General features: G+C 60.3%; 52 protein-coding genes, 4 tRNA genes and 2 pseudogenes (2 of these 58 only partly in view). 24 read left to right on the forward strand and 34 right to left on the reverse strand.

All coding sequences use genetic code 11. The features are described from left to right. The 3 genes from J3P93_RS04475 to J3P93_RS04485 all read right to left on the reverse strand — a co-directional run. Window positions 1-124: the beginning of a sensor histidine kinase gene (locus J3P93_RS04475; protein WP_434595441.1), read on the reverse strand. It extends 1,466 nt beyond the left edge of the window; 124 of the gene's 1,590 nt are visible here — the first part of the coding sequence; the start codon lies at window positions 122-124; the stop codon falls past the left edge of the window. Next, entirely contained in the window at window positions 114-356 is a 243-nt protein-coding gene (locus J3P93_RS04480) for a PP0621 family protein (protein ID WP_434595443.1), read from the reverse strand. Before J3P93_RS04480 ends, J3P93_RS04475 begins: the two co-directional genes overlap by 11 nt. Window positions 357-482: 126 nt before the next feature. Beyond that, on the reverse strand, window positions 483-1,499 hold the full coding sequence (locus tag J3P93_RS04485) for an outer membrane protein assembly factor BamD (RefSeq protein ID WP_394507988.1): 1,017 nt from the start codon (window positions 1,497-1,499) through the stop codon (window positions 483-485). 151 nt (window positions 1,500-1,650) lie between these two features. Here J3P93_RS04485 and rluD point away from each other — a divergent pair, with 151 nt between their 5' ends. The 9 genes and pseudogenes from rluD to J3P93_RS04530 all read left to right on the forward strand — a co-directional run. After that, a complete protein-coding gene (rluD, locus tag J3P93_RS04490) occupies window positions 1,651-2,613 on the forward strand; it encodes a 23S rRNA pseudouridine(1911/1915/1917) synthase RluD (protein ID WP_203419539.1) in 963 nt (320 codons plus the stop codon). Next, window positions 2,610-3,359 carry a peptidoglycan editing factor PgeF gene (gene pgeF / locus J3P93_RS04495; RefSeq protein ID WP_434595448.1) on the forward strand — a complete coding sequence of 250 codons (750 nt, stop codon included), beginning with the start codon at window positions 2,610-2,612 and terminating at the stop codon, window positions 3,357-3,359. Before rluD ends, pgeF begins: the two co-directional genes overlap by 4 nt. A gap of 262 nt (window positions 3,360-3,621) precedes the next feature. Further along, complete coding sequence (gene clpB / locus J3P93_RS04500; RefSeq protein WP_090286393.1) at window positions 3,622-6,186, forward strand: ATP-dependent chaperone ClpB; 2,565 nt, start codon at window positions 3,622-3,624, stop codon at window positions 6,184-6,186. Between the two features lie 298 nt (window positions 6,187-6,484). Further along, window positions 6,485-6,560 (forward strand) — tRNA-Asn (locus J3P93_RS04505). A 9-nt stretch (window positions 6,561-6,569) separates the two neighbouring features. Further along, window positions 6,570-6,646 (forward strand) — tRNA-Pro (locus J3P93_RS04510). Between the two features lie 5 nt (window positions 6,647-6,651). Continuing rightward, a tRNA-Lys gene (locus tag J3P93_RS04515) sits at window positions 6,652-6,727 on the forward strand. A gap of 97 nt (window positions 6,728-6,824) precedes the next feature. Further along, window positions 6,825-6,901: transfer RNA gene (locus J3P93_RS04520), tRNA-Pro, on the forward strand. Window positions 6,902-7,064: 163 nt separating this feature from the next. Then, window positions 7,065-7,787 (forward strand): annotated as a pseudogene (locus tag J3P93_RS04525) (MCP four helix bundle domain-containing protein); the annotation flags it as partial. A 303-nt stretch (window positions 7,788-8,090) separates the two neighbouring features. Continuing rightward, window positions 8,091-8,690, forward strand: a pseudogene (locus tag J3P93_RS04530) (methyl-accepting chemotaxis protein); the annotation flags it as partial. A gap of 60 nt (window positions 8,691-8,750) precedes the next feature. Here J3P93_RS04530 and J3P93_RS04535 read toward each other — a convergent pair. The 5 genes from J3P93_RS04535 to J3P93_RS04555 all read right to left on the reverse strand — a co-directional run bounded on the left by J3P93_RS04535 (window position 8,751) and on the right by J3P93_RS04555 (window position 12,348). Beyond that, window positions 8,751-9,158: an HvfA family oxazolone/thioamide-modified RiPP metallophore gene (locus J3P93_RS04535; RefSeq protein ID WP_090286388.1), complete on the reverse strand. Its 408-nt coding sequence runs from the start codon at window positions 9,156-9,158 to the stop codon at window positions 8,751-8,753. Between the two features lie 451 nt (window positions 9,159-9,609). After that, window positions 9,610-10,908, reverse strand: a complete 1,299-nt coding sequence (locus J3P93_RS04540) for an NAD(P)/FAD-dependent oxidoreductase (RefSeq protein WP_090286386.1) — start codon at window positions 10,906-10,908, stop codon at window positions 9,610-9,612. A gap of 63 nt (window positions 10,909-10,971) precedes the next feature. Then, the gene (locus J3P93_RS04545; RefSeq protein ID WP_042561123.1) at window positions 10,972-11,145 is read right to left on the reverse strand and encodes a DUF3094 family protein; all 174 of its coding nucleotides are present in this window, start codon (window positions 11,143-11,145) and stop codon (window positions 10,972-10,974) included. Between the two features lie 52 nt (window positions 11,146-11,197). Further along, on the reverse strand, window positions 11,198-11,725 hold the full coding sequence (locus J3P93_RS04550; RefSeq protein WP_434595453.1) for an MOSC domain-containing protein: 528 nt from the start codon (window positions 11,723-11,725) through the stop codon (window positions 11,198-11,200). Then, on the reverse strand, window positions 11,722-12,348 hold the full coding sequence (locus J3P93_RS04555; protein WP_007909887.1) for a DUF1780 domain-containing protein: 627 nt from the start codon (window positions 12,346-12,348) through the stop codon (window positions 11,722-11,724). Before J3P93_RS04555 ends, J3P93_RS04550 begins: the two co-directional genes overlap by 4 nt. 117 nt (window positions 12,349-12,465) lie before the next feature. Here J3P93_RS04555 and J3P93_RS04560 point away from each other — a divergent pair, with 117 nt between their 5' ends. Both J3P93_RS04560 and J3P93_RS04565 read left to right on the forward strand, forming a co-directional pair. Then, window positions 12,466-13,155 (forward strand): energy-coupling factor ABC transporter permease, encoded by a 690-nt coding sequence (locus J3P93_RS04560; RefSeq protein WP_434595456.1) that lies wholly within the window; start codon window positions 12,466-12,468, stop codon window positions 13,153-13,155. 65 nt (window positions 13,156-13,220) lie between these two features. Further along, entirely contained in the window at window positions 13,221-13,436 is a 216-nt protein-coding gene (locus J3P93_RS04565) for a hypothetical protein (protein WP_434595459.1), read from the forward strand. Between the two features lie 6 nt (window positions 13,437-13,442). Here J3P93_RS04565 and yacG read toward each other — a convergent pair whose 3' ends face one another. From yacG to pilB, 5 genes are read right to left on the reverse strand one after another with little or no spacing between them, the layout of a single operon-like run. Next, complete coding sequence (gene yacG / locus J3P93_RS04570) at window positions 13,443-13,643, reverse strand: DNA gyrase inhibitor YacG (protein ID WP_016773149.1); 201 nt, start codon at window positions 13,641-13,643, stop codon at window positions 13,443-13,445. Next, window positions 13,640-14,263 carry a dephospho-CoA kinase gene (gene coaE / locus J3P93_RS04575; RefSeq protein ID WP_434595462.1) on the reverse strand — a complete coding sequence of 208 codons (624 nt, stop codon included), beginning with the start codon at window positions 14,261-14,263 and terminating at the stop codon, window positions 13,640-13,642. The genes yacG and coaE overlap by 4 nt, the downstream gene beginning before the upstream one ends. After that, window positions 14,260-15,132: a prepilin peptidase gene (locus tag J3P93_RS04580; RefSeq protein WP_434595465.1), complete on the reverse strand. Its 873-nt coding sequence runs from the start codon at window positions 15,130-15,132 to the stop codon at window positions 14,260-14,262. The genes coaE and J3P93_RS04580 overlap by 4 nt, the downstream gene beginning before the upstream one ends. 1 nt (window position 15,133) lies before the next feature. Continuing rightward, the gene (locus J3P93_RS04585) at window positions 15,134-16,351 is read right to left on the reverse strand and encodes a type II secretion system F family protein (RefSeq protein WP_434595468.1); all 1,218 of its coding nucleotides are present in this window, start codon (window positions 16,349-16,351) and stop codon (window positions 15,134-15,136) included. 2 nt (window positions 16,352-16,353) lie between these two features. Further along, a complete protein-coding gene (pilB, locus tag J3P93_RS04590) occupies window positions 16,354-18,054 on the reverse strand; it encodes a type IV-A pilus assembly ATPase PilB (RefSeq protein ID WP_434595470.1) in 1,701 nt (566 codons plus the stop codon). Between the two features lie 225 nt (window positions 18,055-18,279). On the opposite strand from pilB, the gene J3P93_RS04595 reads away from it, so the two are divergent. Both J3P93_RS04595 and J3P93_RS04600 read left to right on the forward strand, forming a co-directional pair. Next, on the forward strand, window positions 18,280-18,711 hold the full coding sequence (locus tag J3P93_RS04595) for a pilin (RefSeq protein WP_122607925.1): 432 nt from the start codon (window positions 18,280-18,282) through the stop codon (window positions 18,709-18,711). Window positions 18,712-19,008: 297 nt separating this feature from the next. Further along, window positions 19,009-19,362 carry a BON domain-containing protein gene (locus tag J3P93_RS04600; protein ID WP_203419527.1) on the forward strand — a complete coding sequence of 118 codons (354 nt, stop codon included), beginning with the start codon at window positions 19,009-19,011 and terminating at the stop codon, window positions 19,360-19,362. A gap of 266 nt (window positions 19,363-19,628) precedes the next feature. Here the strand turns inward: J3P93_RS04600 and J3P93_RS04605 are convergent, their stop codons facing one another. The 15 genes from J3P93_RS04605 to dksA form a co-directional block, all read right to left on the reverse strand. Then, window positions 19,629-19,925: a DUF2845 domain-containing protein gene (locus J3P93_RS04605; protein ID WP_434595473.1), complete on the reverse strand. Its 297-nt coding sequence runs from the start codon at window positions 19,923-19,925 to the stop codon at window positions 19,629-19,631. Continuing rightward, entirely contained in the window at window positions 19,925-22,876 is a 2,952-nt protein-coding gene (locus J3P93_RS04610; protein WP_434595475.1) for a DUF748 domain-containing protein, read from the reverse strand. The genes J3P93_RS04605 and J3P93_RS04610 overlap by 1 nt, the downstream gene beginning before the upstream one ends. A gap of 221 nt (window positions 22,877-23,097) precedes the next feature. Beyond that, the gene (locus J3P93_RS04615) at window positions 23,098-24,114 is read right to left on the reverse strand and encodes a class I SAM-dependent rRNA methyltransferase (RefSeq protein ID WP_434595477.1); all 1,017 of its coding nucleotides are present in this window, start codon (window positions 24,112-24,114) and stop codon (window positions 23,098-23,100) included. A gap of 121 nt (window positions 24,115-24,235) precedes the next feature. Beyond that, complete coding sequence (gene acs, locus J3P93_RS04620; RefSeq protein ID WP_434595479.1) at window positions 24,236-26,173, reverse strand: acetate--CoA ligase; 1,938 nt, start codon at window positions 26,171-26,173, stop codon at window positions 24,236-24,238. A 267-nt stretch (window positions 26,174-26,440) separates the two neighbouring features. Further along, window positions 26,441-28,105 carry a glucose-6-phosphate isomerase gene (gene pgi / locus J3P93_RS04625; RefSeq protein WP_434595481.1) on the reverse strand — a complete coding sequence of 555 codons (1,665 nt, stop codon included), beginning with the start codon at window positions 28,103-28,105 and terminating at the stop codon, window positions 26,441-26,443. 232 nt (window positions 28,106-28,337) lie between these two features. Next, on the reverse strand, window positions 28,338-28,718 hold the full coding sequence (gene panD / locus J3P93_RS04630; protein ID WP_093098254.1) for an aspartate 1-decarboxylase: 381 nt from the start codon (window positions 28,716-28,718) through the stop codon (window positions 28,338-28,340). A gap of 207 nt (window positions 28,719-28,925) precedes the next feature. Next, window positions 28,926-29,786 (reverse strand): pantoate--beta-alanine ligase, encoded by an 861-nt coding sequence (gene panC, locus J3P93_RS04635; protein WP_434595484.1) that lies wholly within the window; start codon window positions 29,784-29,786, stop codon window positions 28,926-28,928. Continuing rightward, entirely contained in the window at window positions 29,783-30,583 is an 801-nt protein-coding gene (gene panB / locus J3P93_RS04640) for a 3-methyl-2-oxobutanoate hydroxymethyltransferase (protein WP_090286350.1), read from the reverse strand. Before panB ends, panC begins: the two co-directional genes overlap by 4 nt. A 400-nt stretch (window positions 30,584-30,983) precedes the next feature. Continuing rightward, window positions 30,984-31,469 carry a 2-amino-4-hydroxy-6-hydroxymethyldihydropteridine diphosphokinase gene (folK, locus tag J3P93_RS04645; protein ID WP_434595486.1) on the reverse strand — a complete coding sequence of 162 codons (486 nt, stop codon included), beginning with the start codon at window positions 31,467-31,469 and terminating at the stop codon, window positions 30,984-30,986. Between the two features lie 4 nt (window positions 31,470-31,473). Continuing rightward, window positions 31,474-32,874: a polynucleotide adenylyltransferase PcnB gene (locus J3P93_RS04650; protein ID WP_434595488.1), complete on the reverse strand. Its 1,401-nt coding sequence runs from the start codon at window positions 32,872-32,874 to the stop codon at window positions 31,474-31,476. A 733-nt stretch (window positions 32,875-33,607) separates the two neighbouring features. Then, a complete protein-coding gene (locus tag J3P93_RS04655; protein WP_206415693.1) occupies window positions 33,608-35,044 on the reverse strand; it encodes a sigma-54-dependent transcriptional regulator in 1,437 nt (478 codons plus the stop codon). A 22-nt stretch (window positions 35,045-35,066) separates the two neighbouring features. Then, entirely contained in the window at window positions 35,067-38,021 is a 2,955-nt protein-coding gene (locus tag J3P93_RS04660; protein WP_434595491.1) for a sensor histidine kinase, read from the reverse strand. Further along, window positions 38,005-38,181: a hypothetical protein gene (locus J3P93_RS04665; RefSeq protein WP_003176118.1), complete on the reverse strand. Its 177-nt coding sequence runs from the start codon at window positions 38,179-38,181 to the stop codon at window positions 38,005-38,007. The genes J3P93_RS04660 and J3P93_RS04665 overlap by 17 nt, the downstream gene beginning before the upstream one ends. A 77-nt stretch (window positions 38,182-38,258) precedes the next feature. Then, window positions 38,259-39,152 carry a tRNA glutamyl-Q(34) synthetase GluQRS gene (gene gluQRS / locus J3P93_RS04670; RefSeq protein WP_434595493.1) on the reverse strand — a complete coding sequence of 298 codons (894 nt, stop codon included), beginning with the start codon at window positions 39,150-39,152 and terminating at the stop codon, window positions 38,259-38,261. A gap of 199 nt (window positions 39,153-39,351) precedes the next feature. After that, window positions 39,352-39,795: an RNA polymerase-binding protein DksA gene (gene dksA, locus J3P93_RS04675; RefSeq protein ID WP_101157646.1), complete on the reverse strand. Its 444-nt coding sequence runs from the start codon at window positions 39,793-39,795 to the stop codon at window positions 39,352-39,354. Between the two features lie 333 nt (window positions 39,796-40,128). Between dksA and J3P93_RS04680 the strand changes: the two genes are divergently transcribed. Both J3P93_RS04680 and sfsA read left to right on the forward strand, forming a co-directional pair. Further along, window positions 40,129-41,298, forward strand: coding sequence for a pyridoxal phosphate-dependent aminotransferase (locus J3P93_RS04680; RefSeq protein WP_434595496.1), 1,170 nt, complete (start codon window positions 40,129-40,131; stop codon window positions 41,296-41,298). Next, a complete protein-coding gene (gene sfsA / locus J3P93_RS04685) occupies window positions 41,298-42,011 on the forward strand; it encodes a DNA/RNA nuclease SfsA (RefSeq protein WP_434595498.1) in 714 nt (237 codons plus the stop codon). The genes J3P93_RS04680 and sfsA overlap by 1 nt, the downstream gene beginning before the upstream one ends. On the opposite strand, the gene J3P93_RS04690 is transcribed toward sfsA, so the two are convergent. After that, entirely contained in the window at window positions 42,008-42,325 is a 318-nt protein-coding gene (locus J3P93_RS04690; RefSeq protein WP_434595500.1) for a Rieske (2Fe-2S) protein, read from the reverse strand. The genes sfsA and J3P93_RS04690 overlap by 4 nt on opposite strands. Before the next feature lie 164 nt (window positions 42,326-42,489). Here J3P93_RS04690 and J3P93_RS04695 point away from each other — a divergent pair, with 164 nt between their 5' ends. The 4 genes from J3P93_RS04695 to J3P93_RS04710 are packed head-to-tail and all read left to right on the forward strand — an operon-like array spanning window position 42,490 to window position 46,033. After that, a complete protein-coding gene (locus tag J3P93_RS04695; RefSeq protein WP_434595502.1) occupies window positions 42,490-43,362 on the forward strand; it encodes a heme/hemin ABC transporter substrate-binding protein in 873 nt (290 codons plus the stop codon). 50 nt (window positions 43,363-43,412) lie between these two features. Next, window positions 43,413-44,396 carry a FecCD family ABC transporter permease gene (locus J3P93_RS04700; protein ID WP_434598287.1) on the forward strand — a complete coding sequence of 328 codons (984 nt, stop codon included), beginning with the start codon at window positions 43,413-43,415 and terminating at the stop codon, window positions 44,394-44,396. After that, a complete protein-coding gene (locus tag J3P93_RS04705; RefSeq protein ID WP_434595504.1) occupies window positions 44,396-45,163 on the forward strand; it encodes a heme ABC transporter ATP-binding protein in 768 nt (255 codons plus the stop codon). Before J3P93_RS04700 ends, J3P93_RS04705 begins: the two co-directional genes overlap by 1 nt. 21 nt (window positions 45,164-45,184) lie before the next feature. After that, window positions 45,185-46,033 (forward strand): ChaN family lipoprotein, encoded by an 849-nt coding sequence (locus J3P93_RS04710; protein WP_434595506.1) that lies wholly within the window; start codon window positions 45,185-45,187, stop codon window positions 46,031-46,033. Between the two features lie 228 nt (window positions 46,034-46,261). On the opposite strand, the gene J3P93_RS04715 is transcribed toward J3P93_RS04710, so the two are convergent. The 4 genes from J3P93_RS04715 to J3P93_RS04730 form a co-directional block, all read right to left on the reverse strand. Then, the gene (locus tag J3P93_RS04715; RefSeq protein WP_434595508.1) at window positions 46,262-47,062 is read right to left on the reverse strand and encodes a Crp/Fnr family transcriptional regulator; all 801 of its coding nucleotides are present in this window, start codon (window positions 47,060-47,062) and stop codon (window positions 46,262-46,264) included. Window positions 47,063-47,078: 16 nt separating this feature from the next. Further along, window positions 47,079-47,351, reverse strand: coding sequence for a TfoX/Sxy family protein (locus tag J3P93_RS04720; RefSeq protein WP_016773175.1), 273 nt, complete (start codon window positions 47,349-47,351; stop codon window positions 47,079-47,081). Between the two features lie 285 nt (window positions 47,352-47,636). Continuing rightward, the gene (locus J3P93_RS04725; protein ID WP_093098293.1) at window positions 47,637-47,981 is read right to left on the reverse strand and encodes a pentapeptide repeat-containing protein; all 345 of its coding nucleotides are present in this window, start codon (window positions 47,979-47,981) and stop codon (window positions 47,637-47,639) included. 91 nt (window positions 47,982-48,072) lie between these two features. Then, complete coding sequence (locus tag J3P93_RS04730; RefSeq protein ID WP_434595511.1) at window positions 48,073-49,629, reverse strand: AAA family ATPase; 1,557 nt, start codon at window positions 49,627-49,629, stop codon at window positions 48,073-48,075. 115 nt (window positions 49,630-49,744) lie between these two features. Between J3P93_RS04730 and mrcB the strand changes: the two genes are divergently transcribed. Genes mrcB through J3P93_RS04745 form a run of 3 tightly spaced genes read left to right on the forward strand, consistent with a single transcriptional unit; the run spans window position 49,745 to window position 53,170 of the window. Beyond that, a complete protein-coding gene (mrcB, locus tag J3P93_RS04735; RefSeq protein WP_434595513.1) occupies window positions 49,745-52,069 on the forward strand; it encodes a penicillin-binding protein 1B in 2,325 nt (774 codons plus the stop codon). Window positions 52,070-52,085: 16 nt separating this feature from the next. After that, the gene (locus J3P93_RS04740; RefSeq protein ID WP_434595515.1) at window positions 52,086-52,835 is read left to right on the forward strand and encodes a tetratricopeptide repeat protein; all 750 of its coding nucleotides are present in this window, start codon (window positions 52,086-52,088) and stop codon (window positions 52,833-52,835) included. Continuing rightward, window positions 52,835-53,170: a YqcC family protein gene (locus J3P93_RS04745; RefSeq protein WP_434595517.1), complete on the forward strand. Its 336-nt coding sequence runs from the start codon at window positions 52,835-52,837 to the stop codon at window positions 53,168-53,170. The genes J3P93_RS04740 and J3P93_RS04745 overlap by 1 nt, the downstream gene beginning before the upstream one ends. A gap of 19 nt (window positions 53,171-53,189) precedes the next feature. Here the strand turns inward: J3P93_RS04745 and J3P93_RS04750 are convergent, their stop codons facing one another. Beyond that, window positions 53,190-53,606, reverse strand: coding sequence for a DUF4124 domain-containing protein (locus tag J3P93_RS04750; RefSeq protein ID WP_093098308.1), 417 nt, complete (start codon window positions 53,604-53,606; stop codon window positions 53,190-53,192). Between the two features lie 399 nt (window positions 53,607-54,005). Here J3P93_RS04750 and J3P93_RS04755 point away from each other — a divergent pair, with 399 nt between their 5' ends. Beyond that, window positions 54,006-55,730 (forward strand): acetolactate synthase 3 large subunit, encoded by a 1,725-nt coding sequence (locus J3P93_RS04755; protein WP_203419503.1) that lies wholly within the window; start codon window positions 54,006-54,008, stop codon window positions 55,728-55,730. A gap of 2 nt (window positions 55,731-55,732) precedes the next feature. Continuing rightward, on the forward strand, window positions 55,733-55,741 hold the beginning of the coding sequence (ilvN, locus tag J3P93_RS04760) for an acetolactate synthase small subunit (protein ID WP_003176102.1). 483 nt of this gene lie beyond the right edge of the window; the window shows 9 of its 492 coding nt (coding positions 1-9); its start codon is at window positions 55,733-55,735; its stop codon lies beyond the right edge, outside the window.

Consider the following 55,741-nt stretch of genomic DNA (forward strand, 5'->3'; position numbering starts at 1 on the left):
GGTTGTCCATGTTGCTCGAGATCAGCAACACCAAGGTGATGCCGACGCTCAGACGGTACAGGTGATAAAGACGCAGCAGACGCTGCGCCTGTTTGCTGTCGGTGTGGGCAGCCTCAGCGACCACTGGCGCCCGGGCCTTGCTCGAGATGAGCCTGGCTGCAATACCACTGTTGCTGATTGCCCAGCGCGCGATCGCGGGGCAGGTGCACGCCGCAATGGGCGCAGCGCACCATGGGCGCGGCGTCTTGCTCGCGAGAATTGCGCTGGGACTGATTGGAGGTGGCGGGTGCCTTGAATTTACGCCAGAGCCAGATGGCGGCGAAGATCACGGCGATCCAGAACAATAAACGAAGCATGATGAGCGGCTTTTCGACTGATGATCCGGCAGTTTAGCCAAGGAGCCGAGCAGCGCACAGCGGATTAAAGCGCCGCAATAAAAAAGGGAGATCCGCAGATCTCCCTTTTTGTTACCGCCGGTGTGCTCAGTCGAACACGCCGAAGGTCATGTAGCTGAACCACGAGCGGTCGGTGTCGGTGGACTCCGGCTCCGGCTCTTCGATCACGTCGCCGTTTTCGTCTTTCGGCTTGAGCTCGTTCGGGATCGCGTCTTTCGCGTCCTGGAATTGCTTCTGCACGTCCTGGTTGGCGCGGGTTTCGCCCGGCGGCAGCGGTGGACGCGACTCGATCAGGCCCAAAGTCGCCTTGCTCAGGAACGAGCGGTTGTCGGCTTCGGCAACGCGTGGCACGAACTGGCCGTCCTGCAGGCTCGGGTGATCCGGGTAGTTGAGCTTCAAGGTTTCCAGACTGGTGGCCGCCAGATCGTCGAGGTGCAGACGCTGGTAGGCTTCGGTCATCACCGCCAGGCCGTCGCCGACCGATGGGGTTTCCTGGAAGTTCTCCACCACGTACTTGCCACGGTTGGCAGCGGCTACATAAGCCTGGCGGGTCAGGTAGTAGTCGGCCACGTGGATTTCGTAGGCGGCCAGCAGGTTGCGCAGGTAGATCATGCGCTGCTTGGCGTCCGGCGCGTAGCGGCTGTTCGGGTAGCGACTGGTGAGCTGCGCGAACTCGTTGTACGAGTCGCGGGCGGCGCCCGGGTCACGCTTGGTCATGTCCAGCGGCAGGAAGCGCGCCAGCAGGCCGACGTCCTGGTCGAACGAGGTCAGACCCTTGAGGTAATAGGCGTAATCCACGTTCGGGTGCTGCGGATGCAAACGAATGAAACGCTCGGCGGCGGACTTTGCAGCCTCCGGCTCGGCGTTCTTGTAGTTGGCGTAGATCAACTCCAGTTGAGCCTGATCGGCGTAGCGACCGAACGGATAACGCGACTCCAGAGCCTTCAGCTTGGCTGTGGCGCTGGTGTAGCTGTTGTTGTCCAGATCAGTCTGAGCCTGCTGGTACAGCTCGGCTTCGCTGAGGTTTTCGTCTACGACTTCCTTCGATGAGCAAGCAGCGGTCAATGCGAGGATGGCGATCAGCAGCAGGTGTTTCACTTGCATGGCGGCTTGCGTCCCTATGACGGCCGCTGTCTTGGGCGGGGCCGTCCTGTTATGATGAGCGCCCCGTTGAAAAGCCTCGGGGCAAAAGACGCCGTATTTAACCACAAGCGCGCAGCCGAAACCAAAGGCTGTGCCGACGCCCAGTCCGAGCATGTCCGATAAAATAGAACTTAGCGCAGAGGTGCCGTCCGAATTGGGCGGCCAACGCCTCGATCAAGTCGCCGCCCAACTCTTCGCTGAGCACTCGCGCTCGCGCCTTTCCGCCTGGATCAAAGAAGGTCGCCTGACTGTGGACGGGGCGGTGATCCGCCCGCGCGACATCGTGCATGGCGGTGCCGTCCTCGAACTGACGGCCGAGCAGGAAGCCCAGGGCGAGTGGATCGCCCAGGACATCGAGCTCGACATCGTCTATGAAGATGACGACATTCTGGTGATCAACAAGCCTGCGGGCCTGGTGGTGCACCCGGCTGCCGGTCACGCCGATGGCACCCTGCTCAACGCCTTGTTGCACCACGTGCCGGACATCATCAATGTCCCACGGGCCGGCATCGTCCATCGTCTGGACAAGGACACCACCGGTCTGATGGTGGTGGCCAAGACCATTCAGGCGCAGACCAAACTGGTCGCGCAGTTGCAGAGCCGCAGTGTCAGCCGCATCTATGAATGCATCGTCATCGGTGTAGTCACCGCCGGGGGCAAGATCAACGCGCCGATCGGTCGTCACGGCCAGCAGCGCCAGCGCATGGCGGTGATGGAGGGCGGCAAGCCTGCGGTCAGCCACTATCGCGTGCTGGAGCGTTTCCGTTCGCACACCCATGTACGGGTGAAGCTGGAAACCGGTCGTACGCACCAGATCCGCGTGCACATGGCGCACATCAACTTCCCGTTGGTCGGCGACCCGGCGTACGGCGGGCGTTTCCGCATTCCGCCCGCGGCGAACCCGACCATGGTCGAGTCGCTCAAGCACTTCCCGCGTCAGGCCTTGCACGCGCGCTTCCTCGAACTCGATCACCCGACGAGCGGTGAACGGATGAGCTGGGAATCGCCGCTGCCGGAAGATTTCGTCTGGCTGTTGACCCTGCTCAAGCAGGATCGCGAGGCATTCGTCGGATGAACTGGCTGACGCCGGACTGGCCTGCGCCGGCCAGCGTCAGAGCCTGCGTCACCACCCGCGAGGGTGGCGTCAGCGAAGTGCCATTCGACAGGCTGAATCTGGGCGATCATGTTGATGATCGTCCTGAGGCTGTTGCCGAGAACCGTCGTCGTCTGACTGAGCACTTCTCCATACAGCCTGCCTGGTTGCAGCAAGTGCACGGGATTACCGTGGCGCAAGCTGATCCGCATGTGGTCGCGACCGCCGATGCCAGTTGGACAGACAAGCCCGGTATCGCCTGCACGGCCATGACCGCCGATTGTCTGCCCGCACTGTTCTGCAATCGCGCCGGCACCCGTGTCGCGGCAGCACATGCCGGTTGGCGTGGCTTGGCGGCGGGTGTGCTTGAAGCTACCCTCGACAGCCTCGATGTTGCACCTGAAGACGTGCTGGTCTGGCTCGGTCCGGCCATCGGTCCGCAAGCCTTTGAAGTCGGCGCGGAAGTTCGCGAAGTCTTCGTCAGTCAATTGCCGGAAGCGGCGACGGCTTTTGTGCCGAGCCACAACCCTGGCAAGTTCATGGCTGACATCTATGAATTGGCGCGCCTGCGTCTGGCAGCCCGTGGTGTAACAGCGGTTTACGGCGGCGGTTTCTGCACCGTGACCGACCCGCGCTTCTTCTCCTATCGCCGTGCGTCGCGCACCGGTCGCTTTGCCTCCCTCGTTTGGCTTGAGGCGCCCAGCCTCACAAATACGATTCCTTTTTGACGGCGTCTGTTTCCGTCATGCGGCGTTGCCGCTCCTCGCCATAGCGGGCTATGACTCGTCGCGGCGCCTTGCCTGACGAAAACAGCCACTCGTCAAAAGAGGATCGTATTTGCGAAGCTGGGCGCCAGCTAGACTCTCTGATCTGTATCAACCCTTTGACGCTTGAATCTTGCAGAATCGACCGCATCTATAGCGGTATCTGGCAGGTTTCTTTATTCAGGATGGTTTCTTAGGTCCGGCCTGCTCAAAAGGAAGGTGACCCATGCGTATAGACCGTTTAACCAGCAAATTACAGTTGGCCTTGTCCGACGCCCAGTCGTTGGCTGTCGGCCATGATCATCCGGCGATCGAGCCGGCGCACTTGATGCAGGCCATGCTTGAACAGCAGGGCGGTTCGATCAAGCCGCTGCTGATGCAGGTAGGCTTCGACGTCAACAGCTTGCGTAAAGAGCTGACCAAAGAGCTCGACCAATTACCGAAAATTCAGAACCCGACCGGCGATGTGAACATGTCGCAGGATCTGGCGCGTCTGCTCAATCAGGCCGATCGCCTGGCCCAGCAGAAGGGCGATCAGTTCATTTCCAGCGAACTGGTGCTGCTCGCCGCGATGGACGAGAACAGCAAGCTCGGCAAGTTGCTGCTCGGCCAGGGCGTGAGCAAGAAAGCTCTGGAAAACGCGATCAACAACCTGCGTGGCGGCGAAGCCGTCAACGACGCCAATCACGAGGAGTCGCGGCAGGCGCTGGATAAATACACCGTCGACCTGACCAAGCGTGCCGAAGACGGCAAGCTCGATCCGGTGATCGGCCGTGACGACGAAATCCGCCGTACCATTCAGGTTCTGCAACGTCGCACCAAGAACAACCCGGTGCTGATCGGTGAGCCTGGTGTGGGTAAGACCGCCATCGCGGAAGGTCTGGCCCAGCGCATCATCAACGGCGAAGTGCCGGACGGCCTCAAGGGCAAGCGTCTGCTGTCGCTGGACATGGGCGCGCTGATTGCCGGTGCCAAGTATCGCGGTGAGTTCGAAGAACGCCTGAAAGGCCTGCTCAATGAGCTGTCGAAACAGGAAGGGCAGATCATTCTGTTCATCGACGAACTGCACACCATGGTCGGCGCCGGTAAAGGCGAAGGCTCGATGGATGCCGGCAACATGCTCAAGCCTGCATTGGCCCGTGGCGAGCTGCACTGCGTCGGCGCGACCACGCTCAACGAGTACCGCCAATATATAGAGAAGGATGCGGCGCTTGAGCGACGTTTCCAGAAAGTGCTGGTGGATGAGCCGAGCGAAGAAGACACCATTGCGATTCTGCGTGGCCTCAAAGAGCGTTATGAGGTGCACCACAAAGTCGCGATCACCGACGGCGCGATCATCGCCGCAGCCAAGCTCAGTCATCGCTACATCACGGATCGGCAATTGCCGGACAAGGCGATCGACCTGATCGACGAGGCCGCCAGCCGCATCCGCATGGAGATCGACTCCAAGCCGGAAGTGCTGGATCGTCTGGAGCGGCGCCTGATTCAACTGAAAGTCGAATCCCAGGCGCTGAAGAAAGAAAGCGACGACGCGGCGAAGAAACGTCTGGAAAAGCTCCAGGAAGAAATCGAGCGTCATGAGCGTGAGTATTCCGATCTGGAAGAAATCTGGAACTCGGAAAAAGCCGAGGTGCAGGGTTCTGCGCAGATCCAGCAGAAGATCGAGCAATCGCGTCAGGAACTGGAAGCGGCCCGGCGCAAAGGCGATCTGAACCGCATGGCCGAGTTGCAGTACGGGGTGATCCCGGATCTGGAGCGCAGCCTGCAAATGGTCGACCAGCACGGCAAGAGCGAAAACCAGTTGCTGCGTAGCAAGGTCACCGAGGAAGAGATCGCCGAAGTCGTGTCGAAATGGACCGGCATCCCGGTGTCGAAAATGCTCGAAGGCGAGCGCGACAAGCTGATGAAGATGGAAAGCCTGTTGCACAAACGCGTGATTGGCCAGGAAGAAGCAGTCGTGGCCGTGGCCAACGCGGTACGCCGTTCGCGCGCCGGCTTGTCCGACCCGAATCGTCCGAGCGGTTCGTTCATGTTCCTCGGCCCGACCGGTGTCGGTAAAACCGAGCTGTGCAAGGCGCTGGCCGAATTCCTCTTCGATACCGAAGAGGCAATGGTGCGCATCGACATGTCCGAGTTCATGGAGAAACACTCCGTGGCTCGTCTGATCGGCGCACCACCGGGCTATGTCGGCTATGAAGAGGGCGGTTATCTGACCGAAGCGGTACGGCGCAAGCCTTACTCGGTGATCCTCATGGACGAAGTCGAGAAGGCGCACCCGGATGTGTTCAACATCCTCTTGCAAGTGCTCGAGGACGGGCGCCTGACCGACAGCCATGGCCGTACGGTGGATTTCCGCAACACGGTGATCGTGATGACCTCGAACCTTGGCTCGATGCAGATCCAGGAACTGGTCGGTGATCGTGAAGCGCAGCGTGCAGCAGTCATGGACGCGCTGACGTCGCACTTCCGTCCGGAGTTCATCAACCGCGTCGACGAAGTGGTGATCTTCGAGCCGCTGGCACGTGATCAGATCGCGGGCATTACCGAGATCCAGCTGGGCCGTCTGCGCAGCCGTCTGGCCGAGCGCGAGCTGAAGCTGGAATTGAGCCCGGAGGCGATGGACAAGCTGATTGCCGTCGGTTACGACCCGGTGTATGGCGCACGGCCGTTAAAGCGTGCGATTCAGCGCTGGATCGAAAACCCGCTGGCGCAGTTGATCCTTTCCGGTCACTTCATGCCAGGCGACACCGCAACCGGCACCGTCGAGAACGAGGAAATCGTTTTCAACTGATGCCATGTGGCAAGGAAAAAACCGAGGCCCCACATTGTGGGGCCTTTTTTTTCGTTAGGCTGTTGAACTCAAAGGAAAAGGCTTGTAAAGTGCGCCCCGCAGTCAGTCACCGGCAGCGTTTCAACTCACTGGGTTGAAAACTGAAATAAGTTGCAAATCATTAACTTGAAAGCAATTTAGGGGGTTGACAGAGGTGTTCTAGGTTGTAGAATAGCGCGCCTCAGACACACGAACGCAGCGATGCGAAAACGGTGTCGAGAAGCTTCAGGTTTCACCGTTGTAAATTGAAATATGTAGTTCCGTGATAGCTCAGTCGGTAGAGCAAATGACTGTTAATCATTGGGTCCCAGGTTCGAGTCCTGGTCACGGAGCCAATTTCAAACCGGGGTATAGCGCAGTCCGGTAGCGCGCCTGCTTTGGGAGCAGGATGTCAGGAGTTCGAATCCCCTTACCCCGACCATTTTTGGGTCGTTAGCTCAGTTGGTAGAGCAGTTGGCTTTTAACCAATTGGTCGTAGGTTCGAATCCCACACGACCCACCATTTTTGAAACCAGTTAGCGCTGGGATCGAATCTTAAGATCAGAGGCCAAAAGCGCTGATCGAAGAAGGCGATCTTTGAAAGGTCGCCTTTTTTTTACCGGGGTATAGCGCAGTCCGGTAGCGCGCCTGCTTTGGGAGCAGGATGTCAGGAGTTCGAATCCCCTTACCCCGACCATATTGAAAATCCTCGTATCGAAAGATACGGGGATTTTTTTTGTCTGCTGAAAAGACAAATCCCTTCAAGTCGTCATACAACTGGCCGATAGCCCGCTAACACGAGGGGACTGCCATGGCTTCGCCCCTCGAATCTGGCCAATACAAGAATAAGGGCGTTCGTCATGTTGCTTCGTCAGTTGAATATTGCTCCACGGGCTGCCCTGGGCTTTGCCCTGATCGCGGTATTGGTGGCCTTGCTGGGCGTGTTCGCCCTTAGTCAGATGTCGAGCATTCGCGACAGTGAGGTCGCCGTGGAGACTCAGTGGCTGCCCAGTATTCGCGGCGGCGATGAGATCCGCGAGCTGATGCTGCGTATCCGCACGATCTCCTTGCGCATGGCGCTGGACGAAGACCCGAAGAACATCCCGACGTACCGCGGGCAGATGGATACCCGCGACAAAGAGCTCAGCGAAAAAATCACTGCCTACGACAATCTGGTCACCACGCCCGAGGGCCAGCAGCTCTATGACCAGTTCAAGCAGACCTTTGCCGCCTATCGCACCGGGATTGCCCAATCGTTCACCCTGGCCGAGCAGGGCAAGCGTGACGAGTTGACCAAATTGCTGCTTGTCGACATGAAAACCGTGGTCGACGGCTCCGGCAAGCAACTCAATGACCTGGCGGATCTGTTCGCCAAACAGGTCGCGCTGGAAAGCCAGAAGTCAGCTGCCCATTACGCCACGTCGCGGACCATCGTCAGCGTGTTCATCGCCCTGGCGGCGCTCGCTACCGTGGCGCTTGCCATGCTGCTGACACGCAGCATCGTGCGACCGCTGAGCAGCGCAGTCAGCGCCGCTGAAAGCGTGGCACAGGGCGATCTGACCCGACCTATCGAGACCCAGGGCAATGACGAAGTCAGCCGTCTGCTAAAAGCGCTGGCGACCATGCAGCAGAATCTGCGCGAGACCATGCAGGGCATCAGCGGCTCAGCCACTCAATTGGCCTCCGCTGCCGACGAACTCAACGCAGTGACGCTCGACAGCTCCCAAGGCCTGCAACAGCAGAACAATGAAATCGAGCAGGCGGCCACCGCAGTCAATGAGATGACCACCGCAGTAGAGGAGGTCGCGCGCAACGCCGTTTCGACCAGCGACGCCACTCGCCAATCCAGCGATTCGGCGCAACTGGGGCAGGAGCGGGTCAGCGAGACTGCCAGTGCCATCAGTGCCCTGGCCGCTGATGTGCAGCACACCGGTGAGTTGGTGCAATCGTTGGCCAATCAATCCCAGGACATCGGCAAGGTGCTCGACGTGATTCGGGCGATTGCCGAGCAGACCAACCTGTTGGCGCTCAACGCGGCGATTGAAGCGGCGCGGGCGGGCGAAAGCGGGCGCGGTTTTGCCGTGGTCGCCGATGAGGTGCGCGCGCTGGCCCATCGCACCCAGCAATCGACCCAGGAAATCGAGCAGATGGTGCAGGGCATGCGCAACGGTTCGAGTCTGGCGCTGGAGTCGATGCAGGCCAGTGCCGCGCGTGCCAGCACCACACTGAGCATGGCGGCGCGTGCCGGTGAGGCGTTACAGACGATTACCGCGTCGGTGCACGAGATTCACGAGCGCAATCTGGTCATCGCCAGCGCCGCCGAGGAGCAGGCGCAGGTGGCGCGTGAAGTGGACCGCAATCTGGTCAACATTCGTGATCTGTCGGTGCGCTCGGCCGCGGGCGCCGACCAGACCAGCGCCTCCAGCCATGAACTGTCGAAACTGGCCAATGCCCTGCAAGGCATGGTGCGGCGCTTCCAGTTGTAAACGGCCGGCATGAAAAAGCCGCGCTTGTGGTTAAAAAGCGCGGCTTGATTACCTGCTGAATCAGGCGCCGTCTTGATCCTTCAGATGCTCGAACAGGCCTTTGGGCATCTTCTTGCCATTGGCTTCGAAGTTGGCCTTCACGTTGTTGTACGCCTCTTGCTCGTCGATGAAGCCGTCGTGGTTGGTGTCGATCTTGTCGAAGTCGGACTTCGGCGCGACCTTGATGAACTCCGCGCGAGATACCTTGCCGTCACCGTCGCTGTCGGTCTTGGCCATCGAAGCATCACCGCATTTACCTTCACCGCATTTGCCTTCCGGCGCTTTCACCGAAGTTTCCGCCGAGGCGACCATGTAGCCCTGCGCTAAAGGCTGGGCGGCAAACACCGAACCGGACAGCATCAGCCCACCGGCGAGTGCGGCGCCGAACAGGCCAATGGATTTTTTACCGAGGGTCGAAGTACGCGACATTGACATTCTCCTGGCTGCACAGCGCAGCCACACATTAAGGACGAAGCCCTGAGCGGGTGTGCTCGGGTGTGGCCATTAGGCGGGCGCGGTGTATCGCGACTGTGTCGTGGGGCGCGGGGTTTGTAATACAAGGTGCCGATGAATGACGCAGATACAGTGCGAAACATATCTGCCATTCAATACAAAACCCTGTGGAAGCGAGCTTGCTCGCGAAAGCGTCAGATCAGTCGGCAACATTATTGACTGACAGAATGCATTCGCGAGCAAGCTCGCTCCCACAGGGATAGTGGTTAGCTTTAATTCCGAGCCCGGCACAAAACAGTGTGGGAGCCAGCCTGCTGGCGATGAGGGCGTGTCGGGCAATACATCAGCCGGATGACACTCCGCAATCGCCAGCAGGCTGGCTCCCACAGGGGGTGGTGTGTTGGTCAAAACTCTCGATAGGCCTTGATCAATGCAACTTCAAACGCGGCTCGGTGCCGCGGCCGATCTTGCTGCCCAGCATCAGCATCGCCGTGCGAAACGGTCCGTACAACGCCATCTGGTGCATGCGGTACAACGATACGTAAAACATCCGCGCCAGCCAGCCTTCGAGCATCACGCTGCCCGTCAGGTTGCCCATCAGGTTACCCACCGCCGAAAAACGCGACAGCGAGATCAGCGAGCCGTAGTCGGTGTATTTGTACTCCGGCAGGGTCTTGCCTTCGATGCGCAGCTTCAGCGACTTCGCCAGCAGCGAGGCCTGCTGGTGTGCCGCTTGGGCCCGTGGCGGTACGTTGCGATCGCTGCCCGGTTGCGGGCATGCCGCGCAATCACCGAAGGCGAAGATGTTTTCGTCGCGGGTGGTCTGCAGGGTCGGCAGCACTTGCAGCTGATTGATGCGGTTGGTTTCCAGGCCGTCGATGTCCTTGAGGAAACCCGGTGCGCGAATCCCCGCCGCCCAGACTTTCAGGCTGGCCTTGATCTGGTTGCCATCGGCAGTGATCAGGCTGTCGGCGGTCACTTCGCTGACCGAGGCGTTGGTCAGAACATTGACCCCGAGCTTTTCCAGGGTCTTGTGCACCGGCCCGCTGATGCGTTCCGGCAGCGCAGGCAACACCCGTGGGCCAGCCTCGATCAAGGTGATGTGCATGTTTTCCGGTTTGATTCGGTCCAGACCGTAAGCGGCCAGTTCATGCGCCGCGTTGTGCAGCTCGGCCGCCAGTTCGACGCCGGTAGCGCCGGCACCGACGATGGCCACGCTGATCTGTTCGACCACATCGGTCTGCCCGGCGTGGGCGCGCAGATAGTGATTGAGCAGTTGCTGGTGAAAGCGCTCGGCCTGCTTGCGGGTGTCGAGGAACAGGCAATGCTGCGCAGCACCCTGGGTGCCGAAATCGTTGGTGGTGCTGCCGACGCTGATTACCAGCGAGTCGTACGGCACTTCACGCGCCGGGACCAGTTCGATGCCGTTTTCGTCGTAGGTGGCCGCCAGCTGGATTTTCTTCTGCGCCCGATCAAGCCCGCTCATGCGCCCGAGCTGAAACTCGAAGTGGTTCCATTTTGCCTGGGCAACATAGTTGAGTTCGTCTTCGGAAGAGTTCAGCGACCCGGCGGCCACTTCGTGCAGCAGCGGTTTCCAGATGTGCGTGAGGTTGGCGTCGACCAGCATCACGCTGGCGGTGCCGCGCTTGCCCAGGGTCTTACCCAGACGGGTGGCCAACTCCAGACCGCCGGCGCCGCCGCCGACAATGACAATACGATGGGACATAGGGATAACTCGCAAGGTTTTTAAAGGAAATCGGTGCGGTTACCCAAGCGAGCGCGAAGCTGCTCATAGCGTCAGGTAACTGATGAATCGGCTCAACAGGCCGAGGCCAATGGTCACTGCCAGCACCAGCACCAGGAGCATCCACGGCCGGAAGGGCCGGCGCTCGACTCGGTGTTGGGACAGTTGCAGGTACTCTTCGACATGCTTTTGGTCTTCGGGTTTCAGGCGGCTGGTCATATTGGCCTCGTCAGGTAGACGTTGCTGAATGGGCACACGCTACAGCGGTTTTTTATCCGGGGTTGAACGCAGCATAGCCGCTGTCCGGCACCGGTTCGACGCTGACCCGGTCGTCGAGGCGAATGATCCCGCTTTGTAACACCCGCGCGGTGATTCCGCCATGTCCACGCACCGCTTGAAAGGTGCCCGGGCCGAGGTTGTTCTGCAGACGTGCACAGGGCTGACACCAGCCGGTGGTTTCGAATATTGCCTGACCGATGCGAAAACGCCGACCCTTCAGACTAAACAGATTGATACCGCTGATGACCAGATTACGCCGCAGGTCTTCAGGCCTGATCGGGTTGTCGTCGGTGCGGCCCATCAAGGCGTTGATCACCGCCAGATGTTCCCACTGAATCAGTGTCACCTGGCGCGCGTTGCGCACACCGGGGCGGGCGTGATCGCCGGTCAAGCCCGCCTCCAGACGAGCCTCCACGGCATCGAGCTCAAGCATCGGCCCGCGTGATTCGGGACGCACGCCGATCCAGCGTACGCGTCCGGTTTGCGGCACATCGGCGATCAATTGTTGAAGTGGCGTCACAGGCTGATTCCGACATCAAACACGATGCTGCGCCCCAGGTTGCTGCGCAGAAAATCCGGTGCGTCCGGGTGTGCGAACAACACGCGGGCGAACGTCGGGCCGACCAGCGACAGCGAACGCCAGCCCTGACGCAAATATTCGGTCGGTGGCGGGAAGTGACTGTTCAGGTCGAGCACTTCGCGTTTAAGGCTGGCGAAAGCAATGATGTCCAGTTCGCCCAGATCCATGCCGCGTTCCTTGTAGTTGTGGGCTTTCTTGCGCAGGGTCGGGGCCAGCCGCAGGAGAAATTCATTGGCCGGAATCCGTTTGGGTTTGGCTTCGCGGCGCACCAGTTGGCTGAGGGAAAATGCACTGCGGCGCCGCTGCAGTTCATCGCGCCATTCATCGTTGAGCCGGCGTCCTTCGTCGAGCACGAAGAACACTTCGAAGTTGGCATCACGAAACAGCACATCCGGCGGTTCACCGGCCGGCGCGAATTCGTCGGCGCGGTAGGGGATGTTGAGACCTTGCAGCAGGCGTTGGCAAACCCAACGCTCACGCTCCCATTTGCGGGCATTGGACAGAAAAGCGTTGGCTTGCTCGGCCGCGATGGTCAGCAGGCGTAAATAATCTGAGTCATCCATAAGCCCAAGCTTAGCGTTCAAATGCGACAAGCAGATAGCTTTGCATCGGCTGGTGCGCATCCGGTGTCGGTGTAGACTGCGATGAGGCGGTATGTCCATGGAGAAGGTGAGGGAATCATGATCGGTGCCGAACTGCTGTCCTCGGCGAGTCTGACGCTCGGCTGGCTGATCTATCTGCCAGTGCTCCTGTGGGCGGTCATGCGCGCGCCGTGGGTCGAGCTGTTCAGTGACAGTCGGCGTCAGCATTTGCTGTGCGCAACGGTGTTCGCCTTGTTTCTGCTTTGGCTGATGCGCCGGGATTTCGATACGGGCGTGTCTTATCACTTCCTCGGCATGACTGCGGTGACCTTGCTGCTGGACTGGCCGCTGGCGATCATTGGCGGGCTGGTGGCGCAAATCGGCCTGGTGCTGCTCGGGCGGCAGGATCTTGCGGCACTCGGGGTCAATGGTGCCTTGTTTATTTTGCTGCCGGTGCTGGTCACCGAATGCGTAGCCATCCTTGTCGAGCGTGCGCAGCCGCGCAATCCGTTCGTGTACATCTTCTGTTCCGGCTTCTTCGCTGCGGCTTTGTCGGCGCTGTTGTGTCTGATTTTCAGCCTGACGCTGCTGTGGTTCGACGGCCTGTTCGCCATGCCGGAATGGCTGGAAGATTTCATCGGTTACGTGTGGCTGATCATTTTCCCCGAAGCTTTCATCAACGGCATGATCGTCAGCGCGCTGGTGGTGTTCAGCCCGGAATGGCTGGAGACCTTCAACCGTACACGCTACCTCTCGGCGCCTTGGAATGACGACGATCGCAAGCCTTGATCCACGTCAAATCCGCCATCGGCTGAAAATTTCATGCTCACGCAAATCCCTTCAGGAGCAGCGGCATGAGTGTGTACGAGTGGGCGAGGCAGGAAACCCGGCAGAGTCTGGAGATGGCACAGGAGGTTGGTTTTGATCCGGGGTTGAGCTTGCGCGCCTTGCTCAGTGCCGTGGTGCAACAGAGCAAGGCTGTGCGCAACCCCGAAGACCTGGCGGACGAGTTGCGTTTTCTGGCGGAAAACCTCGACGACCAACAGGACTACGGCTTCATGCGGCCCTGATCGGGCTCAGTGACGCGGATCGAAATCGCCGGAAAACAGCTCGTCTTCGGCATCCGGGGCGACCGGAATCTTGTGTTCTTCCGAGGCCCACGCGCCAAGGTCGATCAGCTTGCAGCGGTCGGAACAGAACGGGCGAAACTTGTTCGCCGGGGTGAATTCCACGGGGGCGCCACAGGTCGGGCATTCAACGGTTGGAATCTGGCTCATGCTTGGCCTCCGGATAAAGTCAGGTAAAAGTGATGCAGACGCTCGATCTCGCTGTGCAGCCAGGCGAGGTCGCGGTCGTTGACCACTACGTCATCGGCGCGGCTCACGCGGTCCTCGCGGCTCAGTTGCGCCTTGAGGATCGCCTGGACCTGCTCGGCGCTGGTCTGGTCACGTTGCAAGGTGCGTTCGATCTGCAATGGTTGCGGAGCGTCGATCACCAGGATGCGCTGGGTCATGCTGTATTGCCCGGACTCGATCAACAGCGGCGAAACCAGAATCGCATAAGGTGATTTTGCCAGCGCCAGGTGATGGGCGATTTCCTTGGCGATCAACGGATGCAGCAGCGCTTCCAGCCAGCGCCGTTGCTCCGGCACTTCGAAGATCAGCTTGCGCAGGGCCGCCCGGTTGAGCGTGCCGTCGCTTTGCAGAACATCAGGGCCGAAGTGATCGGCAATTTGCGCCAGCGCCGGGCGCCCGGGTTCGACCACCCACCGCGCCGCATGATCAGCATCGACGACATGCACGCCGAGGTCGATGAAATGCTGCGCCGCCGCGCTTTTGCCGCTGCCGATGCCGCCGGTGAGGCCGAGAATCCAGGGTTTTTCCACAGGGGTATTCATTTCAAACCGACGAACTGCCAATAGAAGTCGGTTATTTGACCACCCCAGAGCAAGGCAATCCAGCCGGCAATGGCCAGATAAGGACCGAAAGGAATCGGCGTCGAGGTTTTCTGCTCGCGCAGGCGCAACAGAATCACGCCAATCACGGCGCCGACCAGCGATGCCAGCAGGATGGTCAGCGGCAGAATCTGCCAGCCGCCCCACGCGCCCAGCAGCGACAATAACTTAAAGTCACCGTGGCCGATGCCGTCCTTGCCGGTCAGCAACTTGAACAGCCAGAACACCGACCACAGCGCCAGGTATCCGGCCACCGCACCCCACAAAGCATCATGCAAAGGTACGAACAATCCGAAGCTGTTGACGATCAGCCCCAGCCACAACAACGGCAGCACCAGCACATCGGGCAGCAGTTGATGCTCGGTGTCGATCAGACTCATCGCCAGCAATCCCCAGGTGAGGAACATCAGCAAACCCGCCTGCCAGCCGAAACCGAAATGCCAGGCGATGAACGCCGACAGCGCACCGCAGGCCAACTCGGTCAGCGGGTAACGCTTGCTGATCGGTGCAGCGCACGCCGAGCAGCGTCCGCGCAGGCACAGGTAGCTCAGCACCGGAATGTTTTCCCAGGCGCGAATCCGATGCGCGCAATGCGGGCATTCGGAGTGCGGCAGCATCAGGTTGTAAGTGCGTTGCGGCGTTTCGATCGGCAGGCCGAGCACATCGTGTGCCTGCTGGCGCCAGTCGCGCTCGAGCATTTTCGGCAGGCGCCAGACCAGCACATTGAGAAAGCTGCCGACCACCAGCCCGAGCAGCAGCGCGGTGCCGACAAAGGCCAGCGGATAGAGGGCGAACAATTCGTCGAGGGGCATATCAGACCGCTGAGCCGAGCTGGAAGATCGGCAGATACATGGCCACCACCAGACCGCCGACGACGACCCCGAGCACGACCATGATGAACGGCTCCATCAGGCTGGTGAGGTTGTCGACCATGTTATCCACTTCCTCTTCGTAAAAGCCGGCGACCTTGTCGAGCATATCGTCCAGCGCCCCGGACTCTTCACCAATCGCGGTCATCTGCACGGCCATGGTCGGGAAGACCCCGGTGCTGCGCATGGAAAAATTCAGCTGCATGCCGGTGGAGACGTCCTGGCGGATCCGCAGGATGGCACGTTTGAACACGACATTGCCCGCAGCGCCCGCTACCGAATCGAGGGCTTCCACCAGCGGTACACCGGCAGCGAAGGTGGTCGACAAAGTGCGGGCAAATCGCGCCACGGCGGACTTGTACATCAGCGTGCCCACCAACGGCAGTTTCAGCAGCCAGGCGTCGCGGCGATCGCGTAACGCTTGAGACCTTTTCAGTGCATGGCGGGTGCCGAAAAACGCCGCGATCAGCGCACCAAGAATCGCCCACCACCAGGCCTGCATGAATTCAGACAGGCTGATCACCATCAAGGTGAACCCTGGCAACTCCGCGCCAAACCCGGAAAAAACCGACTGAAACTGAGGCACCACTTTTACCAGCAAAATGCCGGTCACCACGGCCGCCACCAGGAGGACGGCGCTCGGGTAGGTCATGGCTTTCTTGATCTTGGCCTTGAGCGCTTCGCTTTTTTCCTTATAGGTGGCGACGCGTTCGAGCAGGGTGTCGAGTGCCCCGGACTGTTCGCCGGCATCGACGAGGTTGCAATACAACTCGTCGAAGTATTGCGGCTTCTTGCGCAGCGCCGCGGCGAAGCTGTTACCGGCGGCCACCTCTTGTTTAACCTCGTCAATGACTTTGCGCATCGCCGGGTTTTCGAAGCCTTCGCCAATGATGTCGAACGACTGCAACAGCGGCACGCCGGCCTTCATCATCGTTGCCATTTGCCGGGTGAACAGGGCGATGTCCTGAGCCTTGATGCGTTTGCCGAGACTCAGCAACGAGGCCGACTTCTTGCGCACCTTGCCTGGAGTGATCCCCTGTTTGCGCAACTGCGCCTTGATCAATGCGGCATTCTGCCCGCTCAGCTCACCGGTGACTTTGCTGCCTTTGCGGTCCGTACCTTCCCAGGCGTACGTGCTGGTTTTTGCTGCCTTGACCGCCATGTTCAATCCTTGGTGACCCGGTTGATTTCTTCCAGGCTGGTAGTGCCTTGCATGGCCTTGTGCAGACCTGCGGTGCGCAGATCGTCGAAGCCGTCGCGGCGCATCTGCATATCGATTTCCAGCGAGTTCCCCTCGGCCATGATCAGGCGTTGCAGCTCAGGCGTGTTCTTCACCACTTCATAAATCCCTACGCGTCCCTTGTAACCGCTGTTGCAATGATCGCAACCGACCGGCTCGTAGATCGTGAAACTGCCGATGCGTTCCTTGGGGAAGCCTTCCTTGATCAGGGTTTCGCGGGGCACTTCGATTGGTTTCTTGCAGTGATTGCACAGCTTGCGCGCCAGGCGCTGAGCGATGATCAGACTGACCGAGGTGGCAATGTTGAAACCGGGAATGCCCATGTTGTGCAAACGGGTGAGGGTTTCCGCGGCGCTGTTGGTGTGCAGGGTCGAGAGCACGAGGTGACCGGTCTGCGCGGCTTTGATGGCGATCTCGGCGGTTTCCAGGTCGCGGATCTCGCCGACCATGATCACGTCCGGGTCCTGACGCAGAAACGAACGCAGGGCCTGAGCAAAATCCAGCCCCTGGCGCGGATTGACGTTGACCTGATTGATGCCCTCCATGTTGATCTCCACCGGGTCTTCGGCGGTGGAAATATTGATGTCGACGGTGTTGAGGATATTCAGCCCGGTGTACAGCGACACGGTTTTCCCCGAACCGGTAGGGCCGGTGACCAGAATCATGCCCTGCGGCTGTTTCAGCGCGGCCATGTACAAGTCTTTCTGTTCCGGTTCATAACCGAGGGCATCGATACCCATCTGCGCGCTGGACGGGTCGAGAATCCGGATCACCACTTTTTCGCCCCACAGCGTCGGCAGCGTATTGACCCGGAAGTCGATCGACTTGCTTTTCGACAGGCGCATCTTGATCCGCCCGTCCTGCGGTTTGCGCCGCTCTGAAATATCGAGACTGGCCATGACCTTCAGGCGCGCGGCGATGCGCCCGGCCAGTTGAATCGGCGGTTTGGCGACTTCACGCAGCATGCCGTCGGTGCGCACCCGCACCCGGTAGTTCTTTTCATAAGGCTCGAAGTGCAGGTCGGAGGAACCGCTTTTGATCGCGTCGAGCAGCATCTTGTGGACAAAGCGCACCACCGGCGCATCGTCGGCGTCGAGCCCGCCGATGGCGTCCTGTTTGCTGTCGCTGACGGATTCGACGTCAAGGCCATCGAGGTCGACGTCGGCCATTTCTTCCAGGCCGGTGGCATGACTGTCGAAGAACTTGTCGATGGCATCGCTGAGCTTGTCATCCTCGACCAGAATCGCTTCGGTACTCAGGCCTGTACTGAACTGAATATCACTGATTGCCTGCTGGTTGCTCGGGTCGGAGAGGCCGACGAACAGTTTGTTGCCGCGTCGCCACAATGGTAGAGCGCAGTGCTGGCGTATCAGTTTTTCGCTGACCAGGCCCTTGGGCTGGGTTTCCTTATCGAGGCAACTGAGGTCGAGCAGGGCCATGCCAAAGTGTTCCGAGGCAATCTCGGCGATCTGCCGGCTCTTCACCAGTTTGTTGTGCACCAGGTAGTTCACCAGCGACACGCGATTGCGCTGCGCTTGTTGCCAGGCTTGCTGGGCACTTTGTTCCGTCAGCAGTTCGGCCTGCACCAATTGCTTGGCCAGACCGCTCAGAGCGATGTCATTCATGGGGATTCCGCACGCTTGCCGTTCATGACTTATAGCCTAGTCAAGTGACAGCGCCAAACATGGCCGGTGCAGGTGACAAAAAGTGTCAGATAGTGCGGTTGCAGGTTGTAGGAAACGGCGCAGTGCGCAGTTCGCGTCCATCAGGCAGGGCTCCGGGGCATTGGCATGGCCTATGCTGGGTCTTTTTCAGATCATGAGATTTCCCCTCATGCATGGAGCGTGTCTATGAAAAAACAACAAGGTTTTACCCTGATCGAATTGCTGATCGTGGTGGCGATCATCGGCATTCTGGCGACCATTGCCTTGCCGCAGTATTCGAAATATCAGGCGCGGTCGAAGGTGACGGCGGGGCTGGCGGAGATCAGTGCGATGAAGGTGCCATTTGAGGACGTCATTAACCAAGGAACCGATCCATCACTGACTAACGTCGCGGGCAGTGCGACGGTCACCACTTCCAATTGCTCGGTATCCGCCTCCGGCACAGCTTCTTCTGGCGCAGGGTCGATTGTCTGCACGATCAAAAATGCTCCGGGTCCGGTTCTCGATAAAACCATTACGCTGACGCGGTCTTCCGGGACGGGCGCAGGAGTCTGGACGTGTGCTACCACCGTTGCCCCCGACTATTCGCCAAAAGGCTGCACTGCCAGCGGTACGTAAGCTGCTGCGGCAGAACCTGATGCCCCGCCTTTGCGGGGCATTTTTCATGGCGCTGCGCTTGAAAAAAGCTTCAACAATTTCAGCAGCTTATGAACTTTCCAAAAAACCGCAACTTGCATGCGAAATACGCCCGAGTCATGCAAATTGCATGAAAATGAAAATTTGTAATTTCGTTAACGTATTGTTTTGTAAGGGTTTTATCGAATCAAAAAAGTTGGCACAGCGTTCGCAACTACCTTGGTAACCCTGCTGAAGACATATCCCAGCAGACTTTCCAGAAAAACAGGAGTTACTCGTATGAAGAAGTTCGCTATCACTGCCGCTGCTACCGCTCTGACCCTGACCATGGCTGGCGGCGCTTTCGCCCAGACCACTCAGGCTACCCAGTCGCCAATGGTTCTGGCTGCCGGTGAAGTTACCGAGATGAAGCAGGACACTTCCGATACCTGGATCACCACCAAGGTCAAAGCTGATCTGGTCACCGAAAAAGGCATTCCAGGCACCGATATCAAGGTAGAAACCAACAAAGGTGTGGTATCCCTGTCGTCGACCACCCCAGTGACTGAATCGCAAAAAGACGTAGCCGTATCGATCGCCAAAAAAATCAAAGGCGTTAAAGCGGTCTCCGCTGACGGCCTGAAAGCCGAGTAAGGCAAGGCTTCTCGCCTGGACCGGGAGAAGACGCGACAGACGGGCCGAGCCATACGTCTGCCGCACCTTTAGAGTTCATGCGAACGGTCACACGGAGGTGACCATTACAGGCCCCGGCACTTGTGTCGGGGCCTGTTCTATTTCAGGGGCGACCCGATCAAAGGTAGGAGTGAGCCTGCTCGCGATAGCGTTCTGTCAGTTGATCAATCGTTGACTGACAATCAGCTATCGCGAGCAGGCTCACTCTTACAGGAGATGGGGTTGGATCAGGGGCCGCGCTTGCTGTTGATCTGCCGCAAGCGGTTGCCCTCGAAGCGCAGGTATTGATACATGCCGTTGCTCGGGCCGTAAGTCCATTCCTCGACCTGAAACTCCTCGCGGCGGTTGGCGCTGCGCTTGTAGCCGAGCACATCACGACTGACCGGCTCACCGCACTTCTGCAGGACTTCGCTGCTGCGATCGCCAAGGCTGATCAACTGGCTGCCGCAACGCAGCGTATCGGACGCGGCGGCATGGCTGGCGGCGAATACCAGCGCGGCGGCGGCCAGCCATTTGCAATTCATCACTCTGCATCCAGGTGCATTTGCGTCACCACCCGGCCATCGCTTTCGGCCTCGCCGAGACTGGCGTCGATGAAATACACGCGGTCGTCCTCAAGCTTGCCCTTGTCGACCAGATAATCCTTGATGGTGCTGGCGCGGTCCTGGCCCAACTGACGCAGCAACACATCGCTGCCACTCCAGAACTTGATCACGCCTTCGCGCATTTTTGCTGTGCGTTCTTCCTTGCCCAGATCCTTCCATTCGGCCGGTGGCTGGGTTTTCAAACGGGTGCGATAGATGCCCTCCAGCAACGGGGCTTTTTCGCCGTCGGGTACTTGCAGGAGCGAGGCCTGCGCCGGGACTTTATCGCCACGGCGCTGGAGCATCTTGTAGTAGTTGTACTGATATTCACGTTCCAGTCGCTGCTCGGCGAGTAGCGGGCCATCGCTGCTTTTTGCGGCGGTGCCTTCGATCTCCAGACGCAAGGCCGGACGTTCCTTGAGCGCCTGAGACAGTTTCACCAGCGCGGCTTCAGCGTCCTTGCTCAGATCGCTGGAGCCCGGTGCGAAGGACACGGTGCCCAGGTCCTCGGAGCCACCACCACTGACCAGCCCGCCAATCATCTTGAACGGCGCCGCGGCGGCTTTGACGATCAGGTTGCGCAGGGTCTGCCAGACAATCGGCATGACACTGAACTGCGGGTTGTTCAAGTCACCGGTCACCGGCAGTTCGATGGAGATCTTGCCGTCGACGTCCTTGAGCAGGGCAATTGCCAGTTTCAGCGGCAGGCTCACGGCATCCGGGCTGTCGACCTTTTCACCGAGCTGCAATTGCTCGACCACCACTTTGTTCTCGGCTTTGAGCTGGCCCTTGGTGATCAGGTAATGCAGGTCGAGATTGAGCCGGCCCTTGCGAATTCGATAACCGGCGAACTTGCCGGAGTAGGGCGTCAGTGTGGTCAGCTCGACGCGCTTGAAACTGGTGGCGATGTCGAGGCTGGCCATCGGGTCAAACGGATTGACCGCGCCTTTGATGGTGACCGGCGCGTAACGGTCGACTTTGCCTTTGATATCGACGCTGGCCGGTTTCGCCTGACGGCTGTCGATGGTGCCGATCTGACCGTTGAGTTGCTGCACGGCGGTGGCGAAGTTCGGCGTCAGGCTGAAGTCGGCGAAGTTGGCCGAGCCATCGTTGATCGCGATGCCGCCGATGTGAATGCCCAAAGGTTTTTCATTGCTGGCAGGTTTGGCGCCTGCGCTTTTTGCGCCGCTATCGGCCGGTTGCGGGATCAGCAGGTCGTCGATGTTGGTGCTGCGGTCATCGTTGATCATGAACCGCGCATAGGGCTGGAACAGGTTGACCTTGTCGATCGACAGGCTGTCACCGTGCTGGTAATTCAGGCCTTCGACGACCACTTGCTGCCACTTGAGGAAGTCGCGGGTTTTCAGGGTGTCGAGGGTGTGCAGCTGATCGATCTGCGCGCGCCCGGTCACGTTGAGAGCCAGCGGTTCGGTACTCTTGAGATTGATCTTCAGATCGCTGCCGAGCATGCCGCTGCGCAGTTCCAGGCGAATGAACGGATTGATGTACGACTGGGCGACGCGCAGGTCGATGTCCTGAGTCTTGACGTTGAGTTGCGCGTTGACCGGGGCGAGGTTGAGCGTGCCGTCGGCGAAAATCCTGCCTTGCTTGCCGACGCCGCTGTCGAGCTTGAGCTTGAAGGGCGAACCATTGAGGCTGTCGAAATCCTGCAGATCGACGTTCAGCGGCGTCAGGTCCAGCGTCACCGGCGGTTGCGCCGAGCGATCGGCGAGGTGCACGGTGTAGTTGCGCAACTGCACATCTTTGAGCAGCACTTGCCACGGTTTGCTCGGCGCGGCCGGCTCAGGTTTCGGTGAATCGGCAGCGGCCGGTGTACTGGCCGGTTCGGCAGCGGCTTTAGCCGCCGGTTTCGACGGTTGGCTGGCAAACAGTTTCTGCCAGTCCAGTTGCTTGTCGGCTTCGAGGGCGGCCCAGGTTTCCAGTTTCTGGCTGCGGATCTTGCCGACCACGACTTGCTGTTTGGCGAGGTCGACGCTGGTTTCGCTGACATCGAGGCGTTCAAGCCTGGCCAGTGGGCGGCCGTCCGGGGCCTTGATGGCGAATGGCGCGATGCTCACCGCGACGTTGTTAAGCAGCAGTTCGGTTTGTTTCGACAGGTTGAGTTTGTAGTCGGTGCTGAGGCTGACGACGCCGTTTTCGAGAACCAGCGGCACCGCATCGCGTACATAAGGCCAGAAAGCTTTCATCTGGCCGTCGGTGACTTTCAAAGTGCCTTCGGAAGTGAACGGAATCAGGCTGAAGTTACCGCTCCAGTCGATTCGCCCACCGGCCGGGCCGATGGCGACCAGGGTCATGTCGGCACTGTCTTCGGGCAGGGTGCTGAGGTTTTTCAGCTCGAAACTGAGGTCGTCGTAGAGAAATTCGATCGGCTCGCTCGGGCGCACATCCTCAAAATGCACCACGCCACTGGCCAGTTTGATGCTGTCGATTCGCAGCGGAAACGGCTTGGCGTCGGGGTCGGCGGGTGTCGGTTCGCTCGCCGGCACATTGAACAGGCCGAGCAGATTGAGCTTGCCGTCCTTGGCGAAGAGGATCTCGGTCTTTGGCTTGTCCAGTTCGATGCTCGACAGATGCAGGGCCTTGCTCCACAGGCTGTCGATCTGCAGGTCGGCGTACAGACGTTCGAAGCCGACCTGCTCCTTGCCCGGCTCGCCGATGACCAGCCCCCACAGTGTGAGTTCAAGGCTGAACGGGTTGAGCTCGATACGCTGGATATGCGCAGGTACGGTCGCGTAATTGGCGAGTTGCTGATTGGCTATCCGCAGCGCAATGCCCGGCAAAATCAGAAACCCCAGCAAGCTGTAGAGCGCCATAGCGGTTAGCAAGGCGCCAATCGCGCGAATCAATCCTTTGTGCATGTGCGGCTTCATCTGTCTGAATCGGAGTGCCTTGGAGTATGGCACGCGAATCTGGTTCCGAAGCGCTTGATGTGGGGCAGGATTGTTCAGAAATTTCTGTAGGAGAAAATCTCTATTGTAGGAGTGAGCCTGCTCGCGATAGCGGTGTGTCAGTATCAGTATGGCTGACTGAAACACCGCTATCGCGAGCAGGCTCACTCCTACAGGGGAGGGGGCTTATCTAGAGGAATGTATTAGAGCTGCAGAATCAGCGTCTTCAACGGCGGTTGCTGATCCATCGAGGGGAAATCGGCGCCAGGGGTCATCACGCTCCATTCGCGCACCGGCCTACCGGACTTCTCGGCGCAGCGCAAAACCTGTTCACGCCAGTCGTCCATGCTGACCTTCGCCAGGTTGTTGCAGCAGATCAGCACGCCGTTGTCGGCGGTGGTCAGCAGGGCGGGTTTGAGCAGGCTTTGATAGTCGCGCAGCAGGTCGACGGTGCCGAACGCGCTTTTCGCCCAGGCCGGTGGGTCGAGCAGCACCAGATCGTATTGACGTTGTTCGAGACGCTGATAGCTCGGCAGTTTCTGCCCGCGCCGCTGGCTGATCGGCAGCCCAGCGAGTTGGCGAATCGCCGGAAAGTAATCGGACTGGATGAATTGCATTTCAGGCAGATGCGGGTTGAGCAGGCCGTTTTCGCGACCGACCGCCAGATTGCCTTCGGCGAAATCCAGATTGCACACCTCGCGCGCACCACCGGCCGCAGCGCTCAGCCCCACGCCGCAGGTGTAGGCGAACAGATTAAGCACCGATTTGCCCTTGGCGTGCTCCTTGACCCAGCCGCGGGTGTTGCGCAGATCGAGAAACAGCAGCGGATCCTGCCCGGCATGGCGCCCGCGCACGCGGTAGTTGAGGCCCCATTCGTGACCGACCAGATCTGCCAGCGCGGCTTCGTCGGCTTTATAGACGTGGTCTTCGCGATCGATGCGCGAGTTGCCCCGGGAACGGTCGTTGTAGACCAGCAGGGATTCAAAACCCAGGGTCTGGTTGACCATGGTGTGCAGTTGCAGCAGGTCGTCGCGCTCCAGCGTCTGGTGGAAACTCTGCACCAGCAGTTGCGGGCCGTAGCGGTCGATGGTCAGGCCGCCGGCGCCTTCCTGGCTGCCATGGAACAAGCGATAGCAATCGGTGCCCTGGCTGTGCAGCGCAGCGAGCAGGTCCTGGCGTTGATCGAGGGCGGCGCGCAGCGCCTGATTCAAGGAAGACATGCGGGCGCCTTGCTGAAAAAACGCGGAGTCTATCAGTTGGGAGCTTCAAGCGGCGAGCTGCAAGCTACAAGTCAATGCGGACCGCTTCAGCTTGCAGCTTGCAGCTCGAAACTTGCAGCTTTTATTGGTTGAGCCGTTTATCGACCAACGTCTGCACCACACTCGGGTCTGCCAATGTCGAGGTGTCACCCAGGCTGTCGAGCTCATTGCAGGCAATCTTGCGCAGGATCCGCCGCATGATTTTGCCCGAACGGGTTTTCGGCAGGGCTGGCGCCCACTGGATCAGGTCCGGTTTGGCGAAGCTGCCGATTTCCTTGCTGACGTGCGCCAGCAGGTCCTTTTTCAACTCGTCGTTCGCTTCGGTGCTGTCCATGGGGGTGACAAAGGCGTAGATGCCCTGGCCTTTGACGTCGTGCGGGTAACCGACCACTGCCGCTTCGGCGATGCTGTCGTGCAGCACCAGTGCGCTTTCGATTTCAGCGGTGCCGATGCGATGCCCGGAAACGTTGATCACGTCGTCAATGCGCCCGGTAATCCAGTAATCGCCATCCTCATCGCGGCGAGCGCCGTCGCCGCTGAAGTAGTAGCCGGGATAGGGTTTGAAGTAAGTGTCGACCATGCGTTGCGGGTCGCCGTAGACGCTGCGGATCTGCGCTGGCCAACTGGATTTGATCGCCAGCACGCCGCTGCCGGCGCCGGCGATTTCCTTGCCGTGTTCATCGAGCAATACCGGCTGCACGCCGAACATCGGCTGCGTGGCGCAACCCGGTTTGATCCGCTGGGCGCTGACCAGCGGGCTGAGCATGATGCCGCCGGTTTCGGTCTGCCACCAGGTGTCGACGATAGGGCAACGTTGTTCGCCGACCACGTTGAAATACCATTCCCACGCTTCCGGGTTGATTGGCTCACCGACGCTGCCGAGTAATCTGAGGCTCTGCCGCGAAGTTTCCTTCAGCGGCCCGGCACCTTCGCGCATCAACGCGCGCAGTGCGGTCGGCGCGGTGTAGAAAATGTTGACGTTGTGTTTATCGATGACCTGCCAGAATCGCGAACTGCTCGGGTAACTTGGCACGCCTTCGAACATCAGCGTGGTTGCGCCGTTGGCCAGCGGGCCGTAGACAATGTAACTGTGGCCGGTGACCCAGCCGACGTCGGCGGTACACCAGAACACTTCGCCGTCACGGTAGTCGAGTACGTATTTGAAGGTCATCGCCGCTTGCAGCAGGTAGCCGCCGGTGGTGTGCAGCACGCCCTTGGGTTTGCCGGTACTGCCGGAGGTGTAGAGGATGAACAGCGGGTCTTCGGCGTCCATCGGTTCTGGAGGGCAATCGTCGCTGACTTCGCGCACGGCCTGGTGATACCAGACGTCACGGCCCTCGGCCCAGTCGACCTTGCCCTGGGTGCGCTCGACCACCACCACGGTGCTGACGTCGGGGCAATTTTGCAGGGCTTTATCGACATTGTGTTTCAACGGCACGAACTTGCCGCCGCGCACGCCTTCGTCGGCGGTGATCACCGTGCGGCAATCAGCATCGAGAATACGGTCACGCAATGAGTCGGGGGAGAAACCGCCAAACACCACCGAATGGATGGCACCGATCCGCGCGCAAGCGAGCATGGCGTAGGCAGCTTCCGGGATCATCGGCATGTAGATGCACACCCGGTCGCCTTTTTTCACCCCACGGCTTTTCAGCACATTGGCCAGTCGGCAAACGTGGTGATGAAGTTTTTTGTAAGTGATCTGCGCCGATTCTGCAGGGTCGTCGCCTTCCCAGAGCAGCGCGGTCTGTTCACCGCGTTTTGCGAGGTGGCGGTCGATGCAGTTGTAGCTGACGTTGAGTTTGCCGCCGGCAAACCAGGCGGCTTCACCGGTTTGCAGATCGCAGCGCTGCACGGCTTGCCACGGCGTGCTCCAGTCGAGGAAGCGTGTGGCCTGTTCGGCCCAGAAGGTGTCGGGGTGTTCAATGGATTCGCGGTACAGACGCCGATAATCGTCCTGACTCAACTGAGCAGCCCGGCGCACGGCATCGGCTTTGGGGAACGTACTGATATCGAACATGACGGTTCCTTATTCTTGTGGTGCGACAAGGATAAAGATGCGCCGAGAGACGCAAGGGTTCAAGCCGGATCAGGAAACTGATGGCTGGACCTGACTTTGAAGGCGCCCCAAAACAACTGTAGGAGTGAGCCTGCTCGCGATAGCGATGAATCATTCAACATCAATGCTGACTGATACACCGCTATCGCGATCAGGCTCACTCCTACAAGGGATCACTGTGCCCACAGGATTTGGGTTGAGCCAAACCTTGTGGGCCAGGCCATCAAATCAACCGCGGTGACGCCCGCGGAAATAGTTGATCAGGCCTTGAGTCGAGGCATCGTCAGCAACGGTTTCGTCGCTGCCGACCAGGCGGTTGTAGACGCCTTTGCCCAGTTCCTTGCCCAGCTCCACGCCCCACTGATCGAAGGCGTTGATACCCCAGACCACGCTTTGCACGAACACCTTGTGTTCATACATCGCCACCAGTGCGCCGAGACGACGCGGGCTGATGCGCTCAACCACCAGGGTGTTGCTAGGACGGTTGCCCGGAATCACCTTGTGCGGCGCGAGTTTGCGCACGTCTTCTTCGCTCATGCCTTTGTCGCGCAGCTCGGCTTCGGCTTCCGGCTGGGTCTTGCCGAGCATCAGCGCCTGGCTCTGCGACAGGCAGTTGGCGTACAGCCACTGGTGGTGATCGGCGACCGGGTTGAAGCTGACGATCGGCACAATGAAGTCGGCCGGAATCAACTGGGTGCCCTGGTGCAGCAACTGGTGGTAGGCGTGCTGACCGTTGCAGCCGACGCCGCCCCAGATCACCGGACCGGTATCGGTCGACACCGAGGTGCCGTCCTGGCGCACGCTCTTGCCGTTGGATTCCATGTCCAGCTGTTGCAAGTGCTTGGTAATGTTGCGCAGGTAATGGTCGTACGGCAGGATCGCGTGGCTTTGCGCGCCCCAGAAGTTGCCATACCACACGCCGAGCAGGGCCAGCAGCACCGGCATGTTCTGTTCGAACGGCGCGGTCTGGAAATGCTGGTCCATGGTGTAGGCACCGGACAGCAGTTCCTTGAAGTTGGACATGCCGATGGCCAAGGCGATTGGCAGACCGATCGCCGACCACAGCGAGTAACGGCCGCCGACCCAGTCCCACATCGGGAAGATGTTTTCTTCGCGGATACCGAACGCAACGGCAGCAGCGTTGTTGCTCGAAACGGCAATGAAGTGACGATACAGCTCGGCTTCCGAACCGCCCTGCGCCAGGTACCAGGCACGCGCGGCCTGGGCGTTCTTCAGGGTTTCGAGGGTGTTGAAGGATTTCGACGAAACAATGAACAGCGTGGTCTCGGCACGCAGTTTTTGCGTCAGCTCGTGGAACTCACTGCCGTCGATGTTCGCCAGATAGTGGCAGCGCACGCCTTTCTGCGCGTACGACAGCAGCGCTTCAGAAACCAGCTCCGGACCGAGGAACGAGCCACCGATGCCGATGTTGACCACGTCGGTGATCGGCTTTTCGGTGTAACCGCGCCACAGACCGTCGTGGATGCGGCCGACCAGATCGGTGATCTGGTTGAGCACCTTGTGGACGTCCGGCATCACGTTGACGCCATTGACCGACAGCTTGTCGCCGACCGGACGGCGCAAAGCGGTATGCAGCGCCGGGCGGCCTTCGGAGGCGTTGACGATCTCGCCGTCGAACAGCGCTTTGATCGCGCCCTTGAGGTCGACTTCATTGGCCAGACCCACCAGCAAATTGCGGGTCTCGGCGTTGATCAAATTCTTCGAATAATCGAGAAACAGTCCGCAGCTGCTGAGAGTGAACTGATTGAAGCGCTGCGGATCGGCGTTGAAGGCTTCGCGCATGCTGAAATCCTGCATGGCTTGGCGGTGATCTTTCAACGCTTGCCAGGCAGGCAGAGCGGTAACGTCATGAGGAGTGCGGTAGTACGCCATCGCTGCGGTTTTCCTTTTTACTTGAACGGCCTTTTGAACACTGAACAGACCCGGCACGCCGCTGTTAAGGCGCGGGATCGACTGCATCGACACGATTTGCGGACGCAGGGCGAATACAGTAAACCTCGCGCTGCGATCTGTCTTGACTTTGTCTGACCAGATCCCTGTACTTTTTTAACATCCGAACAGGGATTTGGCCGACAAACGGAGGGGGAGCGGGCGCTGCGGCGGTTCAGGCGAGCTGAACGGGGATGGCATTGCTGGTGTGGCTCAGCTCGTTGCCGGGCGCCATGTAGAGCATGCGCGGCTTGAAGTTGACCAGCTCGGCTTCGCTGTAATGGGCGTAAGCGCAGATGATCACACGATGACCGACGCTGGCCTTGTGCGCCGCAGCACCGTTGACCGAGATCATCCGCGAACCTTCTTCGCCACGAATCGCGTAGGTGGTGAAACGCTCGCCGTTGTCGACGTTGTAAATCTGGATCTGCTCGTATTCACGAATGCCGGACAGGTCCAGCCATTCGCCATCGATGGCGCACGAACCTTCGTAATCGAGCACCGCATGGGTGACTTCGGCGCGGTGCAGTTTGGCCTTGAGCATGATCGCGTGCATTGGGGTTTTCCCGGTTTGGAATCGAACGGCGGGCAGTGTGCCCGAAGGCTATGAGAGCGGCAATCCAGCTGGAATGAGATCTTCATTTACACTCAAAACCATTGTGGGAGCGAGCCTGCTCGCGAAGGCGTTGTGTCAGTCAACCCATGTGCTGAATGACACTCCGCTTTCGCGAGCAGGCTCCCCACAGGGGGATTGCGGTGAGGCTTAAACGGCGCTATCCAGATTCAAATGCAGGTTATCGATCAACCGCGTGGTGCCCAGAAACGCCGCCACCAGAATCACCAGATCGCGATCCTCAGCCGTTGCCGGACGCAGGGTCAAACCGTGGCGGATCTCCAGATAATCCGGGCGCAGGCCGGCCGCTTCAAGCGCTTGCAACTGCGCACTGATCAGCGCCGGGAAATCCCGTTCACCTTGCTTGATCGATTCGGCAATGTTGCTCAGCGAGCGATACACCGCCGGTGCCACCGCACGTTGTTCCTCGCTGAGGAAGCCGTTGCGCGAGGACAGCGCCAGGCCATCGGCGGCGCGTACGGTCGGCTCGCCGATGATCTGGATCGGCATGTTCAGGTCATGCACCAGCGCGCGGATCACCGCCAGTTGCTGATAATCCTTCTGGCCGAAAATCGCCAGGTCCGGCTGGACCATGTTGAACAGTTTGCTGACAACGGTCGCCACGCCTTCGAAGTGCCCGGGACGGCTGGCGCCACACAGGCCTTCGGACAATTGCGGGACGCTGACGCGGGTCTGCCCGGCCATGCCGTCGGGGTACATTTCCTCGACGGTCGGGGCGAACAGCAGCGAGCAGCCAGCCGCGAGCAGTTTTTCCTGATCGGCTGCCAGCGTGCGCGGGTATTTGTCGAGGTCTTCGCCGGCGCCGAATTGCAGCGGGTTGACGAAAATGCTCGCGACGACGAAATCCACTCGTTGCGTGGCTTTGGTCACCAGCGCGACGTGACCGCTGTGCAGGTTGCCCATGGTCGGCACGAAGCCGATGCGCTTGCCTTCGCTGCGCGCGCGGGCGACGGCGGCGCGCAGTTCGCGTACGGTTTTGACGGTGTTCATGCGGAGAATCCGTGTTCGATGCCAGGGAACGTGGTGGCTTTGACTTCGCTGACGTAAGCCTTCAGCGCCGACTGGATGCTGTCCTGGCCGTGCATGAAGTTCTTGACGAATTTCGGCACGCGCCCGGTGATCGACAGGCCGAGCATGTCGTGCAGTACCAGAACCTGGCCGTCGGTAGCGTTACCGGCGCCGATACCAATCACCGGAATCTTCACCGCCTGGCTGATCTCTGCGGCCAATTCGCTGGGCACGCATTCAAGCAGCAGCATCGCTGCACCGGCCTGTTCCAGCGAGATCGCATCGGCGCGCATCTGCCGCGCCTGGTTCTCGTTGCGACCCTGCACTTTATAGCCACCGAGAATGTTCACCGCTTGCGGGGTCAGCCCCATGTGCGCGCAGACCGGCACACCGCGTTCGGCGAGCAGGCGGATCGACTCGGCCAGCCACAACGCGCCTTCGACCTTGACCATGTGCGCACCGGCCTGCATCAGCGTGGCGCTGTTGCTCAGGGTCTGTTCGAGGGTGGCGTTGGCCATGAAAGGCAGATCGGCGAGGATCAGCGCGTCGCTGTTGCCGCGTTTGACGCAGGCGGTGTGATAGGCCATTTCTGCGGTGGTCACCGGCAAAGTACTGTCGTGACCTTGCAAGACCATGCCGAGGGAGTCGCCCACCAGCAGCACTTCGACACCGGCCTGGTTGCAGGCGTGGGCGAAGGTCGCGTCATAGCAGGTCAGCATGGTGATCTTTTCACCTTTCTGCTTGAGGCTCTGGAGCGTGGTCAGGGTAATGGCTGGCATGTAAAAAATCCTCGTTCAGGCGCTCTGGAAACTACAGCGAGTAACGCGCGTGATTCGTCATCTACTCAGGCGCACGCTCTTTTGTCGTGCTTATAAGGCCTGGATTGCGCCCGTATGTGCCGGGTTGGCGGCAGCGGGACGCCTATAGTCGTGAGGAGCCAAGCGGAAGTCAATTGCGTGTGTTACCGCATTGTTACGCGCGCGGTGTTACCGGCGTTACTGATGCGATTCAGCGGCGCGGCGGGGCTGATTCGAGGCTTTTTTGTCGGACAATAATCGTGAATATGATGCGATCAGCTATAGGAGTGAGCCTGCTCGCGATAGCGGTGGGTCAATCAACATTTCTCTGACTGACCCACCGCTATCGCGAGCAGGCTCACTCCTACAATCTGGATTTTTATCAGCCTTGGGAGATGCGTTCCAGGCCGACGAACGGGCACGCCGCCAGCAGGTCGACAAGACTGCGGCCATCGGCCAGGCGCAGATCCTGCGGCGCCAGTTCAGCCAGGGGATACAACACAAACGCACGCTCCTGCATCTGATAATGCGGAACCTTCAATCGTGGCTCGTTGATCAGGCGATCGCCAAACAAAAGGATATCCAGATCCAGCGTGCGCGGGCCCCAGCGTTCCAGACGTTCGCGGCCCTGATCGTTTTCGATCGCCTGCAATGCGTCGAGCAGCGTCAACGGCGCGAGGTCGGTGTCGAGCGCGGCGACCGCGTTGGTGTAACGCGGTTGGCCCGGCAGCAGCGAGTCGCTTTGATAGAAGGCAGAAACGCCGATAAAACGGGTTCGCGGCAATCGCCCCAGCGCGGCGATGGCGCTGCGCAACTGTTCGGCCGGGTCAGCCAGATTGCTGCCCATGCCGATGTAGATGCGTTCCATGCCTTTACTCGCCTGTAGCGCTCGGTGCGCCGGCGCGTTTGCGCTTGGCGCCGCTGCTGCGACGACGCTTGCGTGGTGCGCCGCTGGCGTCGTCACCCTTGCCGCCGAGGTCGCGGATCATGTCGCGACGTTCGCTGTCGTTGGCGTCCTGATAGTCGGTCCACCATTCGCCAAGACCGTCGGTTTCCTCACCAGCGCTTTCACGCAGCAGCAGGAAATCGTAACCGGCACGGAAACGCGGGTTGTCCAGTAGCAGGTCGGCACGCTTGCCGCTGCGCCGTGGCAGGCGCTCCTGCATGTCCCAGATCTCACGGATCGGCATGGTGAAGCGTTTCGGAATCGCGATGCGCTGGCACTGCTCGGCGATCAGCTCATGGGCGGCTTCCTGCATTGCCGGGATCGGCGGCATGCCACGTTCCTGCAAGCGCAACACGCGCGCCGGCAGGGCCGGCCAGAGCAGGGCGGCAAACAGGAACGCCGGGGTCACCGGTTTGTTCTGCTTGATGCGCAGGTCGGTGTTGGTCAGGGCTTCGCTGATCAGCGTGTGGGTGTATTCCGGGTTGTATTCCAGCGCCTCGGCACTGGCCGGGAACAGCGGGGCGAACAGTTGCAGATCGACGAGCATTTCGAAGGTGATCGCGCCGTGGCCCGAGAGGAACAGCTTGAGCACTTCTTCGAACAGCCGCGCCGAAGGAATCTCGCGCAGCATCGGCGCCAGTTCGCGGATCGGCTGCACCGTGTGCTTTTCGATGCCGAAGTTGAGCTTGGCGGCGAAGCGCACGGCCCGCAGCATACGCACCGGGTCTTCCTGGTAACGCTGCTTCGGGTCACCGATCAGCCGGATCAGGTGATTGCGGATGTCGTGTACGCCGTTGGCGTAGTCGAGGATGCGCTCGCTGACCGGATCGTAGTACAGGGCGTTGATGGTGAAGTCGCGGCGTTGCGCGTCTTCTTCCAGGGTGCCGTAAACGTTGTCACGCAGAATCCGCCCGCTCTCGTTGCGCGAAGACTGGTTGCTGTCTTCGTCGTCTTCGTTGACCGGGTGATTGGCGCGGAAGGTCGCGACTTCAATGATTTCGCGACCGAAATGGATGTGCACCAGCTTGAAACGCCGGCCGATGATCCGCGCATTGCGAAATTCGGCACGCACTTGCTCGGGCGTGGCGCTGGTGGCGACGTCGAAATCCTTGGGCGTGATGCCCAGCAGCATGTCGCGCACGCAACCGCCGACCAGATACGCCTGGTAACCGGCACCTTGCAGGCGTTCGACGATATTCACCGCATAGCGGCTGAATTGCGTTTTCTGCAGCGAATGTTGACCGCTGTTGAGCACTTCAGGGGTGCTGCGGATGTGTTGCGTACGACGCACGGGAGTTCGGAATGACTGGAACAGCTTCTTCAGCATGGGATGCACTGTTTGAAGGAATGTTCGGCCATACCAAAGAATGACCGCATGATGGGCGCAGATTCTAGCATTTAGTCGAGGGATGGTGTAGGACACCGCAGATATGAGCTGTAAGCCGCAAGCTGCAAGGGTCGAGCGAGGCAAAGCAGGGGGATTTCATCGGGGGGAGAAACTACAAGGGGAGCCGAAGCTCCCCAAGAAGTAGTTGCGTGCTCTTTTTATTATTGATTCGGGCTTCTTGTTTTTGTTGAGTGCCCTCGCCACGAAGTGTTTCCTTCGTGACCCTCCCAATCGGGAGCCAAGAGCAAACGGATTGCTTTGGTCGCTGAATTGCAGTGATCTGTCGATCCAACCAGTACAGGCTCTGTCTTAGGACAGTTTTTGTTGTTCTCGGCCTGGTCGTGGGGCAAGCCCCAAATACAACGCCTCTCCAAAAGAATCAGTTAGCTGCGCCTCTCGCCGTCTTGTTTTTATTGTGCGTGAGTCGATTCGTCTTATTTTTATTGTCTTGTGCATTGCTTGTTATTGTTCTTGTACCAAACATATAGCAGGGTGCGTGCCAACTTTTTCGAACCCCAGCAAAACAAGGGGTTAGGTCGTTATAACCGTTTTGCAGGGGCGAAAAAAAGCCGGGGTTTCGTTACCGATAACCCCGGCTTCTGTTACGTGAATCGACGGCGGTAACAGTTTTTTCACAATCTCATGCGTTACCCGCGCAGGCGACAGGTAACGTTCAGCTCTCGCTCGCTACCCCGGTCTTGCGCCGTGGAATGCCCAGGCGCTGACGGCGTTCCCACAGGCATTTGCGACTCACGCCCAGTTTGCGCGCCAGTTCGGTCTCGGTCATGTGGTCCTGATGCTCGAGGACGAAGTGCTGGAAGTAGTCTTCCAGTGACAGGTCTTCAGTCGGCTCATGACTGTTGTTGCTGGTGTTACCTGCCGTTTGTGGCGGCAGGCCGATGAACTCGTCGTCGTCCAGATCACTCAGCTCGATGTCGATACCCAGCAGGTCGGCGGAGATTTCCGCGCTCTCGCTCAGAATCACTGCACGCTCGACTGCGTTTTCCAGCTCACGCACGTTACCCGGCCAGGAATAATGCCGGATGGCCTGTTCGGCATCGGCGGCAAACTTCAGGTCGGTACGGTTGATGCGCGCGCTCTGGCGGGCAAGGAAAGCATTGGCGATTTCGTTGACGTCGGCGCCACGCTCACGCAGGGCCGGTAACTTCAGGGCGATCACGTGCAGACGGTAATAAAGATCTTCACGGAACTGACCGATTTTCGCCAGGCTCTTGAGGTCGCGATGGGTCGCGGCAATCAGGCGCACGTCGACTTTCTGCGACTGCACCGAGCCGACCCGGCGAATTTCGCCTTCCTGCAATACCCGCAGCAGGCGAGCCTGGGCTTCCAGCGGCAGTTCGCCGATCTCGTCGAGGAACAGCGTGCCGCCGTCCGCCGCTTCGACCAGACCGGCACGCCCGGCGCTGGCGCCGGTGAACGCGCCTTTCTCGTGGCCGAACAGTTCGGACTCGATCAGGCTTTCCGGAATGGCCGCGCAGTTCACCGAGATCATCGGCGCCTTGGCGCGCTTTGACAGGTTGTGCAGGGCGCGGGCGACCAGTTCCTTGCCGGTACCGGACTCGCCCTGGATCAGCACATTGGAATCGGTCGGCGCGACTTTGCGGATCTTGCTGTACAGATCCTGCATCGGCGGGCACGAACCGATGATGCCGATTTCACCGTTGCTGTTATCCACAGAGGCTTTGCCGTTGCCAGTGGCAGGCTTGCTCGAGGCGGTTTCAGCGGCAGCCGGTGCCGACTGACGATCGCGCAGGATGCGCGCCACGGCTTGGAGCATTTCATCGTGGTCGAAAGGCTTGGCGATGTAATCGACCGCGCCCATCTTCATCGAGTCGACCGCCGAGCGCAGGCTGGCGTAGCTGGTCATGATCAGCACCGGCGTGCCCTGGCCGAGCTTGATCAGCTCGGTACCCGGCGCACCGGGCAGGCGCAGATCGCTGACGATCAGATCGAACGTAGGAATGGTGAAGCGTTCTTGTGCTTCCTGCACTGAACCGGCTTCGCTGACCTGGTACTGGTTGCGTTCCAGCAGGCGGCGCAAGGCGGAGCGGATAATTGTTTCGTCTTCGACGATCAAAATGTGCGGCATTGATTCGATACTCTCGACGGTCTCAGTTCACAGCGGACGTCGCTTCGACATGACGCGGCAATGTCACCCGGATACGGGTGCCGCGCTGGCTGGTTACATCAGCCGGGCTGTCGATGGTGATTTGTCCATAATGCTCTTCAACGATGGAATAGACCAGTGCAAGGCCCAGACCGGTGCCTTCACCCGGATCCTTGGTGGTGAAAAAAGGTTCGAACAATCGGTCCATGATGTTCTTCGGAATACCGCTGCCTTCGTCTTCGACGATCAGATCGACCGTGTGTTCGCCGGCTTCGCTCTTGACCCGTACCGCACTGTGCGGCGGCGAGGCGTCGCGGGCGTTGGAGAGCAGGTTGATCAGGACCTGGGCGAGCCGCTGCGGATCGCCTTCGACCCAATGATCGGGATCGCACAGGTTATAGAACTGCACTTCGAAATTGCGTCGGTTCAGCGCCAGCAGGCCAATCGCATCCTGCGCCACTTCGGCCAGGCAAACCGGCTCGTCGCTGTGCTGATGGCTGCCAGCATGGGCGAAGCTCATCAGCGACTGAACGATGCGCGAGACGCGTTTGGTCTGTTCGAGAATCTGCCCGCTGATTTCCGTCAGTTCGCCGTCTTCTTCGCGTTCTTCGCGCAGGTTTTGCGCCAGACAGGCGATGCCGGTGATCGGGTTGCCGATTTCGTGGGCCACGCCCGCTGCCAACCGACCGATGCTGGCCAGACGTTCGGAGTGCACCAGTTTGTCTTCGAGCATCTGTGTTTCGGTCAGGTCTTCCACCAGCAACACCAGACCACTGTTACCCGGCGCCAGCGGTTCATCGATCGCCGCTTTGTGCAGGTTCAGCCAACGGGTCTGGCCATCGAGGGTCAGGTGCTGTTTGTGCAAATGCTCATCGGGCAGATCGATGAAGCCCTGCAACAGATCTTTCCACGGCTCGCCAATGGTACTCAAGCGCGAGCCGACGACACGCTGCGCGGCAATCCCGGTGAGTTCTTCCATGGCCTTGTTCCACATCAGGATCTCCTGATCCTTGGCCAGCGAGCAGACGCCCATCGGCAGTTCCTGCAAGGTCTGGCGGTGATAGCGGCGCAGCGCATCGAGTTCGGCGGCAAGCCCGGTGAGGCGCGAGTGGTAATCCTCAAGGCGACTTTCGATGAAGTGGATGTCTTCGGTGACGTAGTTTTCGCCGCCGGCCTTGTACGGCAGGAAGGTTTCGACCATGTCCTGCGCGACGCTCGGGCCCATCAGCCCGGACAGGTTGGCCTCGATGCGGTCGCGCAAACGGCGCAAGGCGTACGGGCGGCGCTCGTCGAATGGCAGATACAGATCACGCAGCGCTTGCTCGACTTCTTTCTGCGCAGCCTTGGCACCCAGCGGTTTCGCCAGTTGCGTAGCGAATTCCTGCGGCGAGGCGGCGTGCAGCTCGCGGCGTTGCGGACGACGCACGTTATCCACCGCACAGGCTTCGGCGGCGCTGGCCTCTTCAGGGCTGGCGTTGGTGAACAGTGAGATCAAGGTGAACATCAACACGTTGGCCGCCAGCGAGGCGATGGCCGCCATGTGCCAACTGGTGTCGTCGAGCACGTAGATCATGTTCAACAGAGGGATGTAGAAACCCTGCAGATTGCCGACCAGCGGCAACAGCATGGTCACCACCCACACCAGAATCCCCGCCAGCAGACCGGCGATAAACCCGCGACGATTGGCGGTCGGCCAGTACAGCACCGACAGTACTCCCGGCAAGAATTGCAGGGTCGCGACAAACGCGACGATGCCGAGGTTGGCCAGATCCTGCTCGGCGCCGAGCATCAGGTAGAAGCCGAAACCGGCCATGATGATCGCCACGATCAGCGCCCGGCGAGTCCACTTCAGCCAGCGGTAGATATTGCCTTCGGCCGGCGGCTGGTAGAGCGGCAGCACCAGATGGTTCAGCGCCATGCCTGACAGTGCCAGCGTGGTGACGATGATCAGCCCGCTGGCCGCCGACAGCCCGCCGACGTAAGCCAGCAACGCCAGCGGTTTGCTGTTGGCGGCGATACCGATGCCGAGGGTGAAGTATTCCGGGTTGGTGGTGGCGCCAAGTTTCAGCCCGGCCCAGAGGATCAGCGGCACCGCCAGGCTCATCAGCAGCAGAAACAGCGGCAGACCCCAACTGGCGCTGACCAGCGAGCGCGGGTTGAGGTTTTCGGTAAAGGTCATGTGGTACATGTGCGGCATCACAATCGCCGAAGCGAAGAACACCAGCAGCAGCGTGCGCCACGGCCCTTCCTGCAACGGCGTGTGCAGCGCGGCGAGGGCGGTCTGGTTTTGCAACAGCCACAGTTCAAGCTGTTGCGGGCCATCGAACACACCGTACAGCGCGTACAGGCCAACGCCGCCGAGGGCGACCAGTTTGATCACCGATTCGAAGGCAATCGCAAATACCAGCCCTTCGTGTTTCTCGCGAGTAGCGATGTGGCGCGAGCCGAAGAAAATCGTGAACAGAATGATCAGCGCGCAAAATGCCAGGGCGACGCGGCTCTGGATCGGCTCGCCGGTGAGGATGCCGATCGAATCGGCCACGGCCTGAATCTGCAGGGCCAGCAGCGGCAGCACGCCAATCAGCATGAAAATCGTCGTCAGCGCGCCGGCCCAGGTGCTGCGAAAACGAAACGCGAACAGGTCCGCCAGCGACGACAGTTGATAGGTGCGGGTGATTTTCAGGATCGGATAAAGCAGCACCGGCGCCAGCAGAAACGCACCGGACACGCCGAGGTAACTCGAAAGAAAGCCGTAGCCATATTGATAGGCGAGGCCGACCGTGCCGTAGAACGCCCAGGCACTGGCGTAGACGCCCAACGACAAAGTGTAGGTCAGCGGGTGGCGAATGATCGCGCGCGGGATCATGCCCCGTTCGCTGACCCATGCAACGCCAAACAGCGCCGCCAGGTACGCGGCGCTGACCAGGATCATCTGGGTCAGGCTAAAGCTCATCGGCATCTTTTTGGCTCTGCAGGATGAAGGTCACGACAATCAGGATCAGCCAGAGCAGATAGGGGCGATACCAGGCGCCCGTAGCGTCGATCCACCAATCCATGATGGCGGGGGAAAACAGGTAGATCCCCACGACTAAAAGCAGGACCAAGCGATAGATGTACATCCCGGCCTCTCTTTTTTATGCGCGTGCCCGAAAACGTGCGGCGATGGTAACGGATGGGCGCGTGACTGCAAGGGGTGTCATTGCAGTTGCGCCTCGGGCAGGGTCAGTGTGCGCGGGATCCGCGTGGCATCCCAGTGCGCGCTGCCCCATGCGAGCAGTTCCCGCGGCGAAGCGTGGGCGAGTTCGGTGCCGGGTTTTTGCCCTAATGCGCGCAGGGCTCGCAGCAGTAACGGTGTGGCCTGATCGGCCGCAAGCGGCGGTGAGCGGTAGGACTTGCCGAGCTTGTTGCCGTCCGGCTGGGTGATCAGCGGCAAATGCAGGTAGCGCGGCTGACGCAAGCCGAGCAATTCCTGCAGATACAACTGGCGCGGCGTCGAGTCGAGCAGATCGGCGCCGCGCACGATGTCGGTGATGCCTTGCCAGGCGTCATCGAGCACCACCGCCAGTTGATAGGCGTAGAGCCCGTCGCGACGACGAATCACGAAATCGCCGACATCCCGGCCCAGGTGCTGGCGGTATTCCCCCTGCACGCGGTCGATGAAGTGATATTCCAGTTCCGGCACGCGCAGGCGGATCGCCGCGTCCTGTTGATCATGACCGGCATTGCGACAAAAGCCCGGATAAATGCCGTTGTAAGGCTCGAGCTGTTTGCGCGAACAGGTGCAGGCGTACGCCAGACCATGATTGAACAGGCTGTTGAGCACTTCAGCGTAGGCGTCGTAGCGATCGCTCTGGCGCACCATCTCGCCGTCCCATTCGAAACCGTAACTCTCCAGCGCCTTGAGAATCGCCGCTTGCGCGCCGGGCTCCTCGCGCGGCGGATCGAGATCTTCCATGCGCACCAGCCAGCGCCCGCCGACCGAACGGGCGTCGAGGTAAGAGGCGAGCGCGGCGACCAGTGAACCGAAGTGCAAATGGCCACTGGGGGTCGGGGCGAAGCGGCCGATATAGGCCGGGGTTTTGGCAGTCATGAAAGCGAAGCTACTTTTCAGGGAGTACGCAGGTCAACTTGTAGGAGTGAGCCTGCTCGCGATGACGGTGGGTCATACAACATTGATGTTGCTGGTTACACCGCCATCGCGAGCAGGCTCACTCCTACACAGAAGTGAAGGCAAAAGGCAGAAACAAAAACGGAGCGTTCGCACGCTCCGTTTTTCGTTCAGGTCAAAATCACTTGCCGACCTGTTTTTCCTTGATTTCCGCCAGGGTCTTGCAGTCGATGCACAGATCCGCCGTCGGGCGGGCTTCGAGGCGCTTGACGCCGATCTCGATGCCGCAGGATTCGCACCAGCCGTATTCTTCGTCTTCGATCAGTTGCAGGGTCTTGTCGATTTTCTTGATCAACTTGCGCTCGCGGTCGCGGGCGCGCAGTTCGAGGGCGAACTCTTCTTCCTGGCTGGCACGGTCGGCCGGGTCAGGGAAGTTGGCCGCTTCGTCTTTCATGTGATCAACCGTACGGTCGACTTCCTGCATCAAGTCCAGTTTCCACTTGTTCAGGATCTTGGTGAAGTGCGCGCGCATCGGAGCGCCCATGTACTCTTCACCCGCCTTCGGAACGTAAGGTTCGAAGCCGCTGATCGTCGCTTGCTGCTGTTGCTTTGCTTGGGTGGACATGAAATAGACCGCCTCTACTCTTGTAATCCATTGCGCAGGATTGCTCCATCACCGACACCTGCCGGCCCTGCGGCTGCAAGCGGGCGAACTTACCAGATCAAATCAGCCTGCGCTACTCCCGGATGTCGAGCCCCCGGCGGGTGGCGCTTGCAGATGTTTGGCAAGCCGTGTCTGTGGGAAAGGAGACCTGTTCAATCACTGATTTTAGTCAATCCTGGAGCGTACGTTCAGATCGTTACAGTCCAGCGTTCTTGAGGCTGTGACCTTCACGGGTTCTCGCTCGTTCCGGCAGACAGGTAGAATCGTCTCTTTTTTCCCGTCGAAGGCATTTCAATGGCCCCCTACAGTGCGCGCAGTCGTGCGATCGAACCGTTCCATGTGATGGCGCTGCTGGCGCGGGCCAATGAATTGCAGGCCGCCGGGCATGACGTGATCCACCTGGAAATCGGCGAGCCGGACTTCACCACCGCCGAACCGATCATTCGCGCCGGGCAAGCGGCGCTGACGGCGGGCAAGACCCGCTACACCGCGGCGCGCGGGATTCCTGAGTTGCGTGAGGCAATCGCCGGGTTCTATCAGTCGCGGTATGGGCTGAACATCGATCCGCGACGGATTCTGATCACCCCGGGCGGCTCCGGTGCGCTGCTGCTGGCCAGTGCGTTGCTGGTCGATCCGGGCAAACACTGGCTGCTGGCTGACCCCGGCTACCCGTGTAACCGACACTTCCTGCGGCTGGTCGAAGGCGCGGCGCAACTGGTCCCGGTCGGGCCGGACGTGCGTTATCAACTGACCCCCGATCTGGTCGAGCGGCATTGGGATCGCGACAGCGTCGGCGCCTTGGTCGCGTCGCCGGCCAACCCGACCGGGACGATTCTGACTCGCGATGAACTGGCAGGGTTATCCACGGCCATCAAGGCGCATCACGGTCATCTGGTGGTGGACGAGATCTATCACGGCCTGACGTACGGCACCGATGCCGCCAGTGTTCTGCAAGTGGATGACGGTGCGTTTGTGCTCAACAGCTTTTCCAAGTATTTCGGCATGACCGGTTGGCGCCTCGGCTGGCTGGTCGCGCCGGACGCAGCGGTCAGTGAGCTGGAAAAACTTGCGCAAAACCTTTACATCAGCGCGCCGAGCATGGCGCAGCACGCGGCCCTGGCCTGTTTCGAGCCGGCGACGATCGCCATTTTCGAGGAGCGCCGCGCCGAATTCGGCCGTCGCCGCGATTACCTTTTGCCAGCGTTGCGTGAGCTGGGCTTCAACATCGCCGTCGAGCCTGAAGGCGCGTTTTATCTGTATGCCGATATCAGCCAGTTCGGCGGCGATGCCTTCGCGTTCTGCCAGCATTTCCTCGAAACCGAGCACGTTGCCTTCACGCCGGGTCTGGATTTTGGCCGTCACCAAGCCAGCCACCACGTGCGTTTTGCCTACACGCAAAACCTTGATCGCTTACAGGAAGCGGTGGAGCGTATTGCCCGTGGCCTGAAGAGCTGGCAACGCTGATGCGCTTTTATCCACAGCTTGAAGAAGCGCGCCTGATTCGCCGGTACAAACGTTTCCTCGCCGACATCGAAACCGTTAGCGGCGAGTTGCTGACCATTCACTGCCCGAACACCGGGTCGATGCTTAATTGTCAGGTCGAGGGCGGACAGGTCTGGTTCAGCCGCTCGAACGACCCGAAGCGCAAGCTGCCCGGCACCTGGGAGATCGGCGAAACCCCGCAGGGGCGCTTGTTCTGTGTGAATACCGCACGGGCGAACGGGCTGGTCGAAGAAGCCTTGCAGGCCGGGATCATCACCGAGTTGAACGGCTTTACCGCGTTGAAGCGCGAAGTCGCTTACGGGCAGGAAAAAAGCCGCATCGACTTTCGCCTCGAATACCCGAGCGGCCCGGCTTATGTCGAAGTGAAGAGCGTCACCCTGGGTTTCGACGGAACGGCGGTGGCAGCGTTTCCCGATGCCGTGACCCAGCGTGGTGCCAAGCACCTGCGCGAGCTGGCGCATCTGGCGCGCGACGGCATACGCGCGGTGCAGCTGTATTGCGTGAACCTGACCGGCATCGAAGCCGTGCGCCCGGCTGAGGAAATCGATTCGGGCTACGCCGAGGCGCTGCGCGCAGCAGTCGCCTGCGGCGTGGAGGTGCTGGCTTACGGCGTGCGCCTTGATCATGAGGAAATGGTTATCGACCGCCGACTCGAGGTTCGGCTCAACGGTTAAACATTTATCCACAGACCTTGTGCGTTTTCCTGGCATTCAATCGCCGTGAGCGATTGCCCGGCACACGGGCCGGCGACACATTCCCCGTCCTCGATCAAAAACAGTGCGCCATGGGTGGCGCACTGGATCAGGCTGTTGCTCGGGTCGAGAAACCGGTCAGGTTGCCATTCCAGCCCGACGCCACGGTGCGGGCAGCGATTGAGATAGACATACACCTGCCCGCCACGGCGCACGGCAAGCAGTTTGTTGCCGTCAATTTCGAAGCCGCGACTGCTGGCTTCGGCCAGCTCAGCGCCGGCGCAGAGAAACTTCATGGCTATCCTCAAGAGTCTGCTCGTGTCTGGATATGTCCGAGCTTGACGTTTAAATGCAAACAATTATCAAATGGCGGCCTTCTCCCGCAGGGAGTCTGACAGCTGTCGAGGATACTTGGCTCGCTGTGCGGATGCCCGGGAAACCTTGTTCAAGGAAGCTGTGTATGCGCTTGAGTATCCGCGTTGCTGCGCTGTGTGTCGGCTGGCTGTTCAGCCATCACGCTGTCGCGGCTGATTTGCCGCAACGCTGGGTCAGCGCCGGCGGTGCACTGTCGGAGTGGGTCAGTGCGCTGGGCGGCGAGGCGAAACTGGTCGGCGTCGATACCACCAGCCAGCATCCGCAATCGCTCAAAGCGCTGCCGAGCATCGGTTACCAGCGCAGCCTGTCCGCCGAGGGCATTCTCAGCCTGCGCCCGGACGTCCTGATCGGCACCGAAGAAATGGGCCCGCCGCCGGTGCTGGCTCAGGTCAAGGTAGCGAGGGTCCGCGTGGAGCTATTCTCGGCGCAAGCGGATCTGCCGACGCTGACGCAAAACCTCACTCACCTAGGCCAACTGCTGGGCGCCGAGGCGCAGGCGAAGCAACTGCTGCAAACTTATCAACAGCAACTCGATGCGCAACAGGCGCGGGTGGCTCAGGCGCAAACCGCGCAAAAAGCCCCGGGCGTGCTGCTGTTGCTCGGGCACGCCGGAGGCAAACCGCTGATAGCCGGCAAGGACACCGCCGCCGATTGGCTGCTGCAACAGGCAGGCGGACGTAACCTCGCGACTCACAGCGGTTACAAACCGTTTTCGGTGGAATCGCTGGCCGGCCTCGATCCCGAAGTGTTGGTATTCGCCGACCGTGCGCTGAGCGGCGAGGCGGCGAAAACCGCGCTGTTCAAGGAAAATCCGATTCTCAACTCGAGCCGAGCGGCCAAGGCCGGGCGGGTGATGGAGCTGGATCCGACGCTGCTGGTCGGCGGACTCGGGCCGCGCTTGCCGGCTGCGCTGAAAACCCTGTCTGACGGTTTTTATCCAGCCAAGGGCGGCCAATGACCACACTGGTCAAACCGCGCGGCCTGTTCATCGGCCTGACGCTGCTGTGTCTGCTGGCGACCTGGTTGTCGTTGGCGCTTGGACCGGTCAGCTTGCCGCTGTTCGACACGTTGCGCGCAGCGTTGCGTCTGTCAGGTGTGCCGCTGGCGCCGGACGGCCTGGAGCAGGCTGAACTGATCCTCGGCCAGATTCGTCTTCCGCGCACCTTGCTCGGTCTGGCGGTGGGCGGTGTGCTGGCGCTCTCCGGCGTGGCGATGCAGGGCCTGTTTCGCAATCCGCTGGCCGATCCGGGGCTGGTTGGTGTTTCCAGTGGCGCGGCGCTGGGGGCGGCGATTGCGATTGTCGGCGGCACGGTGTTTGGCGATGTGCCGGAAGGGTTTGCGCCTTATCTGTTGTCGGTGTGCGCGTTTCTCGGCGGACTCGGCGTAACGGCGCTGGTCTACCGACTCGGCCGGCGCAACGGGCAGACCCACGTCGCAACGATGTTACTGGCGGGCATCGCGCTGACGGCGCTGGCCGGCTCGGCCGTCGGCCTGTTCACCTATCTGGCGGATGACGCGACCCTGCGCACGCTGACCTTCTGGAATCTCGGCAGCCTCAATGGCGCCAGTTACGCGCGGCTGTGGCCCTTGTTGATCATCAGCGCCGGAGTCGCGTTATGGCTGCCGCGGCGGGCCAAGGCCTTGAATGCGTTGTTGCTCGGCGAGTCGGAGGCCGGGCATTTGGGGATCGACGTCGAGCGGCTCAAGCGTGAACTGGTGTTCTGCACCGCGCTGGGTGTCGGCGCGGCGGTGGCGGCGGCGGGCATGATCGGTTTCGTCGGGCTGGTGGTGCCGCATCTTGTGCGACTGCTCGCCGGGCCAGACCACCGCGTGCTGTTGCCGGCCTCGGTGCTGGCCGGTGGCAGCCTGTTGTTGCTCGCCGATCTGGTGGCGCGTCTGGCTCTGGCGCCGGCGGAATTGCCGATCGGTATCGTCACGGCGTTTATCGGCGCGCCGTTCTTTCTGTATCTGCTGCTGCGAGGGCGGGCCTGATGCTGCGTGCGCACAATCTGCAGATTCAACGCGGGCGCAAAACCGTGCTCGACGAAGTCACTTTGCAACTCGAAGCGGGCGAAGTGCTCGGCGTACTCGGCCCGAACGGTGCGGGCAAAAGCACTTTGCTCGGCGCGTTGTGCGGCGAGTTGGTCGCCAGCGCGGGCGAGGTGTCGCTTGACGGCAAGCCATTGCACGACTGGGCGCGAAGCCAGCGTGCGCAACGCTTGGCAGTCTTGCCGCAGGTTTCGACGCTGGACTTTGCCTTCCGTGTCGAAGAAGTGGTGGGCATGGGCCGCTTGCCGTATCAAAGCGGCCGCGTGCGTGACGAGGAAATCATCGCTGCAGCTTTGGCGGCCGCCGATGCCGGGCATCTGAGCGGGCGCAGTTATCTGGCGTTGTCCGGCGGCGAGCGCCAACGCGTGCATCTGGCGCGGGTGCTTGCGCAGCTATGGCCGGGGCAGGCCGGGCAAACGCTGTTGCTCGACGAGCCGACATCGATGCTCGATCCGCTGCACCAACACACCACCTTGCAGGCGGTGCGTGAATTCGCCGATCGCGGCGCGGCAGTGCTGGTGATCCTGCATGATCTGAACCTCGCCGCGCGTTACTGTGACCGCATCCTGCTGCTGGAAAATGGCCGACCAGTGGCCCTGGATACGCCGGAGCAGGTGCTGCGCCCGGATACACTGCAAGCGGTGTTCGGACTGGAAGTGCTGGTGCAGCCGCACCCGGAGCGCGGCCATCCGCTAATCATCGCCCGCTGACTGGATCGTCGAGGTGTGTACATGCGAGGACTGTGGTTGTTGATGCTGATGTTGCTTGCAGGGTGTCAGCATGCTGTTGCGCCAGCACCGGTCGGTGGCGAGATTCGCGACCTGCACAGCGGTGAAATGCTGACCCCAGAGCAACTGGTGACGCGTCTTGCGCAATCCGAGCGACTGATCATTGGCGAGCAGCATGACAGTGCCGATCACCACGCTGCGCAGTTATGGCTGCTGCAAGCGCTCGGCGAGCAGCGCCAGCAAGGCAGTCTGCTGCTGGAAATGTTCACAGCGGATCAACAGTCGAAAGTGCCTGCCGCGCGCCAGATGCCGGCATCCGCCGATGTTGCCAAGGCACTGGACTGGCAGGACGGCTGGGACTGGGCGCTTTATGGGCCGATCGTGCGCTTCGGGCTTTCGCAACCGTATCCGCTGCTGGCGGCCAATCTCGACAACGACGAAATCCGCGCGGTTTATCGTGAGCCTCCGCCACTGAGCGGTGCGCGCAGCAATGCGGCATCAGTGAGGGACAAACTGCTGCGACAGATCAGCGATTCCCACTGCGGCTTGCTGCCCGAATCGCAAATGCCGGCGATGCTGGCGGTTCAGCAGCAACGCGATCGGCGCATGGCTGAACGTCTGCTCGCAGCGCCTGCGCCCTCGATGCTGCTGGCCGGGGCGTGGCATGCGCGCAAGGATGCCGGCGTGCCGCTGCATGTTGTCGATTTGGGCGTGGCCAAGGCGCCCACGGTGTTGATTCTGGCGGAGGAGGGCGACGCGGTGACGGCTGCGATGGCCGATTATGTCTGGTACGCGCCCGCCACGACCAAGCCGGACTACTGCGAACAGATGCGTCAACAGTTCAGCAAATGACTTTTTCGCAGGCAAAAAAAGACCCGGTAAAGAACCGGGTCAAATAACCGTGATTAGCCTGATGAGGAGATAATCTGAGAGTCCGAACCAAGGGCTTTTCAGAATATCGACTGATCTCGCGACCAGTTGTGATAATCATAGCGATTCTCATTACCGCGTCAACCATTGATTTACCGTTTTTACCATTTAGTCAGGGAAATGGCTGGAATGCCGCGTAAGTAAAGGGCTTCAGCGCTGGCCTTCAGTGACCTTTGTGGGTGCGATCTGCCGGTTCAATTGGCCGATGCGCCGCGCCATGCTCTCGATCAGGCTGTGCGCAATCTTCGGGTTGGTGCGGGTCATGCTCAAAAACTGATCACCGGGAATCATCATCACTGTGCTCGGTACGCGCGCGATCACTGTGGCGTTGCGCGGCTCGCCAGTGAAGATCGCCATGGCCCCAAAGATCTCGTCCTTGGGCACGTCGCCGACCTTGTGTCCGTCGACAAACGCTTCGGCATGCCCGTCGATGATCACAAACACATGATCGGCAACGTCACCCTGCCTGATCAGGGTGGTACCGGCCTCGACCCGTTTGAAACCGTTGCTGCTGCGAAACTCGCGCGGTTTCAGTTGCGCCACGGCGTGGGCGAGAATCGCCAGGTGGCCCTGCAGGTATTCGACGAACTGTTGCGCCCGACCTGCGTCAGCGAACAGATGCCGGAACACCTCCTCGCGGCGGTAAGGCTGCAAACGCAGCGGCGCATCGCAGCACCAACGACAATCAGCCCAGGCATCACCTTGCTGCAGACCAATCAAATCGCCTTCCTGCCAGTAAAACAGCGGTCGCGCACCGATGCAGCCGTTGATTACGCCGTCGCTCAGCAGAAACACCTGTTCGGTGGGCAGCAGGGGCAGCAAGTCATCCGTCGCATCGACCTGCAAAACCGGCCCGCTAGGTGCGAGATCTCGCAACCACTGCGCGGGGAGGCTTTGCAAGCGGTTGATCAATGCATCGGTATACGCCGATTGTTCGCCGAGTAAATACATGACGGTCGCAGCCCGTTCAGTTCTTGTGGCGCGCGGAAATGGCTTCGAGCTGCTTGTTCAGGGCGTCCTTGCGCTCGGCGGGGATGTCGTTCCAGTGCACATCCATCAGCGCGCCTTCGATCGCATACAACAACACCTTCGATGCACGAAACCCGCGGGTACGCACGGCCCGGTAGGCGTCCACTGCGCCGAGCCGACGCAAGTCCGAGGCGCTGTGGATGCCCACGGCATGCAGCCATTGCGCCGACGTCTTGCCAAGATTTTTCAGGTGTTGCAGTTCATCATTCATCAAGCCTCCTTGCGACGGCCGAATGGTGCGTGGGCGAGCTTCTCAGGAGTGTAGCCATCAGTAGGAAAAGCGTGGTTGTTTGGTCGGATTCGACGCAAATGCTTCTAAGAAAGGCGATGAACGCTCTGCGAATGCAGAAAGGAGGGGGAACACAAATCAATGTAGGAGTGAGCCTGCTCGCGATAGCGGACAGGCAGGCAATCTATTTGTTGAATGTTAAACCGCTATCGCGAGCAGGCTCACTCCTACAGGGGATGGCGCGGTGTCAGCAAGCAGATGGGGCTATCAGCGTGTGCGATAGCGCAGCCGCGTGCCGAAATTCATCGACATCAGAATCTCGTCGGCACTCAGCTCCGGTGGGAAATACGCGCCGGAAATCTGTGCGTGGGCCAGGCTTGCGCCTTCCAGCTGTGCGTTACGGAAGTCGATACCACGCAAATCGGCGGAACGGAAATACGCGTCGCGGAAATCCACGCCATCGGCATTCAACTCGCGCAGATCGAGACCGCGGAAATCGCCGCCGACCATGTCGATCGGACCGTCCAGCGGACGCTCTTTGTTGAAACCAGTGATGTCGTCTTTGTGCAGCAAGGCATACAGCGGGGTATCGAGAAGTTTTGGCTGGCTCATGTCAGATCACCTGTTGGTTTTATGGCGCCAGTATAGTGCCACTATTTGGCGGCCGTGAAGCGAGCGAGGGCTTCACGGCCGAAATAGTTTCTTACAGGCCTGGCAGGCGCTGACGAATCTGCGCGACCACGGTGTCGAGCGTGCCGGATTCATTGGTCTGCACGCGTTTGCTGCGCAGAATCTCTTCCGGCGTCAGCGCTTCGCGGTTGGCCTGTTGCGCTTCGATCACCGCCAGGGTGGCGTCGGAGGGGTCCTTCTGATCGGCCTGACGCACCGCCAGCCAGCTCTCGATCACCGCTTGCGGCGCGTTGCAATCGAGGATCAGGAACGGCGTGCCGGTGGCCTCAGCGATTTTCGCCGCGTTGTCGCGTTGTTCGCGCTTGAGGTAGGTGGCGTCGATCACCACCGGGAAACCGGCATGCAGGATCACTTCGGCGATTTCGTGCAGGCGCGCGTAGGTCGCGGCGCTGGCATCGGCGCTGTAAATCCCGGCCTGTACGTCATTGGTGACGCTCTGCTCACCAAACAGGCGCTTGCGCTCGACATCCGAACGCAGACGGATCGCACCCAGAGCCTCGACCAGGCGCATGGCAACGTGGCTTTTGCCGACCGCGGACACACCATGGGTGATCGCCATGAATCGCGACGGAATGGTGCTGTAGCTTTCCGCCAGGTTGGCGTAGTTGCGGTACTGGCGCAGGGTGGTGGCGCGCTGCACGGCGGTTGCGTCCGCCGGCATGCTGAACAGCGCAACCTTGGCGCGGACCAGCGCACGGTAGGCTTTATAGAAGTTCAGCACTTCCAGGCCCTGGTAATCGCCGGTGAATTCCAGATACTGGCTGATGAACCGTCGCGCCAGGGATTTCAGACCGCGGTCTTCCAGGTCCATTGCGAGGAAACCGGTGTCGGCCCAGACGTCAGTGAAACGGAAGGGCTCGTTGAACTCGATGCAGTCGAAGATCACCACGTTGCCATCGATGACCGTGGCGTTGCCCAAGTGGATGTCACCATGGCATTCACGGGTAAAACCCGCGGCCTTGCGCTCGGCGAACAGTGGCTTCAGACGCTCGAAGCTGCTTTCGGCCCAGGCTTTCAGCGCCTCGAGTTGCAGCAGGTCGTTTTTGTCGCTGAGAAACGGCAGGATCTGCTCGAAGTTCTGTGCGACTGGCGCCATCACACTGTCCGGGGTGCCGGCGTCGTGCTCGGCCGGTACCTTTGGCGCACTGAGGTGGAAGCGAGCAATCTGCGCGGCCATTGCATCGATGTGCTGGGTGGTCAGCTCGCCGTTGGCTTGCAGGGTGCTGAGCAGGCCGGTTTGCGGGAACTGACGCATTTTCAGCACGTATTCGATCGGTGCACCGTCGCCACCCAGCTGTGGCGCTTCAACGCTGCCAGTGACTGGCAACACTTCCAGATACAAATCTTCAGTCAGGCGCTGGTTGAGACGCAGCTCTTCGGCGCAGAAATGCGCGCGGGATTCGAGGCTGGTGAAGTCGAGGAAGCCGAAATTCACCGGCTTCTTCACTTTATAGGCAAAGGGACCGGTGAGGATCACCCACGAAATGTGGGTTTCGATGACCTGGAACCCTTCGACGGGGTGCGGGTAGAGGGCCGGGTTTTGCAGGGCAGCGATCAGGGACTGGCTCACGGGCGATCCTTCAGAGACGGGAAATTCGAGGCCGCCATTATGGCCGCTTGCCCGCCGGACGCAAACCTCTGAGGGTGCCTGTTGAGGATCGATAAAGTGCGTATAATCCGCCGCCATGACTCGATCCCGATCCCCCCGTACCAAGAAAAAACCACCGTCCAAGGGCCTGAGCCCGTGGCTGAGCTGGACCATTAAACTCAGTCTGGTCGGCCTTGTCGTGCTGGCCGGCTTCGCCGTTTACCTCGATGCCGTGGTGCAGGAGAAGTTCTCCGGCAAGCGCTGGACCATCCCGGCCAAGGTATACGCGCGCCCGCTCGAGCTGTTCGTCGGACAGAAGCTCAGCAAGGACGATTTCCTTACCGAACTCGATGCCCTCGGTTATCGCCGCGAAGCCGTGAGCAACGGCCCCGGCGCTGCTGCCGTCAGCGGCAACACGGTCGACTTGAATACCCGTGGCTTCCAGTTCTACGAAGGCCTGGAAAAACCGCAACCGGTGCGCGTGCGTTTCTCCGGCGATTACGTCGCCGAGCTGTCGGCGACCAACGGCTCCAAACTGTCGGTGGTGCGTCTGGAACCGCTGCTGATTGGCGGCATTTATCCCAAGAATCTCGAAGACCGCATTCTGATCAAACTCGATCAGGTGCCGCCGTATCTGCTCGAAACCCTGGTCGCTGTCGAAGACCGCGATTTCTATAGCCACTGGGGCGTGTCGCCGAAATCGATCGCCCGTGCGGTCTGGGTCAACACCTCTGGCGGCAAGATGACCCAGGGCGGCAGTACCCTGACCCAGCAGTTGGTGAAGAATTTCTATCTGACCAGCGAACGCAGCCTGACCCGCAAGCTCACCGAAGCGATGATGGCGATGTTGCTGGAGCTGCATTACGACAAGAAGGAAATCCTTGAGGCCTACCTCAACGAAGTCTTCGTCGGGCAGGACGGCCAACGTGCGGTGCATGGTTTCGGTCTGGCCAGTCAGTTCTTCTTCGGCCAGCCATTGTCCGAGCTGAAGCTGCATCAAGTGGCGTTGCTGGTCGGCATGGTCAAAGGCCCGTCCTACTACAACCCGCGGCGCAACCCGGAGCGTGCGCTGGAACGCCGTAACCTGGTGCTCGACGTGCTTGCGCAACAGGGCGTAGCCACGCCGGAACAAGTCGAAGCGGCGAAGAAAATGCCGCTGGGCGTGACCACTCGCGGCAAGCTGGCCGACAGCTCGTACCCAGGCTTCATCGATCTGGTCAAACGTCAGTTGCGTGAGGATTACCGCGACGAAGACTTGACCGAAGAAGGCCTGCGCATCTTCACCAGCTTCGACCCGATCCTGCAAATGAAGGCCGAAGCCTCGGTCAACGACACCTTCAAACGCCTGTCCGGGCGCAAAGGCTCCGATGACGTTGAAGCGGCGATGGTCGTGACCAACCCGGAAACCGGCGAAGTCCAGGCGATGATCGGCAGCCGTCAGGCCAGTTACGCCGGTTTCAACCGTGCGCTGGATGCGGTGCGGCCGATTGGCTCGTTGATCAAACCCGCTGTTTATCTGACCGCGCTGGAAAAACCGAGTCAGTACACCCTGACCAGTTGGCTGTCGGATGAACCACTGTCGGTCAAAGGCGCGAACGGCCAGGTGTGGAAGCCACAGAACTACGATCGTCGCTCCCACGGCACGGTTTTCCTCTACCAGGGGCTGGCACATTCCTACAACCTGTCGACCTCGCGTCTGGGCCTGGAAGTCGGTGTACCGAACGTGCTCAAAACCCTCGGTCGCCTCGGTGTAACCCGCGAGTTTCCGGCGTTCCCGTCGATGCTTCTGGGTGCCGGCGGCATGACCCCGATCGAAGTGGCGACCATGTACCAGACGCTGGCCAACGGTGGTTTTAACACGCCGATGCGCGGGATTCGCAGCGTACTGACAGCCGAAGGCGAGCCGCTCAAGCGTTATCCGTTCCAGATTCAACAGCGTTTCGACCCGGCCTCCATCTATCTGATCCAGAACGCCATGCAGCGCGTGATGCGCGAAGGTACTGGCAGTTCGGTTTATAACGTGCTGCCCAAGACCCTGACGCTGGCCGGCAAGACCGGTACCAGTAACGATTCGCGCGACAGCTGGTTCGCCGGTTTCAGTCAAGACCTGCTGGCGGTGGTCTGGCTGGGCCGCGACGACAACGGCAAGACGCCGTTCACCGGGGCGACCGGTGCGTTGCAGGTCTGGACCAGTTTCATGCGCAAGGCCGATCCGCTGCCGCTGGACATGCCGCAGCCGGACAACGTCGTCCAGGCCTGGGTCGATTCGCGCACCGGGCAGGGCTCCGATGCCAACTGCCCCGGCGCGGTGCAGATGCCGTATATTCGCGGCAGCGAACCGCCACCCGGCGCCGCGTGCGCAAGCGAAACGCCTGCCTCGCCGGAGTCGGTGATGGATTGGGTCAAGGGCTGGATGAATTAAGCAAAGAGGGTTTCAAGTGAACAAGTGGTTGATTCCAGCGGTGACCGCCGTGGCTTTGCTCAGCGGCTGCTCTACCGTACAGCGTGGTTCGATTCCCGTCGTCGACTCCGGCACAGCGGTGTCCAACAGCGAGCGCATCGGTGCCAACGGCGGTTTTCGTCAGACGACGGTCAAGCGCCCGGTGCAGGGCCAGACTCAGGCCATTCCGCAGGGCGATACCGGCGTGGTGGTGATGGTGCCGGGCGGCGGCGCGGCCGTGTCGACACCGATCAGCTCTTCGCCGATCGTTCCGGGCCCGGCCTCCGGCGGCATCACGTCGGGGTCTTACAACCCGTCGGCGGTCGAATCGGCGCCGGCCAACTCCGGCAGCTACAGCATGCCGTCGACGCCGAGTGGCATTCCGTCGGCGAGCAGCGGCGGTGGCCTGTCGGCCGATGAACAACTGGACGGCCCGGTGCTGGCCTTGCTGACCACGGCACAACAGCAGCAGGCCGGTGGCGACCTCAACGGTGCATCGTCGAGTCTGGAGCGCGCCCAGCGCGTTGCGCCGCGTGAGCCGCAAGTGCTTTATCGCCTCGCGCAGGTGCGCATGGCTCAGGGCGATGCGCCGCAAGCCGAGCAATTTGCCCGCCGTGCGTTGACCCTGGCCAACGGCCGTCCGGACCTGCAAGCCAGCCTGTGGGAATTGATCGCTCAGGCCCGTGAGAAACAAGGTGATTCCGCTGGCGCCACGTTGGCCCGGCAGAAGGCCAAGGTCTCGCTGTGATGGATGCCCGTTTCCCGCAGATCGCCGATCAGTTGCTGCTGATCGAGCGTGAGCTGCGCGCCCAGGGCTGGTGGGATGAGGTTAAGCCTTCGGCCGAAGCCCTGAGCAGTGTCGAGCCGTTTTCCGTCGATACGCTGGACTTTGAGCAGTGGCTTCAGTGGATCTTCTTGCCGCGCATGAAGATGATTCTGGAGCAGGATCTGCCGTTGCCGAATGCCTCGGGGATTCAGGAAATGGCCGAGATGGTCTTCGCCCAGCGCAACCTTGGGGGCAAGGATCGCCAGTTGCAGGTGCTGCTCAAAGAGTTCGACCTGCTGATCACCGCCTCACGCTGACCCGCAGAACTGCCAGTGATCACTGGCAGTTCTGCTCAATCTGCTTCTGCGCTTCGGCGATGCGCTCCTGACGCTGCGCATCGTCAAGCCGCTTCAACTGTCCTTCGACCTCTTCTCGTAAACGCGGATTGTTTTGCAGCTGCGCAAGGTTGGTCCGTGCCTGCTCACAAAACGCGTGGAGCTGCGCCTGTTGCTCGGCTACCTGCTTTTTGACCTTGTCGTTGATCGCTTTCTGATCGCCGAGTACCCCGCTGCCCGGCATGGCCGAAGGTTTTGCCGGTGGCGAGGAGGGCGTTTGCACGGTGGTCGATGGCTGGCCCGCAGGCGGCTGCGCATCGAAGTGGGTCACACCCTGGGCATCGACCCATTTGTAGATTTGAGCGGCCGAGCACCACGGGCTGAGGCCGATCAGCAGAGTCAGGAGGAGCGTTCGCATGCTGATTCCTTGGCAAAATTGCGCAATTGACGCTAACAGAGTAGCGCTTTTCAGGTTTTTTCTTGCGTTCTCATGTGCTTACCCACAATTAACCACACAGACGACTTGACTTGCAGAGGGCGAAACAGAAGAATCCAAAGTCCGCTGTAGAGGGACTGCCAGAAGCAGACCCACTCGGTAGATCATGAGGCGCACATCCGCGCCGACCTGTTACACCCGCAACGCGTTACCTCGCGCTGGGTGGGAAAGGCCCGCAACACTTGGGACGATCCCAATACTTGCTCAGTCAGTGCTGACGTAGTCGGCGACCACCGTCGCTCATGCTCTGCCGAGAAGTAAACCTATTAAGACCCGCCCCTTTTTTGTGGCCGGTATTCTGGCGTTTTAGAGGTGAACAACGTGGAGCTTTTATCTGGCGGTGAGATGCTCGTCCGCTTTTTGCGTGACGAAGGCGTCAAATATATCTACGGGTACCCGGGTGGTGCTCTCCTGCATGTTTACGATGCCCTGTTCAAAGAACCGGAAGTGACTCACATCCTGGTTCGTCACGAGCAAGCGGCGACCCATATGGCTGACGGCTACGCCCGTGCCACCGGTAAAGCCGGCGTGGTACTGGTGACTTCCGGTCCAGGCGCCACAAACGCCATCACCGGTATCGCCACCGCCTATATGGACTCGATTCCAATGGTGATCATTTCCGGTCAGGTGCCCAGCACCATGGTCGGCACCGACGCGTTCCAGGAAACCGACATGATCGGTATCTCCCGGCCAATCGTGAAGCACAGCTTCATGATCAAGCACGCTTCGGAAATCCCGGAAGTCATGAAGAAAGCGTTCTACCTGGCGCAATCCGGTCGTCCGGGCCCGGTCGTGGTCGATATCCCGAAAGACATGACCAACCCGGCCGAGAAGTTCGAATACATCTTCCCGAAAAAAGCCAAGCTGCGTTCCTACAGCCCGGCCGTTCGCGGTCACTCCGGGCAAATCCGCAAGGCAGCCGAAATGCTCCTGGCGGCCAAGCGTCCGGTGCTGTACTCCGGCGGCGGGGTGATTCTCGGCAATGGTTCCGCACCGCTGACCGAGCTGGCAAAAATGCTTAACCTGCCGGTAACCAACACGCTGATGGGCCTGGGCGGCTTCCCCGGCACCGATCGCCAGTTCATCGGCATGCTCGGCATGCACGGCAGCTACACCGCTAACCTGGCGATGCACCACGCTGACGTGATCCTCGCCGTCGGTGCACGTTTCGACGATCGCGTGATCAACGGCCCGGCGAAATTCTGCCCGAACGCCAAGATCATTCACATCGACATCGACCCGGCATCGATCTCCAAGACCATCAAGGCTGATGTGCCAATCGTTGGCCCGGTCGAGAGCGTCCTGACCGAGATGGTCGCGATCCTCAAGGAAATCGGCGAGACCCCGAACAAGGAGTCCGTGGCCAGTTGGTGGAAACAGGTCGATGAATGGCGCGGCGATCGCGGCCTGTTCCCTTACGAGAAGGGTGATGGCAGCAAGATCAAGCCGCAGACCGTGATCGAAACCCTGTGCGAAGTGACCAAGGGCGATGCCTTTGTGACCTCCGACGTCGGTCAGCACCAGATGTTCGCGGCGCAGTACTACACGTTCAACAAGCCGAACCGCTGGATCAACTCCGGCGGCCTGGGCACGATGGGCTTCGGCCTGCCGGCGGCGATGGGCATCAAACTGAGCTTCCCGGACGACGACGTTGCCTGCGTCACCGGCGAAGGCAGTATCCAGATGAACATCCAGGAACTGTCGACCTGCCTGCAGTACGGCTTGCCGGTGAAAATCGTCATCCTCAACAACGGTGTGCTGGGCATGGTTCGCCAGTGGCAGGACATGAGCTACGGCAGCCGTCACTCGCACTCCTACATGGAATCGCTGCCGGACTTCATCAAACTGGCTGAAGCCTACGGCCACGTTGGCGTACGCATCACCGAATCGAAAGATTTGAAGTCGAAGATGGCAGAAGCGTTCGCCATGAAGGATCGCCTGGTGATCATCGACGTTGCGGTCGACACCAGCGAGCACGTCTATCCGATGCAGATCAAAGACGGCTCGATGCGCGATATGTGGTTGAGCAAGACGGAGCGTACTTAATCATGCGGCAC

Origin of the sequence: Pseudomonas sp. R3-57 (assembly GCF_051132065.1) — a bacterium.
In the GTDB taxonomy this organism is placed as follows: domain Bacteria; phylum Pseudomonadota; class Gammaproteobacteria; order Pseudomonadales; family Pseudomonadaceae; genus Aquipseudomonas.

What these genes read in the sequence shown, in the direction of transcription:
- J3P93_RS04480 (WP_434595443.1), bottom strand. Translation starts at nt 356, where the DNA reads ATGCTTCGTTTATTGTTCTGGATCGCCGTGATCTTCGCCGCCATCTGG.
- J3P93_RS04485 (WP_394507988.1), bottom strand. Translation starts at nt 1,499, where the DNA reads ATGCAAGTGAAACACCTGCTGCTGATCGCCATCCTCGCATTGACCGCT.
- rluD (WP_203419539.1), top strand. Translation starts at nt 1,651, where the DNA reads ATGTCCGATAAAATAGAACTTAGCGCAGAGGTGCCGTCCGAATTGGGC.
- pgeF (WP_434595448.1), top strand. Translation starts at nt 2,610, where the DNA reads ATGAACTGGCTGACGCCGGACTGGCCTGCGCCGGCCAGCGTCAGAGCC.
- clpB (WP_090286393.1), top strand. Translation starts at nt 3,622, where the DNA reads ATGCGTATAGACCGTTTAACCAGCAAATTACAGTTGGCCTTGTCCGAC.
- J3P93_RS04535 (WP_090286388.1), bottom strand. Translation starts at nt 9,158, where the DNA reads ATGTCGCGTACTTCGACCCTCGGTAAAAAATCCATTGGCCTGTTCGGC.
- J3P93_RS04540 (WP_090286386.1), bottom strand. Translation starts at nt 10,908, where the DNA reads ATGTCCCATCGTATTGTCATTGTCGGCGGCGGCGCCGGCGGTCTGGAG.
- J3P93_RS04545 (WP_042561123.1), bottom strand. Translation starts at nt 11,145, where the DNA reads ATGACCAGCCGCCTGAAACCCGAAGACCAAAAGCATGTCGAAGAGTAC.
- J3P93_RS04555 (WP_007909887.1), bottom strand. Translation starts at nt 12,348, where the DNA reads ATGGATGACTCAGATTATTTACGCCTGCTGACCATCGCGGCCGAGCAA.
- J3P93_RS04560 (WP_434595456.1), top strand. Translation starts at nt 12,466, where the DNA reads ATGATCGGTGCCGAACTGCTGTCCTCGGCGAGTCTGACGCTCGGCTGG.
- J3P93_RS04565 (WP_434595459.1), top strand. Translation starts at nt 13,221, where the DNA reads ATGAGTGTGTACGAGTGGGCGAGGCAGGAAACCCGGCAGAGTCTGGAG.
- yacG (WP_016773149.1), bottom strand. Translation starts at nt 13,643, where the DNA reads ATGAGCCAGATTCCAACCGTTGAATGCCCGACCTGTGGCGCCCCCGTG.
- coaE (WP_434595462.1), bottom strand. Translation starts at nt 14,263, where the DNA reads ATGAATACCCCTGTGGAAAAACCCTGGATTCTCGGCCTCACCGGCGGC.
- J3P93_RS04580 (WP_434595465.1), bottom strand. Translation starts at nt 15,132, where the DNA reads ATGCCCCTCGACGAATTGTTCGCCCTCTATCCGCTGGCCTTTGTCGGC.
- J3P93_RS04585 (WP_434595468.1), bottom strand. Translation starts at nt 16,351, where the DNA reads ATGGCGGTCAAGGCAGCAAAAACCAGCACGTACGCCTGGGAAGGTACG.
- pilB (WP_434595470.1), bottom strand. Translation starts at nt 18,054, where the DNA reads ATGAATGACATCGCTCTGAGCGGTCTGGCCAAGCAATTGGTGCAGGCC.
- J3P93_RS04595 (WP_122607925.1), top strand. Translation starts at nt 18,280, where the DNA reads ATGAAAAAACAACAAGGTTTTACCCTGATCGAATTGCTGATCGTGGTG.
- J3P93_RS04600 (WP_203419527.1), top strand. Translation starts at nt 19,009, where the DNA reads ATGAAGAAGTTCGCTATCACTGCCGCTGCTACCGCTCTGACCCTGACC.
- J3P93_RS04605 (WP_434595473.1), bottom strand. Translation starts at nt 19,925, where the DNA reads ATGAATTGCAAATGGCTGGCCGCCGCCGCGCTGGTATTCGCCGCCAGC.
- J3P93_RS04610 (WP_434595475.1), bottom strand. Translation starts at nt 22,876, where the DNA reads ATGAAGCCGCACATGCACAAAGGATTGATTCGCGCGATTGGCGCCTTG.
- J3P93_RS04615 (WP_434595477.1), bottom strand. Translation starts at nt 24,114, where the DNA reads ATGTCTTCCTTGAATCAGGCGCTGCGCGCCGCCCTCGATCAACGCCAG.
- acs (WP_434595479.1), bottom strand. Translation starts at nt 26,173, where the DNA reads ATGTTCGATATCAGTACGTTCCCCAAAGCCGATGCCGTGCGCCGGGCT.
- pgi (WP_434595481.1), bottom strand. Translation starts at nt 28,105, where the DNA reads ATGGCGTACTACCGCACTCCTCATGACGTTACCGCTCTGCCTGCCTGG.
- panD (WP_093098254.1), bottom strand. Translation starts at nt 28,718, where the DNA reads ATGCACGCGATCATGCTCAAGGCCAAACTGCACCGCGCCGAAGTCACC.
- panC (WP_434595484.1), bottom strand. Translation starts at nt 29,786, where the DNA reads ATGAACACCGTCAAAACCGTACGCGAACTGCGCGCCGCCGTCGCCCGC.
- panB (WP_090286350.1), bottom strand. Translation starts at nt 30,583, where the DNA reads ATGCCAGCCATTACCCTGACCACGCTCCAGAGCCTCAAGCAGAAAGGT.
- folK (WP_434595486.1), bottom strand. Translation starts at nt 31,469, where the DNA reads ATGGAACGCATCTACATCGGCATGGGCAGCAATCTGGCTGACCCGGCC.
- J3P93_RS04650 (WP_434595488.1), bottom strand. Translation starts at nt 32,874, where the DNA reads ATGCTGAAGAAGCTGTTCCAGTCATTCCGAACTCCCGTGCGTCGTACG.
- J3P93_RS04655 (WP_206415693.1), bottom strand. Translation starts at nt 35,044, where the DNA reads ATGCCGCACATTTTGATCGTCGAAGACGAAACAATTATCCGCTCCGCC.
- J3P93_RS04660 (WP_434595491.1), bottom strand. Translation starts at nt 38,021, where the DNA reads ATGCCGATGAGCTTTAGCCTGACCCAGATGATCCTGGTCAGCGCCGCG.
- J3P93_RS04665 (WP_003176118.1), bottom strand. Translation starts at nt 38,181, where the DNA reads ATGTACATCTATCGCTTGGTCCTGCTTTTAGTCGTGGGGATCTACCTG.
- gluQRS (WP_434595493.1), bottom strand. Translation starts at nt 39,152, where the DNA reads ATGACTGCCAAAACCCCGGCCTATATCGGCCGCTTCGCCCCGACCCCC.
- dksA (WP_101157646.1), bottom strand. Translation starts at nt 39,795, where the DNA reads ATGTCCACCCAAGCAAAGCAACAGCAGCAAGCGACGATCAGCGGCTTC.
- J3P93_RS04680 (WP_434595496.1), top strand. Translation starts at nt 40,129, where the DNA reads ATGGCCCCCTACAGTGCGCGCAGTCGTGCGATCGAACCGTTCCATGTG.
- sfsA (WP_434595498.1), top strand. Translation starts at nt 41,298, where the DNA reads ATGCGCTTTTATCCACAGCTTGAAGAAGCGCGCCTGATTCGCCGGTAC.
- J3P93_RS04690 (WP_434595500.1), bottom strand. Translation starts at nt 42,325, where the DNA reads ATGAAGTTTCTCTGCGCCGGCGCTGAGCTGGCCGAAGCCAGCAGTCGC.
- J3P93_RS04695 (WP_434595502.1), top strand. Translation starts at nt 42,490, where the DNA reads ATGCGCTTGAGTATCCGCGTTGCTGCGCTGTGTGTCGGCTGGCTGTTC.
- J3P93_RS04705 (WP_434595504.1), top strand. Translation starts at nt 44,396, where the DNA reads ATGCTGCGTGCGCACAATCTGCAGATTCAACGCGGGCGCAAAACCGTG.
- J3P93_RS04710 (WP_434595506.1), top strand. Translation starts at nt 45,185, where the DNA reads ATGCGAGGACTGTGGTTGTTGATGCTGATGTTGCTTGCAGGGTGTCAG.
- J3P93_RS04715 (WP_434595508.1), bottom strand. Translation starts at nt 47,062, where the DNA reads ATGTATTTACTCGGCGAACAATCGGCGTATACCGATGCATTGATCAAC.
- J3P93_RS04720 (WP_016773175.1), bottom strand. Translation starts at nt 47,351, where the DNA reads ATGAATGATGAACTGCAACACCTGAAAAATCTTGGCAAGACGTCGGCG.
- J3P93_RS04725 (WP_093098293.1), bottom strand. Translation starts at nt 47,981, where the DNA reads ATGAGCCAGCCAAAACTTCTCGATACCCCGCTGTATGCCTTGCTGCAC.
- mrcB (WP_434595513.1), top strand. Translation starts at nt 49,745, where the DNA reads ATGACTCGATCCCGATCCCCCCGTACCAAGAAAAAACCACCGTCCAAG.
- J3P93_RS04745 (WP_434595517.1), top strand. Translation starts at nt 52,835, where the DNA reads ATGGATGCCCGTTTCCCGCAGATCGCCGATCAGTTGCTGCTGATCGAG.
- J3P93_RS04750 (WP_093098308.1), bottom strand. Translation starts at nt 53,606, where the DNA reads ATGCGAACGCTCCTCCTGACTCTGCTGATCGGCCTCAGCCCGTGGTGC.